The sequence below is a fragment of the Bacillus sp. UMB0893 genome, from assembly GCF_002858905.1.
Lineage (GTDB): Bacteria > Bacillota > Bacilli > Bacillales > Bacillaceae > Bacillus_P.
In genome coordinates this window covers 1-57,671 of record NZ_PKLB01000008.1, presented here as the reverse complement: position 1 = coordinate 57,671, position 57,671 = coordinate 1, and the positions used below count along the sequence as shown (strand labels likewise).

General features: G+C 38.9%; 52 protein-coding genes and 4 pseudogenes (1 of these 56 running past the window's edge). 10 read left to right on the top strand and 46 right to left on the bottom strand.

The annotated features are described in order from the left end of the window. Window positions 1–841, bottom strand: partial view of an ABC transporter ATP-binding protein gene (locus tag CYJ36_RS17500; protein WP_101568553.1) — the 5' portion only. 89 nt of this gene lie to the left of the window's left edge; the window shows 841 of its 930 coding nt (coding positions 1–841); its start codon is at window positions 839–841; its stop codon lies beyond the left edge, outside the window. 287 nt (window positions 842–1,128) lie between these two features. On the opposite strand from CYJ36_RS17500, the gene CYJ36_RS17495 reads away from it, so the two are divergent. After that, on the top strand, window positions 1,129–2,607 hold the full coding sequence (locus CYJ36_RS17495; RefSeq protein WP_101568552.1) for an excalibur calcium-binding domain-containing protein: 1,479 nt from the start codon (window positions 1,129–1,131) through the stop codon (window positions 2,605–2,607). 160 nt (window positions 2,608–2,767) lie between these two features. Here CYJ36_RS17495 and CYJ36_RS17490 read toward each other — a convergent pair whose 3' ends face one another. From CYJ36_RS17490 to CYJ36_RS17470, 5 genes are all read right to left on the bottom strand, one after another. Further along, a complete protein-coding gene (locus CYJ36_RS17490) occupies window positions 2,768–5,086 on the bottom strand; it encodes a glycoside hydrolase family 2 TIM barrel-domain containing protein (RefSeq protein ID WP_224773363.1) in 2,319 nt (772 codons plus the stop codon). Between the two features lie 77 nt (window positions 5,087–5,163). Then, complete coding sequence (locus tag CYJ36_RS17485; RefSeq protein WP_101568550.1) at window positions 5,164–6,807, bottom strand: sugar ABC transporter substrate-binding protein; 1,644 nt, start codon at window positions 6,805–6,807, stop codon at window positions 5,164–5,166. Between the two features lie 106 nt (window positions 6,808–6,913). Then, window positions 6,914–7,837 carry a carbohydrate ABC transporter permease gene (locus CYJ36_RS17480; protein WP_101568549.1) on the bottom strand — a complete coding sequence of 308 codons (924 nt, stop codon included), beginning with the start codon at window positions 7,835–7,837 and terminating at the stop codon, window positions 6,914–6,916. 9 nt (window positions 7,838–7,846) lie between these two features. Next, window positions 7,847–8,761 (bottom strand): ABC transporter permease, encoded by a 915-nt coding sequence (locus CYJ36_RS17475; RefSeq protein ID WP_308315347.1) that lies wholly within the window; start codon window positions 8,759–8,761, stop codon window positions 7,847–7,849. A 97-nt stretch (window positions 8,762–8,858) separates the two neighbouring features. Beyond that, complete coding sequence (locus CYJ36_RS17470) at window positions 8,859–9,863, bottom strand: LacI family DNA-binding transcriptional regulator (protein WP_257962535.1); 1,005 nt, start codon at window positions 9,861–9,863, stop codon at window positions 8,859–8,861. A gap of 244 nt (window positions 9,864–10,107) precedes the next feature. On the opposite strand from CYJ36_RS17470, the gene CYJ36_RS17465 reads away from it, so the two are divergent. Then, entirely contained in the window at window positions 10,108–10,776 is a 669-nt protein-coding gene (locus CYJ36_RS17465; protein WP_101568546.1) for a YesL family protein, read from the top strand. Between the two features lie 89 nt (window positions 10,777–10,865). On the opposite strand, the gene CYJ36_RS24110 is transcribed toward CYJ36_RS17465, so the two are convergent. Further along, on the bottom strand, window positions 10,866–11,051 hold the full coding sequence (locus CYJ36_RS24110; protein WP_219621119.1) for a hypothetical protein: 186 nt from the start codon (window positions 11,049–11,051) through the stop codon (window positions 10,866–10,868). Window positions 11,052–11,248: 197 nt separating this feature from the next. Here CYJ36_RS24110 and CYJ36_RS17460 point away from each other — a divergent pair, with 197 nt between their 5' ends. Next, a complete protein-coding gene (locus tag CYJ36_RS17460; RefSeq protein WP_101568545.1) occupies window positions 11,249–11,530 on the top strand; it encodes a hypothetical protein in 282 nt (93 codons plus the stop codon). Window positions 11,531–11,994: 464 nt separating this feature from the next. On the opposite strand, the gene rhaD is transcribed toward CYJ36_RS17460, so the two are convergent. The 14 genes and pseudogenes from rhaD to CYJ36_RS17395 form a co-directional block, all read right to left on the bottom strand. Beyond that, complete coding sequence (rhaD, locus tag CYJ36_RS17455) at window positions 11,995–12,828, bottom strand: rhamnulose-1-phosphate aldolase (RefSeq protein ID WP_101568748.1); 834 nt, start codon at window positions 12,826–12,828, stop codon at window positions 11,995–11,997. A gap of 52 nt (window positions 12,829–12,880) precedes the next feature. Continuing rightward, window positions 12,881–14,149, bottom strand: a complete 1,269-nt coding sequence (gene rhaA / locus CYJ36_RS17450) for an L-rhamnose isomerase (RefSeq protein ID WP_101568544.1) — start codon at window positions 14,147–14,149, stop codon at window positions 12,881–12,883. After that, window positions 14,146–15,585, bottom strand: a complete 1,440-nt coding sequence (gene rhaB, locus CYJ36_RS17445; protein ID WP_101568543.1) for a rhamnulokinase — start codon at window positions 15,583–15,585, stop codon at window positions 14,146–14,148. Before rhaB ends, rhaA begins: the two co-directional genes overlap by 4 nt. A 144-nt stretch (window positions 15,586–15,729) precedes the next feature. Next, window positions 15,730–16,767 (bottom strand): autoinducer 2 ABC transporter substrate-binding protein, encoded by a 1,038-nt coding sequence (locus CYJ36_RS17440; RefSeq protein ID WP_101568542.1) that lies wholly within the window; start codon window positions 16,765–16,767, stop codon window positions 15,730–15,732. Window positions 16,768–16,827: 60 nt separating this feature from the next. Beyond that, entirely contained in the window at window positions 16,828–17,796 is a 969-nt protein-coding gene (locus tag CYJ36_RS17435; protein ID WP_101568541.1) for an ABC transporter permease, read from the bottom strand. Window positions 17,797–17,812: 16 nt separating this feature from the next. Next, complete coding sequence (locus CYJ36_RS17430; protein ID WP_101568540.1) at window positions 17,813–18,796, bottom strand: ABC transporter permease; 984 nt, start codon at window positions 18,794–18,796, stop codon at window positions 17,813–17,815. Next, entirely contained in the window at window positions 18,793–20,352 is a 1,560-nt protein-coding gene (locus CYJ36_RS17425) for a sugar ABC transporter ATP-binding protein (RefSeq protein WP_101568539.1), read from the bottom strand. Before CYJ36_RS17425 ends, CYJ36_RS17430 begins: the two co-directional genes overlap by 4 nt. A 22-nt stretch (window positions 20,353–20,374) precedes the next feature. Then, window positions 20,375–21,337 (bottom strand): ribokinase, encoded by a 963-nt coding sequence (gene rbsK, locus CYJ36_RS17420; RefSeq protein ID WP_101568538.1) that lies wholly within the window; start codon window positions 21,335–21,337, stop codon window positions 20,375–20,377. Between the two features lie 26 nt (window positions 21,338–21,363). Beyond that, window positions 21,364–22,041, bottom strand: a complete 678-nt coding sequence (rpe, locus tag CYJ36_RS17415; protein WP_101568537.1) for a ribulose-phosphate 3-epimerase — start codon at window positions 22,039–22,041, stop codon at window positions 21,364–21,366. Window positions 22,042–22,055: 14 nt separating this feature from the next. Further along, window positions 22,056–23,729, bottom strand: a complete 1,674-nt coding sequence (locus tag CYJ36_RS17410) for a ribulokinase (RefSeq protein WP_101568536.1) — start codon at window positions 23,727–23,729, stop codon at window positions 22,056–22,058. A gap of 230 nt (window positions 23,730–23,959) precedes the next feature. Then, entirely contained in the window at window positions 23,960–24,751 is a 792-nt protein-coding gene (locus CYJ36_RS17405) for a DeoR/GlpR family DNA-binding transcription regulator (protein WP_101568535.1), read from the bottom strand. A gap of 427 nt (window positions 24,752–25,178) precedes the next feature. Beyond that, a pseudogene (locus CYJ36_RS24910) lies at window positions 25,179–25,262 on the bottom strand (hypothetical protein); the annotation flags it as partial. A gap of 126 nt (window positions 25,263–25,388) precedes the next feature. Continuing rightward, complete coding sequence (locus tag CYJ36_RS17400; protein WP_101568534.1) at window positions 25,389–26,096, bottom strand: M48 family metallopeptidase; 708 nt, start codon at window positions 26,094–26,096, stop codon at window positions 25,389–25,391. Between the two features lie 21 nt (window positions 26,097–26,117). Then, the gene (locus CYJ36_RS17395) at window positions 26,118–26,630 is read right to left on the bottom strand and encodes a DUF1456 family protein (RefSeq protein WP_101568533.1); all 513 of its coding nucleotides are present in this window, start codon (window positions 26,628–26,630) and stop codon (window positions 26,118–26,120) included. 326 nt (window positions 26,631–26,956) lie between these two features. On the opposite strand from CYJ36_RS17395, the gene cidR reads away from it, so the two are divergent. The 3 genes from cidR (at window position 26,957) to CYJ36_RS17380 (ending at window position 28,996) form a co-directional block, all read left to right on the top strand. Next, window positions 26,957–27,853, top strand: a complete 897-nt coding sequence (gene cidR / locus CYJ36_RS17390; protein WP_101568532.1) for a cidABC operon transcriptional activator CidR — start codon at window positions 26,957–26,959, stop codon at window positions 27,851–27,853. Window positions 27,854–28,090: 237 nt separating this feature from the next. After that, entirely contained in the window at window positions 28,091–28,609 is a 519-nt protein-coding gene (locus CYJ36_RS17385; RefSeq protein ID WP_101568531.1) for an acyl-CoA thioesterase, read from the top strand. A gap of 15 nt (window positions 28,610–28,624) precedes the next feature. After that, window positions 28,625–28,996, top strand: a complete 372-nt coding sequence (locus CYJ36_RS17380) for a hypothetical protein (RefSeq protein ID WP_101568530.1) — start codon at window positions 28,625–28,627, stop codon at window positions 28,994–28,996. Window positions 28,997–29,079: 83 nt separating this feature from the next. Here CYJ36_RS17380 and CYJ36_RS17375 read toward each other — a convergent pair whose 3' ends face one another. From CYJ36_RS17375 to CYJ36_RS17365, 3 genes are all read right to left on the bottom strand, one after another. Then, window positions 29,080–30,588, bottom strand: a complete 1,509-nt coding sequence (locus tag CYJ36_RS17375; RefSeq protein WP_101568529.1) for an acetyl-CoA hydrolase/transferase family protein — start codon at window positions 30,586–30,588, stop codon at window positions 29,080–29,082. Between the two features lie 130 nt (window positions 30,589–30,718). After that, window positions 30,719–31,363 carry a LytTR family DNA-binding domain-containing protein gene (locus CYJ36_RS17370; protein ID WP_101568528.1) on the bottom strand — a complete coding sequence of 215 codons (645 nt, stop codon included), beginning with the start codon at window positions 31,361–31,363 and terminating at the stop codon, window positions 30,719–30,721. Between the two features lie 266 nt (window positions 31,364–31,629). Continuing rightward, window positions 31,630–32,493, bottom strand: coding sequence for a glycerophosphodiester phosphodiesterase (locus CYJ36_RS17365; RefSeq protein WP_180850424.1), 864 nt, complete (start codon window positions 32,491–32,493; stop codon window positions 31,630–31,632). A 236-nt stretch (window positions 32,494–32,729) separates the two neighbouring features. Here CYJ36_RS17365 and bglA point away from each other — a divergent pair. Beyond that, window positions 32,730–33,116 (top strand): annotated as a pseudogene (gene bglA, locus CYJ36_RS17360) (6-phospho-beta-glucosidase BglA); the annotation flags it as partial. A 493-nt stretch (window positions 33,117–33,609) separates the two neighbouring features. Here the strand turns inward: bglA and CYJ36_RS17355 are convergent. The 4 genes from CYJ36_RS17355 to tnpA all read right to left on the bottom strand — a co-directional run bounded on the left by CYJ36_RS17355 (window position 33,610) and on the right by tnpA (window position 35,607). Continuing rightward, a complete protein-coding gene (locus CYJ36_RS17355; RefSeq protein WP_101568526.1) occupies window positions 33,610–34,002 on the bottom strand; it encodes an SRPBCC domain-containing protein in 393 nt (130 codons plus the stop codon). After that, window positions 33,983–34,468 (bottom strand): SRPBCC family protein, encoded by a 486-nt coding sequence (locus tag CYJ36_RS17350; protein WP_101568525.1) that lies wholly within the window; start codon window positions 34,466–34,468, stop codon window positions 33,983–33,985. The genes CYJ36_RS17355 and CYJ36_RS17350 overlap by 20 nt, the downstream gene beginning before the upstream one ends. Continuing rightward, window positions 34,446–34,778 carry an ArsR/SmtB family transcription factor gene (locus CYJ36_RS17345; RefSeq protein WP_101568524.1) on the bottom strand — a complete coding sequence of 111 codons (333 nt, stop codon included), beginning with the start codon at window positions 34,776–34,778 and terminating at the stop codon, window positions 34,446–34,448. Before CYJ36_RS17345 ends, CYJ36_RS17350 begins: the two co-directional genes overlap by 23 nt. Window positions 34,779–35,124: 346 nt before the next feature. Continuing rightward, on the bottom strand, window positions 35,125–35,607 hold the full coding sequence (gene tnpA, locus CYJ36_RS17340) for an IS200/IS605 family transposase (protein WP_101568523.1): 483 nt from the start codon (window positions 35,605–35,607) through the stop codon (window positions 35,125–35,127). Window positions 35,608–36,263: 656 nt separating this feature from the next. On the opposite strand from tnpA, the gene CYJ36_RS17335 reads away from it, so the two are divergent. Continuing rightward, entirely contained in the window at window positions 36,264–37,751 is a 1,488-nt protein-coding gene (locus tag CYJ36_RS17335; protein ID WP_224773365.1) for a DHA2 family efflux MFS transporter permease subunit, read from the top strand. 155 nt (window positions 37,752–37,906) lie between these two features. Here the strand turns inward: CYJ36_RS17335 and CYJ36_RS17330 are convergent, their stop codons facing one another. The 3 genes from CYJ36_RS17330 to CYJ36_RS23795 form a co-directional block, all read right to left on the bottom strand. After that, on the bottom strand, window positions 37,907–38,269 hold the full coding sequence (locus CYJ36_RS17330) for a VOC family protein (protein ID WP_101568522.1): 363 nt from the start codon (window positions 38,267–38,269) through the stop codon (window positions 37,907–37,909). A 423-nt stretch (window positions 38,270–38,692) separates the two neighbouring features. Then, window positions 38,693–39,235 (bottom strand): DUF3231 family protein, encoded by a 543-nt coding sequence (locus CYJ36_RS17325; protein ID WP_101568521.1) that lies wholly within the window; start codon window positions 39,233–39,235, stop codon window positions 38,693–38,695. Between the two features lie 537 nt (window positions 39,236–39,772). Beyond that, window positions 39,773–40,270 carry a hypothetical protein gene (locus tag CYJ36_RS23795; protein WP_180850422.1) on the bottom strand — a complete coding sequence of 166 codons (498 nt, stop codon included), beginning with the start codon at window positions 40,268–40,270 and terminating at the stop codon, window positions 39,773–39,775. Between the two features lie 339 nt (window positions 40,271–40,609). On the opposite strand from CYJ36_RS23795, the gene helD reads away from it, so the two are divergent. Beyond that, entirely contained in the window at window positions 40,610–42,952 is a 2,343-nt protein-coding gene (gene helD / locus CYJ36_RS17315; RefSeq protein WP_101568519.1) for an RNA polymerase recycling motor HelD, read from the top strand. Between the two features lie 199 nt (window positions 42,953–43,151). On the opposite strand, the gene CYJ36_RS17310 is transcribed toward helD, so the two are convergent. The 3 genes and pseudogenes from CYJ36_RS17310 to CYJ36_RS17300 all read right to left on the bottom strand — a co-directional run. Beyond that, window positions 43,152–43,523: an MmcQ/YjbR family DNA-binding protein gene (locus tag CYJ36_RS17310; RefSeq protein WP_224773366.1), complete on the bottom strand. Its 372-nt coding sequence runs from the start codon at window positions 43,521–43,523 to the stop codon at window positions 43,152–43,154. 24 nt (window positions 43,524–43,547) lie between these two features. Continuing rightward, window positions 43,548–43,943, bottom strand: coding sequence for a VOC family protein (locus tag CYJ36_RS17305; RefSeq protein WP_101568518.1), 396 nt, complete (start codon window positions 43,941–43,943; stop codon window positions 43,548–43,550). 204 nt (window positions 43,944–44,147) lie between these two features. Further along, window positions 44,148–44,435 (bottom strand): annotated as a pseudogene (locus tag CYJ36_RS17300) (twin-arginine translocase subunit TatC); the annotation flags it as partial. A 546-nt stretch (window positions 44,436–44,981) separates the two neighbouring features. Between CYJ36_RS17300 and CYJ36_RS17295 the strand changes: the two are divergent. Continuing rightward, window positions 44,982–45,899, top strand: a complete 918-nt coding sequence (locus tag CYJ36_RS17295) for a class I SAM-dependent methyltransferase (RefSeq protein WP_101568516.1) — start codon at window positions 44,982–44,984, stop codon at window positions 45,897–45,899. A 199-nt stretch (window positions 45,900–46,098) separates the two neighbouring features. Here the strand turns inward: CYJ36_RS17295 and CYJ36_RS17290 are convergent. From CYJ36_RS17290 to CYJ36_RS17235, 12 genes and pseudogenes are all read right to left on the bottom strand, one after another. Further along, window positions 46,099–46,362 (bottom strand): annotated as a pseudogene (locus CYJ36_RS17290) (HAD family hydrolase); the annotation flags it as partial. A gap of 74 nt (window positions 46,363–46,436) precedes the next feature. Continuing rightward, window positions 46,437–47,879 (bottom strand): hypothetical protein, encoded by a 1,443-nt coding sequence (locus CYJ36_RS17285; RefSeq protein WP_101568514.1) that lies wholly within the window; start codon window positions 47,877–47,879, stop codon window positions 46,437–46,439. Window positions 47,880–48,049: 170 nt separating this feature from the next. After that, a complete protein-coding gene (locus CYJ36_RS17280; RefSeq protein WP_101568513.1) occupies window positions 48,050–48,967 on the bottom strand; it encodes an FTR1 family iron permease in 918 nt (305 codons plus the stop codon). Window positions 48,968–48,993: 26 nt separating this feature from the next. Beyond that, on the bottom strand, window positions 48,994–49,746 hold the full coding sequence (locus tag CYJ36_RS17275) for a hypothetical protein (protein ID WP_101568512.1): 753 nt from the start codon (window positions 49,744–49,746) through the stop codon (window positions 48,994–48,996). 74 nt (window positions 49,747–49,820) lie between these two features. Continuing rightward, window positions 49,821–50,585 (bottom strand): glycosyltransferase family 2 protein, encoded by a 765-nt coding sequence (locus CYJ36_RS17270; protein ID WP_101568511.1) that lies wholly within the window; start codon window positions 50,583–50,585, stop codon window positions 49,821–49,823. Further along, complete coding sequence (locus CYJ36_RS17265) at window positions 50,582–52,060, bottom strand: alkaline phosphatase family protein (RefSeq protein ID WP_101568510.1); 1,479 nt, start codon at window positions 52,058–52,060, stop codon at window positions 50,582–50,584. The genes CYJ36_RS17270 and CYJ36_RS17265 overlap by 4 nt, the downstream gene beginning before the upstream one ends. Next, window positions 52,048–53,031, bottom strand: coding sequence for a lysylphosphatidylglycerol synthase transmembrane domain-containing protein (locus CYJ36_RS17260; RefSeq protein ID WP_101568509.1), 984 nt, complete (start codon window positions 53,029–53,031; stop codon window positions 52,048–52,050). The genes CYJ36_RS17265 and CYJ36_RS17260 overlap by 13 nt, the downstream gene beginning before the upstream one ends. Continuing rightward, entirely contained in the window at window positions 52,955–53,902 is a 948-nt protein-coding gene (locus CYJ36_RS17255) for an NAD-dependent epimerase/dehydratase family protein (RefSeq protein WP_101568508.1), read from the bottom strand. The genes CYJ36_RS17260 and CYJ36_RS17255 overlap by 77 nt, the downstream gene beginning before the upstream one ends. Before the next feature lie 79 nt (window positions 53,903–53,981). Further along, window positions 53,982–55,175 (bottom strand): hypothetical protein, encoded by a 1,194-nt coding sequence (locus CYJ36_RS17250; RefSeq protein WP_101568507.1) that lies wholly within the window; start codon window positions 55,173–55,175, stop codon window positions 53,982–53,984. A gap of 664 nt (window positions 55,176–55,839) precedes the next feature. Continuing rightward, window positions 55,840–56,976, bottom strand: a complete 1,137-nt coding sequence (locus CYJ36_RS17245; RefSeq protein WP_101568506.1) for a zinc-dependent alcohol dehydrogenase — start codon at window positions 56,974–56,976, stop codon at window positions 55,840–55,842. Window positions 56,977–56,992: 16 nt separating this feature from the next. Continuing rightward, window positions 56,993–57,355, bottom strand: coding sequence for a spore coat protein (locus CYJ36_RS17240; protein WP_101568505.1), 363 nt, complete (start codon window positions 57,353–57,355; stop codon window positions 56,993–56,995). Between the two features lie 10 nt (window positions 57,356–57,365). Then, window positions 57,366–57,581, bottom strand: a complete 216-nt coding sequence (locus tag CYJ36_RS17235; protein ID WP_070875034.1) for a spore coat protein — start codon at window positions 57,579–57,581, stop codon at window positions 57,366–57,368. Window positions 57,582–57,671 lie beyond the last annotated feature (90 nt).

The window sequence follows — 57,671 nt, the reverse complement described above, 5'->3', positions numbered from 1 at the left end:
CTTGGTCTGCAGCCGTTTGAATAAGACTCGTTAAGGTCGCCTGAAGATTATCCGTATACAAAATGGTCGCGTCCTTATGCGTCCCAACCTGCTTGACTCCCTCAATTTCAGTGAGATCCATCTCAGCTGCTTCTTCCTCAAACCGGAATTCCACCGCATTTTCAGAATGAAGGCTGCGCACAAGCTCGGCCGGTGTATCAAGCGCAATCAGGTTCCCCTGATCCATAATCGCAATCCGGTCGCAAAGCACATGGGCTTCATCCATGTAATGCGTTGTCAAAACAACCGTAACTCCTTTTTCCTTCAGCTTAAAAATAATATCCCACAGCGTTCTTCTTGCCTGAGGATCCAATCCGGTCGTCGGCTCATCCAGAAAAATAATCAATGGGTCATGCACAAGAGCGAGCGCAATCGCAAGTCTCTGCTTCTGTCCGCCTGACAGACTTTTAATCCGGCTCTTCGTTTTATCCGTGAGCAGCATATCCTCAATCAGCGGATGAATCGGAATCTGTTTTTTGTAAAAACTCGCATATAAATTGAGAATCTCTTCTACCGTCAACAGCTCAAACAGAGTGGTTGACTGCAACTGGACACCAATGACCTCCTTCACCTTCTTTAAATCCCGCACCACATCAAACCCGCCAATATCAGCCGAACCGCCATCCGGCTTCCGCAGTCCGACCAGCATCTCCAAAGTCGTCGTCTTCCCGGCTCCATTCGGACCAAGCACCCCAAACACTTCGCCTCTATGTACATGAAAAGCTATCCCATTTACCGCTGTAAAATCTCCATATTTTTTGACCAAACCGTTTACGCTGATAATCCGTTCCTGGGTACTCATTTTTCACACTCCAAAATAGGGCAGTTTGATCCTGCCCCAGATATATTTATTTAATTCTTCTCTGCTGGTGTCTTTCCCTCTTTTTTAAAGAACAGCCGCTTTATATAAATATAGAACACTATTAATGATTTCTCTCCTATAGGAAAAACGATCCTTGTTTTGACAGATTCATATTTCCCATCTTTTCTTTTTTATTAGATTTATGTACAAATAGGAAAAATTGAGTGGTAGTATATTAATGTTTTTATACCATTTATTAGGGATATAACTATTTTGGAGGAATAATAATGAGCATATGGATAGGGAATAATCCAACCCTTACACAAAAGTATATGTACACAAAGTTTAAGAAAGTTTTCAATCAACTAGAACATTTAGTTTTAGGTTCTGATGAAGTAGTTTTAAAGGCTATTGAAGCTGAACATGATAAAAAAAACAAAAATGAATTAGACGGTATACTTATTATCACTAACTATAAAATGTTGTTTGCATCGAATAAAGACCAACAAATTTTCCATTTTCAACACATCAGAGATTTAGGAATGATTGCTGAGGGAAAAGACAAAAATGAATGGGTCATTAAATTTTATTCAAACGGCATGTTTTATAGGTTTGATGATGTGAAAAAGAATGATGATACAGATGAGTTTTTCTTCATACTTAAAGAAAAAATCCAGAATCCTTCACAGGAAATTCTTACTACCGTCACTCACAACTTTGATTTTTTCCTCCATGCAGACAAATTGGAGCATTATAAATTAAATGGAGTAAAAATTACTCCAATACTTATGAATCGCGATAATAAGGGAGTCACTTCGAATGGCTCTAGACTATTAAAGGAAAAACACCCTAATTCTTCACTTATCATTGAAGGAAATTTATTTGAACAAAAAAAGATTGGTAATTTTATTGTGGTAGATGAAAAGATTTTGCTTTATGAATATGACCAAGAAAAAAGGAAAGTTTTTATAAGAAAAATTTGGCCTCTAACTTTCTTTAATGGGGCGACATTCGACCATTTCGTTTTAAAAACTGAAATTAACACAATCGAAGGTAAACTTACATTAAACGGGTCAGGAAAAGAATTTACTTCTATACTTATGCAAAAATCTATTCAAGTTACTGTTTTAAAAAGAAAATGGTATCGCAAAATTCTAGGTTATCGTTCTGGAAAGTGGTGGAAAGCCTCAATTGCTTCTCTCTGCTATTTATTTATATTATTTGTGGGGATCGCAATTACATTTGAAGAAGGATCCAATAAAGAAACAGCAACTGCTAATTCACAACCCAAACAGGTAAACGAGGATAACAACAAGGAAATTAAAGCTACTGAAGTGAATAACAACGGAGAGACTAGTAAAATAACTGAAGGAGAACAAAAGAAGAAGGAAGAAGAAGCCCGTCTTGATGAAGAGCAAAAGAAAAAAGAAGAAGCTGCTCGCCTTGCTGAAGAGCAAAGAAAGAAAGAAGAAGCTGCTCGCCTTGCTGAAGAGCAAAGAAAGAAAGAAGAAGCCGCTCGCCTTGCAGAGGAGCAAAGAAAGAAAGAAGAAGCCGCTCGCCTTGCCGAGGAACAAAGAAAAAAAGAAGAAGCTGCTCGCCTTGCTGAGGAACAAAAAGCGGAGGAAGAAGCTGCTCAAGTGCAAAATGTTTATTATAAGAACTGCACAGAAGTACGAGAAGCTGGTGCAGCTCCAATCCGTATAGGTGAACCAGGTTATTCAACAAAACTGGATCGTGACCGTGATGGTATAGCATGTGACCGATAATACTTAAGACAAAAGCTACAGCAGCATGCTGTAGCTTTTGTAAATTCCCGAAAAAAAGTGATTATTAGCTCATCACAACAACAGGTGGTTACCTAGTATTTGAATTTCTTTAATTTTTGCTGGATCTAAAGTTGCATTCACCTTATTGTGTTTTCAAACATTACCTCCCAAACATCCCGCTCACAACTTCAACCACTTCCAACTTGCGGCTATCTTTATACATAACTTTTACTTTTGAAACAGTTTTAAGAACATCTCTGTTCATCTTCCACAGCGGAACATGTACGTCAAATTCCTGATTGGTCTGGATGCTATAGGTCTGATAGGAATCGGAATCGCCTTTTTCGTCCATCAGTTCAATGACCATTCTATCTTGATTTTCAGGATCTATCACTCTTACCATCAAGTAATTTTCCTCGCTTAAATCCTTTACTTCATCTAGAACGAACTCTCCCGTTCCCTTCTCAACAGTGCCTTTTAGCTTTTCTAAATACTGATCATAAGAAGCCATTCCAATTCCGTTTGTTTTTCCCATCATCCGTCTGTGATCTTCTACGAACCGATCGTAAAGCGGCTTAGTTGTTTTTCTGTCCATATGGTACATGCCCATCGTTTGATAGAACTTATTATGGTTCACATACCAGTCGAATACGGTCCAGTAATCGATTCCGGCAATGTAGCCATTGTCATTCACAATGCCCTGGGGTGATACCGTTGCTTTTTCAATCAGAGCCAATTGAACATCTTCGTAAATCTCTACCTGCTTTTCAATAAAACTTTTGTCCGCATTGCTCCAGATCCCATATTCGGTGTTAATAATGGGTTTATCCGGCCATTTTGCGTGGGCTTTTTCGATAAAGTCTCTTGTTCCTTCATATGGGGTGCTGCCGTGAAAAATCCCAAAGTACATCGTCCAGCCAGCCACATCAAGCGGTTCCATGGAGGCATCTTCAAAGCCCGGCTGATCAGCCGCAGCACTCTGAGTGATTAATCGGCCGTCATTATAGAAGTCTCTCAGTTCAGAAACTAATCTCTCATTGTAAGCTTTCCGAAGCAATACATCCTTCGATTCATTTTGCGTACTCCACATAATGATCGACGGTCTATTAAAGTTGGAATAAACCATTTCGCGCCACATCTGATAGGAGATTCCCCTAGTTTCCTGAGCCTCATAATGCTCAGTTTCAAATTGCCACAATGGGATTTCACTCATTGCAGTTAAGCCGAGACGGTCAAGCATGATGAAGGTATACACATGGTTCGGATAGTGAGCAGTCCGCACCATATTGACGGATAAATCGGCAATTTGGAGAAAATCACTTTTAATGCGGTCCCATGAAGCGGTTCTTCCATACTCAGGCCACTCTTCATGACGGGCCACACCGGCTAAAAAGACGGGATCACCGTTGAGACAGATTTTAGCTTTCTCTGCCTTCAGCGTGCGAATGCCAAACTGAGAATAAAAGGCATCCAGCTCCGCCTGTTCATCCGACACTATTACCTTTAGAACATATAAGTTTGGAGTTCGTATACTCCAGAGCTTCGGATCAGCGATTGATGCTTTATAGGAAATGACTCTTGTTTCTTTTGGAGCCAGAGTGATTTTTATACCTTTTATTCCACTTACCTTTGCCTGCTTTGTACAAATGCTTTTGGCATCAGGCTCTGTCAGAAAGTCTTTAGATAGATAGTCAGTTTCATATACGTCGCCTTTTACAGTGACCTCATGTGGCTGATCTGTCCGATTTTCAAGAACAACAGCCAGCTCAAGGTCACCCTCTGTATTCTTAGGCACAATATCGGCTCTTACAACGTGGACGGAGTTTGCCGCTTCTATAAAGAGATCATGAATCAGGCCAGTATAATTGAAAAAGTCATTATCAACGGCAGGCACTGTATCTATGCGGGTTGTCCATGGCGGATTGTCGACCCGTACCACGATCATGTTTTCACCTTTGTTTACTAGAGATGTTACATCAAATGAAAACGGTGTAAACCCGCCTTCATGGTATCCTGCGTACCTGCCATTGATCCAAAAATCGCCGACATAGGATAACCCGAGACATTTTAAAGAGACTGCCTTCCCATCCCATTGATCATCAAGAATAAAGCTCCTCCTGTACCAGACACCATTTTCATACGTTTCTGCACCGTTTACTTCTTCTTTTCCAGTAAGCATATTTTCAGGGAGCGGAACAGAATGAGTTTCCCAATTGCTGTCATCAAAAGAAGGCAATGTAATTCCTTCTGATTCTTCTTTCTCTCTCCACTCATGATTCCGCTCACTCATGGACCAGTCATGATCTGCGTCAAAGCGCTTCTTCTTCCAGTCCCCTGCAAGAGATTTCACTGTACGGCTCTGCGGCTCAAAAGACGGATAAGGAATGCCGTTTTGAAACGGAACAGCCCTGCCGTCAATCATCTTCAGCTGCATGGTTGATTTTAAGCTGCTTGCTTTGGAATGCGTATTAGATGTCACGATTTTGCACCAGCCTTTCATTTATGGTCAGAAAAAAGGGAGAATCAAAGCATCTGGCTCTGATTCTCATTCATCATTTATTCATAGCCAAGCTTTTCAGCGTTTTCCTTCATTTTTTCGTTTCTGATTTTGATAATCGCGTCAAAGTTATTGGCATCAAGGAACTTTTCATAATCGGATACCAATTTATCAAAGGCTTTATCGTTTTTCGCTCTTAGCATGTTCGCCAAAGTCGTCGCCCAGAAGGAGTTGATATTCGTCAGGCTTCTGGCTTCCGCACTGCCCTGATCAGGATCGGTGTTTTCAATAATAAACTGCGGCTTAAGCTTTCCTTCAGCCCACTCTGTAATTTGGGCTGTTGCTTCAACCGGCTCGTTTTGACCTTTTTCAAGAGCAAACGTATCATGTCCGAAGAACCAGAATTCCCCTAGGCGGTACTTCTTCTTGTACTCATCCGGATTGGCATTTCTTAGTTCCAGAACTTCAGGCTTTAAGACTGCTTTTCCTTCTCCATTAAAATCAAACGTCTCTCCCTCTACTCCGTAATTCGTTAAGTACTGTCCATCTTCACTAAGCAAGTAAGTGAACAGCTGAATCGCTTTTTGAGGATCCTTTGCTTTCTTCGTGATATATGTGACGGACCAGCCTGAAATTCCTGTCTGATTTAAAGCAGGCTCATTTCCTTTAGTGCTTTTCGGTCCATCAATCGCTATATATTTTTGATCTGGATTTGCTGCGATATTTTTCTGAAGCGTACTCGAAAGCTGAGGTACACCATTCACGAACATCGCCGCATAATCGCCGCGCGCTACTTTCTCTTCAAAAATCGTATTATCATCAGAGAAATTATCCTCACTGATATATCCTTTTTTATAAGCTTCATTGAAAACTTTAATCCATTCTAAATAGTCTTCATCAAGATTTCGGTTGTACCACTTTCCGTCTTCAGTTGTAATCGGGACTCCAAGATGGTTTTGCAGAATGCCGGCAAGTGAGCTCGTGTCTCCTTCTGCCGCAAAGCCTCTAAAGCCGAATGGAATCGTGTCAGGGAATTGCGCTTTGATTTTCTCCAAAGCTGACAAGAACTCTTCTGGAGTGGACATGCTAGGCTTGCCGATTGCTTCATAAATATCATTGCGAATGACAAACGCATCACTGCCGACGACCATTCCGTTGTCGTAATGCTCGTCCGTATTCGAGAAGCTCGGATAACCGTATGTTTTGCCGTCTTTCAGCTGATACCAGTTCAGCGTCTGCTCCTGTGCCACTTTGTGAAAATACGGATCATATTTGTCTGCTAATTCACTTAAAGGCAGCGCCCATGTATCCGCTTTTTGAGCAGTTGGGGTATTGCCTCCGAAAATGGTAATGATGTCAGGCAGGTCACCGCTTGCAAAATACGTATTCAACTTCGTATCGTCACCTGTTAGAAATTTAATATCAAGATTAAGATCCTCTTTCAATTTCTTCGTAATCGTATCGTTGCCGTACTCTTTGTTGAACCAATCTGCATTTACGTACCAGGTAAGCTCTGTGCTTTCTTTTTTATCCGCTTTCCATGCTGGAATGTTTTCATCGACTTCGTATCTCGCCTTTTCTTTCGTTCCTGTTCCTTCTTTGCTTGAAGCACTTTCTGAGTTTACGCATCCTGTAAGAATCATTGTCAGCGCCAGGATTAACACCATGCCTTTTGACAAAAGCGACTGCCACTTACTCTTCATTCGACTTCCTCCTAAAATAAGAAATTAGTAATCTATTATGAGTTCACAATGTACAGCCGTCACGGTGTTAACGTTTACATTTATGCTCCTGTACGTGAAGGAAAGCCTACTCTTTTACAGCTCCAATCATCATGCCGGAGATAAAGTATTTTTGCAGGAACGGATACACCAATACAATCGGCACCGTTGCGATCACAATCGTCGCTAACTGAATCGACTCTGATGAAGTCGGAATGACGACTGATCCAACCGTCTGCATCGTCTGCGCCTGCTGCTGCACAATGATTTCATATAGCTTCATCTGGATTGGATATAAGGCTTCATTGCTGATATACAGCTTTGTCGTAATATAATCATTCCATTGATACACCCCGTTAAAGAGTGCGATCGTTGCCAGAACAGGCATTGATAAAGGAATGATGATTTTCATGAAGATCGTCCATACACCAGCTCCGTCCATCTTCGCAGATTCCTCAAGTGAACTCGGAATCTCACGGAAAAAGTTCATGATAATGATCATATCGTAATAGCTGAAGAGCGCCGGGATGATATATACCCAGAAGCTATCAAGCAATCCAAGAGACTTCATTAATAGATACGTAGGAATCATGCCTCCGCTGAAAAACATTGTTCCAATCCCCATCGCTGTATAAATGTTTCGTCCAAGCAAATCCTTCTTGCTCATAGCATAAGCAACCATCGCGGTAAAAAACACATGGGTGACAACGCCGATGACCGTCTTCAGAATGGAAATGAGGAACGCATTCCAAATGCTTGCATCGTTGAACACCAGACGATAGTTTTCAAGCGAAAATTCCTCTGGCCAAATGCGGATTTTCGAGCTTCTAAGTGTATCCGGACTGCTGAAGGACGCAACGACTATGTCCCAGATCGGAAAAAGAATCACGAGCGCAAACATCGACATAAACACAATATTTACAACGTTAAAGATCCTGTTTTCCTTCACTTTCCCGCTGCCTTTAGGACCTTTTACAGCAATCTGGATCTGTTCAGTATTCGCAACTTTCATGACACCCTCCTAAAAGACAGACCGGTCACTAAATTTCTTAGTGAGGCGGTTTGTGATAAGCACAAGGATTAATGAGATAATCGAAATCGCAAGGCCGACAGCCGTCGCATACGAGAAATCCCCTTGAGCAAGACCGATTTTGTATACATAAGAGTTAATAACCTCGGCATGTGAAGCGTTCAGCGGATTCATTAACACTAACGTCTGATCGAGGTTGGAACCTAAGATGCCTCCGACCGCGAGAATAAACATCAGTGAAATAATGAACTTCATGAGCGGCAACGTAATATGAATAATCTGTTGGATTTTTGTCGCCCCATCCATCTTCGCTGCTTCATAATAGGTCGGATCAATCCCAGCCATTGTGGCCAAGTAGATTATCGTCCCCCAACCAACGCCCTTCCAGACATCAGACAGCACCGCAATCATCCAATAGCTATTCGGTTCAACAAGGAAATTGCGGGGACTGTCCAAAATCCCGGCACCCACTAAAATCGTATTTAGAATCCCTGTCGTCGACAGCCAGCTGATCAGCATCCCTCCGACCACTATCCAGGACAGAAAATGCGGTAAATACGAAATCGTCTGAACCCATTTCTTAAACCAGCCATCTTTCAATTCAAAAATCATAATCGCCAGAAGAATTGGTGCAGTAAACCCAATCAAAAGCTTTAGAAAACTGATAGCAAGTGTATTGACGACTGAATCCCAAAAGAACTTGTCCCCAAACGCCACCTTAAAGTTCTCCCACCCTACCCAAGGTGCAGCGGCAATCGTATCTGTGACCGAAAAGCTCTTAAAGGCAATCGTCAAACCATAAATTGGAATATAGCAGAAAATAATCATAAAAATAATGCCGGGGAGCACCATGACCTGCAGCGGCCACTGCTCTTTAAGCTTCTTCAAGAACGGTTTCTTATTCAATTCAATCCCTCCCATTCTCCTTATGGATCCTCCCTTTGTTCTTACTAAAAACGTTTTTATTTATCCAAATTTAAAAGCAACTTATTTTGTAAGCGCTTTAAATGGAGTCATTCATAAAAACCATTTTATTCACACTGCACGAATTTCTTACTACCAAGTTCCCTTCGAGCTTATCAAGTCTGCCATCCGCTTTATTCTGAATCATCGCCAGCAGACGATTCACCGCAAGCAGTCCCTGTCTAGCAATCGGATTATTCACCGTCGTAATCGGCGGATTGAAAAACTCACTGATGTCTATATCGTCAAACCCAATTACACTGATATCCTCCGGCACGACCAGCCCTTCTGACTTCAGCGCTTTAATCGCACCAATCGCACTCAAATCATTCGCTGCAAAAAACGCATCAGGCAGCTGCTTGCCGCTTCTGACATAAGACTTCACAGCCGAATAGCTCGCCTCTTCTTCAAAATAACCGACTAACCTGTGCTCTTCATGAAATTCAAGACCCGCTTCCAGCAGTGCATCCTTAAATCCTCTGAATCTCTCAATATCATCATACAGATTAGAATACCCTTGAATGTAGCCAATACGTTTGTGTCCAAGATTCATCAAATAACGGGCCACAACCTGTCCGCCTTTATACGAATCGAACACCACACTTGAAATGGTTTCGCTGACCTTCTCCCTGTCCAAAAACACAATCGGCGCCTTCGCTTTGTCAAGCTGATCCATATGCTTGTCTGTAATCCATTCATTCAAAATGATTGCGCCATCCACTCGCTTGCCTAAGATATTGCTCAGCGCATTGCGGTCATTCTTTGTAACAAACACATTCAGTTCATACCCGTTTCTCTCGCACTCCTTGTAAATCGAATCCGTCAGAATGCCATAATACGGACCCTGCATGCTTGTGATAAAAAGCCCTAATACTTTCGTTGCGCTGGTTTTCAAGTTTCTGCCGTTGACATTCGGTATGTAATTCAACCGGTTGGCCACATCCAACACATGATCTCTCGTAGCTGCATTCAGCACATCCACACCATTCAAGGCATTGGAAACAGTAGAAATCGATACTCCTGCTTCTCTTGCGACGTCTTTAATCGTAATTTTCGTAATCGTACTCTCCTGCCTTCATAAAAACGTTTTTATATCTAAACCTAGAATACAGCCTAAATTTTGTCTGCGCAACGATTTTTTAACAAAAAAGAAGAAATATTTTTAATAAACTGATAATTAAATAGTTTAAACTACGAAAATTCTGTATTCGCCGTCCAAAGTTCAAAATGAATATGCTATGATAAGAGAAAAACGATAAAAACGTTTTCAATTAATCAGGGGGAAATCAATGAAAACCGGAGGATTGTTGCAGCAGCTCTACACCGTAACCGAATGGATCACCAAAATCTTCATAGCTAACATCGTCTGGCTTTTCTTCAACCTGCCGATCGTTTACCTAACCTTCAATCTATTTGCAATCAAAGACCCGGCTGGCTTCATTGTCAACGGACTGACCATTGGATTCTTTGCTCCGTTCATCCTATTCCCGGCCACAAGCGCCCTCTTCGGCATTGTGCGCAAATGGGTGACCACGGACCTCCAAGTTCCGCTGATCCGGTCCTACTGGCGCTTCTACAAAGAAAACTACATCCGAAGCATGATAGGCGGCATGCTCAGCGTCCCGCTCTGGATCATCCTGGTTATCGACTACTTTTACTTTGCCAAAGCCAACTCGCCTCTATATTATCTGTTTCTGGCAGTAGGCATGTTCATGTTTGTCTTTACTCTTCACTTCTTTTCGAACACTGTGCATTATCATCTGAAACTGTTCCAATCGCTTAAGAACGCAATGCTGCTGTCGATTGGGAAGCCGTTGCATACAGTTGGGATTACGGTGGGGATTGGGATCATGTTTTACATAAGTACAAGCATCTTTCCTCTTCTGATCCTGCTTGGATTGGGAAGTTTCGGGGCTTTGGTGGCGTTTTTTGTTTTTTATAAAGCTGTTGAAAGTTAATAAAATCCTGCTTTCTATTTGAAGGCAGGATTTTTAATCTAGTAAAAATCCCCTTTGCTTACTTTGGCCACTGCTTTACAAAACTTCGTTCACTTGAGTGGAAAATGATTGCTTCCCCTTTTGATTTCACAATGGTTGCTATACTCAATCCGCACAGTCCAGTGAGTTCCGTCCATCGCAAACTGAATGTATTCCTCTGCCCAGTTGACAAAGTCGCACTTATACAGCTCTTTTAGAAACCAATCTACTTCAGATTCTTTTAGTTTATAAATCAAGTGGTTCGATTCAAAACACTCAATGGAATGATCATTCTCTACCTGGCTTTTTCCAAATCGATCTTCACCTGAAAATAAGGGCCCTGATATCCCCCAACATCAGCATGAATGATTTTTATATCGGAATAAGGCATTTTCCCCCGGTATATTACCAATCATTTGGTCGCTTTATAAAAAACATTTAGGGAGGCAGCCATATGCTAGATCCTGCTTTTCTTGCAGACCTTCCAAATGTTATTGGGTCCAAATCATGGGGAAACCAAATTCCCCGTATGGTAACGTGGGCAAAGTTCCTTGATAAAAGGAGCAACCAGCAATTCTACGTAGTAAATACTCATTTTGATCACCAATCACCTGTAGCCAGAGAAAAGAGCGCAGCATTAATCTTAGAAAAAACAAAAGAGTTCAATCCTGATTTACCTGTCATCTTAACAGGTGATTTCAATGCTGGTCCAACTGTCTTCCACATCATACCCTGACAAAAGAAGGAGAGTTCAGTGATCTTTGGGATACAGCTCAAACTCGCGTGAACGAAGATCTTTGAACGTTTAATGGTTTTAATGATCCTACTGGGCAGGGACCTGAGAGACGTATTGATTGGATCCTTGAAAAAGGAAACATCTTAGCTAAAACAATTGAAATTATTAACTACCAAAAGAATGGACAATTCCCAAGCGATCTTTATCCTGTTATGACGGATTTAACTATGTACTATAAATAAACAAAAAGACTAAAAGAAAAACGATCAGGGCTGATCGTTTTTCTTGTTTATTATCGATTTTTAAATAACTCATCTTAACCCTTTAAGAATTCGTCCAACTCTTCCTCAGACTTAAATGAACTTCCATAATGAATATACGTCTTCCCATCATTCTTCCTTCTGGGAAACTGCTCAGCGCAGTATTAGGTACATACCCATCGCTCCTGCAATTATTAAGGAATATTATAACTCCAATATTCCTTCCCTTGGGGTTACACCAAATGATAGAGCTAAATCATATAATTCTTGATCAGTTATACCTTGTTTTATTCCGCCCTGATGGGAGTTAGTTAGCATGTAAATTTGAGCAGCTTTTTCGGCAGTTTCAATTAACCCAAATGCATCATCTATTGAAGTACCAACTCCAAAGATACCATGGTGTGGCCAAATGACTAATTGATGGCTTTCCATTTTTTCAGCCGTTTTCCGGCCTATTAAATCTGTACCAGGAATCATCCAAGGAAGCAGTCCTACACCATCTGGGAATACAATGATGCATTCTGTACACATTTTCCACAAGGTTTTTGTAAAGCTTTTCTCATCTAATTCATGAGTAAATGTCATAGCAATTACATTGGTAGCATGATTATGCATAACTACTCTATGATTCTCATCTTGCTGCAATCGAACAATATGAGTCATAAAATGAGACGGTAACTCGCTTGTTGGCCTGCCTTTATCTGTAAAACCCCAAAGTACTTCTACATAGTTACCTGATTCTGATACTCGAATAATCCCTAGAGAATCTTCTGGATTCTTTTTAACATTTTTAAAATATTTCCCAGATCCAGTAACGAGGAAATACATATTTGCCAATTCTTTTACAGGAAAATCAAGTTCAATTGTTCGAACAACTTGCTCAAGATCAAGATATGGGCTTACTTCATCTTTCATTAGTAAGTAACTAACATTCCCTCCATTTCGTTCATCCCACCCATTTTTCCACATATTAAGGGTAGCTTCCATCATTTCTTGAATAAAAGATGCCTCTAGTATGTTACTCTTTACCTTGCTCATGTTTGCCTCCATAATTATAGCTCCTATTCCAGTAGACTCTTAAGTCTAAGGTTTATTTACTTACTGCAAATCGATTTGCTAAGACTTCTCGTTCATAATCCATTACTTCAGATAACCATGCTTCTTTAACTGGAACTCCCATTGTTTCACAATAGTAATCCCAAATTGCACCAAACGGATATGTTTTGAATTCTTCTAAAAGTGCTAATCTCTCTGTATAATTACCTTTTTCTTGCAATTGTTTAAAATAATTATGTGGCATTAGTAATCCATACAACAAAGCTTTTATCATATTTCGTGTACCGATCACCCAAGCTGCAATTCTATTGATACTGGCATCAAAGAAATCAAGTCCAATCAGTACCTTATCTAGGGCATTGTTACGTACAATTTCAATTGCAATTTCCCGCACTTCTTCATCTAATATAACAACGTGATCGCTATCCCAACGAACCGGCCTAGAGACATGTAAGGCAATCTTTTCACTGAAAAGCAGCATTGAAGAAATTTTATTTGATACTGTTTCAGTCGGATGAAAATGTCCTGTGTCGAGCAAACATAACTTATTGTTTTTTAGTGCATATCCAAGATAAAATTCAAAAGATCCTACTACAAAAGATTCTGAACCGATTCCAAATAATTTACTCTCTATAGCATCCACATTGTAGGATTCATTAACTTCCACTTCAAAAATCTTATCAAGAGATTCCTTTAATCTTTCCCTCGGCGTGAAGCGATCGCTAGGGATATCTTTAAAACCGTCCGGTATCCATATATTGGTCAAACATGGTGATCCAAGCTCTCTTCCGAAATATTCTCCTATCTTACGGCTGGCGATACAATGGTTAATCCAAAATTCCCTTGTTTCCTTTTCAGGATGGGATAGAGTAAGGCCATCCGCAGACTTTGGATGAGAAAATAAGGTTGGGTTAAAGTCTAATCCCAATTTATTCTTTTTAGCCCACCTCATCCATTTCTCAAAATGGAGTGGTTTTAATTGATCTCTTTCTATCACCTCGCCATCTGTCTCTGCATAAATGGCATGAAGATTCACACGATGATTACCAGGAATAAGGGATAGAGCTTTTTCTAAATCCTGTCTTAGTTCCAAGGGTGTATTCGCTTTTCCTGGATAGTTTCCTGTAACATCAATTCCACCTGTTAGCTCACCTTTATCTTCTTCAAATCCGGTAATATCATCTCCTTGCCAACAGTGGATAGATATAGGTATCTTTTTTAACTGTCCTAAAACACTATCTACTGAAATTCCCCATTTTTCGTACTCTCTCTTAGCCAACTCGTAACTTTCTAAAACTGTCACTTCTTGTCACCTCTATAAAGATTATTTACTGGAGTTTCTCTGGGCAGATAGGTTTTCACTTCAAAAGAATTTTTGATAATGGTTTTTGCTATAAATAAATCCTCAATTTCTCCAAGAGCAATCATCTGAGTGACAATATTACCGATTGCTGTTGCTTCTACTGGACCTGCATACACTTTTTTCTTCGTTTTGTTAGCAATCATTTGATTCAAAACCTCATTTTGACAACCGCCGCCAATAACATTTATCTTATTAAACTTTCTCTCAAAAATTTCTTCTATTTCTTCAATTGCTTTCTGATAACTAACAACCAGACTATCGAATATACATTTTGCTACTTCTCCAGGTGACTTCGGCACCTGTTGGGAGGTTTCTCGGCAATAATTCATTATTTCTTCAATCATATTTTCCGGATTTAAAAATCTATCATCATTCACATCAACTATGGAATTGAAATCTTCTATCTCCCCCGATAACTTCATTAGCTCTGCAAACGAATATTGTTTCCCATAGAGTCTCCTGGCTTCTTGAATCATCCATAGACCCATAATATTTTTTAGGAAACGGTAACGGCAATCTATCCCGCCTTCATTTGTAAAATTTGATTCTAACGCTTTGGGTGTACAGGTAGGAGAGTGATGTTCCACCCCAATCAACGACCATGTTCCAGAACTTATATAAATGCTCTCTTCCCATTCCTGGGTAGCAATTACAGCAGATCCAGTATCATGCGTTGCAGGAAGTATCACTTTCATATTAAATCCCAGTTCTGCTACAAGCTCCTCTTTTAATTGCCCTAGTATTGTTTTCGGATGATAAACTTCTTGAAATATTTTAACGGGCAGGTCTAATTCTTCTAATATTTTCCTATCCCATTTGCCGGTATAAGTATTAACTAGTTGGGTCGTTGTGGCATTGGTGTATTCATTCGCTTTTACACTGGTAAGTAAATAGTGTAAGTAATCAGGAATCATAAGAAAGGTGTGAGCTTTTTCTAATACTTCAGGTTTATTCTGTTTTATTGAATAGAGCTGATAGATTGTATTAAACTTTAGAAACTGGATCCCAGTTGTTTTATAAAGATCTTTCTTAGAAATTCTCTTAGCTACTTGCTCAATCATTCCTTCGGTTCGTGGATCCCGGTAAGAAACTACATCTGTTAAAGGCGTATCTTCTTTATCCAACAAAACAAAGTCAATAGCCCAAGTATCAATTCCCATACTTTCCGGCTTAATCCCCCGCTTCCCGCATTTTATAAGGCCTTTTTTTATTTCATTAAAAATTTCATCTACATTCCAGCAAAACTGATTGTTTTTTTGTACAATCCTGTTTTCAAATCGATGAATTTCTTCTAGTAGTATTTTGTCTTTTTGCTTGTGTCCCAAAATCATTCGCCCACTTGATGCTCCTACGTCTACTGCTAAACAATATTTCACCTGTGTCTCACCTTCTTCATTGAAAGTGTCATTTTTAACTTATTATAGATTTCAGTCAGTAATAATATATTTAGTTTATTCGCCCACCGTAGATGAGAGGTTTTAAGAAACCCCTCTCAACGTGAGAAGGGTTTTAAAACTTTATTAGTAGTCGTAATCTCCTGCATTTTCTGCAGTAAAGTCTGTTGGTGGCCCAAGGATGACTGTTTTTCCATCTTCCCAAACTTCAATATTCCCAACATTCGATACTTCTTGTCCATCTTCAGGTTTTTTGCCTTCTGCAAGATCTTTTGCAAGCGCAACTGTTAAGTAACCTAACTTATCTGGCTCCCATAGAATAGCTAAATCTAAAGATCCATCTTCAAGAAATGGTTTAGAATCTTTTGGTAGAGCAGTTCCAACTACCGAAATTTTATCTTGTAAGCCTTTTTCTTGTACAGCTTGTGCTGCACCAATTGGAGCAATGGTTGAAAACGCCATAATACCCTTTAAGTTTGGATATGATTTTACCAAGTCAAGGGTTTTTTGATAGGCTACAGGTTGTTTTTCGTCCGTTGCGATTTTATCTGTTACTAATTTAATTCCAGGATAGTTCTCTTCAAGTTCTTTCTTAGCTGCTTCAATCCATGTGTTTAAGTTGGCAGCTGAAAGACCGCCTGTAAGAATCGCAATTTCTCCATCTTCCGTTCCCATTTGTTCAATCAGTGATTTAGCAATGTGACGACCATACGCTTCGTCATCAATTTGATGAACAGATAATTCAACCACTGATTGATCTGCAGGAGTGTCCCAGTCCATAACTTTAATCCCTTGCTCTTTCGCCTTATTTAACACTGGAGTCAATGAAGATGGATCGTTTGGTGCAACAGCAATAACATCTACATTTTGGCTAATTAAGTCCTCTATCACTTTCACTTGCTGTGCTGCATCTGGTTCAGTAGGACCTGTATATATAACTTCAACTCCTAAATCTTCTCCCGCTTTAATTGCCCCTGTTTCAGACGCGTTAAAATAAGGAATCCCAACCAGTTTGGGTACTACAGCAATTTTTAGTTTGTCGCCATCTTCTTTCTTTTCACTGGCTTGCGAATCTCCTCCGCTGGAAGAATTAGTAGACACACAACCTGCTAGTAAACCCATCATTAACGCTAATGAAACCATTGTCACTAGAAACTTCTTCATAGTAACTCCCCCTCATATTTTCGTTTATTGATAATCTGATTTTATAACCAGAATATATCCTCAAGCAGCTGTAACTTCGTGAAGCTTTTTCTGCTTCTTCTCATCTAATTTAGCTTTTGCAAAATTGATAAGAAGAACTAGAATTAAAATTGCTCCCATAATAACCCCAACAATAGAACGAGGAACTCCTAAAAGATTTAATCCACTAGATAAAACTTGAAAAATAATAACTGCATAGACGGTTCCAATTACTTTTCCATAGCCACCTTGAATATCAGTTCCTCCAAGTACAGCAGCAGCAATACTTTGAAGAAGGTATGAAGATCCAAGGTCTACTTTTGCCATGTTATATCTGGAGGTCATAATAATTGCAGCAATTGTAGCTAACAAAGCTGAGTACAGATAAACTCCCATCAGCACCCTATTATTATTAATTCCCGAGAATAGGGTTGCTACCGGATTGCTTCCTACCATGTAAACACTCCTGCCCCATTTGGACTTATTAAGAAGAACAGCTGTAACTATAATGAATAAAATAAAGATAATCATCGACAGAGGAACTAGTCCTAAATAGTATCCGTTTCCTATTAAGCCATATATCTCGCTAAATCCTGAGATGGAATTGCCTTTTGTAATACTCAAAATGATTCCTTCGAATAAAACCATCGTTCCCAAGGTTACTAGAATAGGTGATACTCCAATCTTAGAAACTATAAAACCGTTAATAAATCCACAAATCAAGCCTACTGCTATTCCCACGAAAATGGATAATAGCATTGGATATCCATTACTTTGCATTAATGCTATAGCCACACCTGATAATGCCGCTGTGTAAGTAATAGACAGGTTGATCCCGCCTGTGATAATTACTACCATCATCCCTAATGCAATTAACCCAAATTCTGGAATTTGAAACATCATATTGTTTATATTTTGCTGACTTAAAAATCCTGGTGCGATGAAACTCATGACAGTGATTAAACCTAAAGCAATAAGTCCTAATATACTTTCTTTAGAAAGCCCTTTCATTTTATTCACCCCTTCCCTATGCTTCTACTTCAATTTTTGCTACTTTATTTTTTGCTCGTTTATATTGAATATGATCATAAGAAACTGCGATTAAAATAATGATACCAACAAAGACTTTTTGCCAAAAAATATCAATTCTTGCTAATATCAAACCATTCTGCAAGATCCCCAATAATAAGACACCTAAAAAGGTTCCGACAATCGAACCACGACCACCCATGATATTGGCGCCACCCAATACAACAGCCGCAATAACCTGAAGTTCAAAACCTAATAATCCATTTGGATCTACTGCTTTTGTATAAGAAATTTGGGCAATGGCTGCGAGGCCAGCTAACAGTCCCATATAACCGTAGACAAAAATCTGTACTTTATCAAAATTGATTCCTGCTCTAATAGAAGATTCTTTATTACCACCTATAGCTAAAACTTCTCGGCCAATAACCGTATATTTTAAAATAAACCAAGTTCCAACAGCAATAACAGCAAAAAGTATAATTAGAATCGATATGCCAAAGACTTCAAAATTAGAAAAATCAATAAATATTTTTGGGAAACTGGAACTATTTATATATTGACCATTAGTCACATACAGGACGATACCGTTGATCATGCTCATTGTTCCCAACGTTACAACAATTGCTGGAATTTGGATTTTTGAAACAAGAATTCCGTTCAAGGCGCCCAATAGTATTCCGATTAAAGGTGCCACTGTAAATAAAAGTAATATAGCTAGTGTGTTATCCGGAAATATGACCAAAAGTCTCCCGGTAATAACACAGACAGCAGTTGTGACAGCCGCTACAGATACATCAATACCCCCTGTAATAATGACTAAAGTCATCCCAACTGCTAAAATTCCTAAGACAACGTTTCCCTTTAAGACATCCAATATGTTGTCGAACGTTAAAAACACCGGACTGACAAAAGCGAGGGTGATACAGAGAAGGACTAGTATAGCGACAATACTAATCTCTTTTGATTTAAGAATTGAATTCACATCTGCACCCCCCTTTCTTCAAACGTATTCTTTATAGTCTTATTTCCTTCAGATTTCTTGCTTCCTAGCATTGCATAATTCATGATGTTTTCTTGTGTAGCCTCAGCAATATCTAGTTCACCGGCAATCCTGCCATGCCGCATTACCAGAATTCGATCACTCACCGCTAATACTTCTGGCAGTTCTGAAGAAATCACAATAACTCCCATACCTTCAGAAGCTAGCTTACGTAGCAGCTTATGAATCTCGGTTTTAGCTCCTATATCTATCCCATTTGTTGGTTCATCAATTATTAACAATTTGGGATTGATTGAAAGCCATTTACCTATCACAACCTTTTGTTGATTTCCCCCAGATAACTGACCAGTATTCATTTGAGGAAGCGCCGGTCTTACATCTAATGCTTTTATATAATGATCTGCTAAGGCTGCTTCTTTCCTACGGTTAATAAGACCAAATGCATTTCTTAATGTTTTTAATACTGGAAGAGAGATATTATTAATGATGGATTGTTCCAATATAAGCCCTTGGGTTTTTCTGCTCTCGGGTATATAAGCGATTCCTTTTTTCACTGCATCTTCAGAAGAGGTAATGGCTATTTTCTTTCCATTAATTTTGATATTTCCAGTAAATGGACGATTAATACCAAAGATTGATTGAGCAAGTTCGGTTCTACCTGAACCAACTAATCCAGTAATCCCTAATACCTCTCCTTTTTTCAATTCAAATGTAATATCTTTAAAGTTTCCTTCCTTCGATAATCCTTCCACTTCAAATATCGAATCACCGGCTATAATTTTCCCTTCATTTTTCTTATATTGAACTTGGCGACCCACCATCAAAGTAATTAGTTTATCTTCATCTATTTCGCTAGTTTCATATGTCCCTACATACTTTCCATCACGTAATACAGTAAACCGATCAGAAACTGTAAATAACTCTTTTAGTTTATGGCTAACAAAAATGATGGCGATTCCTTTTTGTTTAAGGTTATTAATGACTTTATAAAGCTTCTCTACTTCTCCAGCTGAAAGGGAAGAAGTAGGTTCATCCATTACAATTAACTTTGCATCAAATGCTAGCGCTCTAGCTATTTCTATTAATTGCTGTTGAGCTATACTTAATTTTTCTACTGGAGTGTGTAAATCAATTTGAACATCAAGTTCTTTTAATGCTTTCTCAGCAACCAGTTCGATTTTTTTCCAATCAATTTTCTTAAAACTTTTGCTGGTACTTTCTCTACCAATATAGATGTTTTCTGCTACTGAGAGATTCGGAAATAGACTTAAATCTTGATAGATAATAGAAATTCCTTTTGATGTTGCATCAATGGGTTTTTTGATTCCTGCCTCTTTCCCTTCAAAATAAAACTCTGCACCAGGATCCGGAAAATGAATTCCCGCTAGCACTTTAATAAGAGTTGATTTTCCAGCTCCATTCTCACCTATTAGCGCATGTACTTCTCCTGGTTTCACATAAAGCTTTACATCTTCGAGAGCTTTAACTCCAGGAAAGGTTTTACTTATTTTGTTCATTTCTAATAAGTATTTAGGCATGTTTCTCCTCCTCTCTAACTCTTTACTTTTGGGGTGTTTTTAGTTCTTCAAGCTTGAAATAGCTAATCTTTCTCTCGGTGCAAAAATCATTTATTTCTTTAAGGGTAGGTATCCCCATCTGAGCTCCTACTTTAGTTACTTTTAAAGCTCCTACTATAGAAGCGAATTTAACCGCAGATACAAGATCCTGTCCTTCTGATAAAGCGCAGGCTATGGCTCCAGCAAAGGAATCCCCAGCACCCACCGTATCTACAGATTTGACAGGTATAGCTGGAATGTAGTCTGCCTGTCCATTTTGATAGACTAAAGAACCTCTTTCCGCCATTTTAATAATTGAATTTTTTACATCCATAAGTTCAAAATACTTTGCGGCTTTATAGGCGGTATCAACGCATGTTACATCAATACCGGTTAATTGTTTTGTCTCCTGACGATTAGGGACAATTAAGTCTGCGTATTCTAGTGCCCTAACCGTAATTCCTTCAGCAGGGGCAGGATCAAGTATGACGTACATTCCTTTTTTTCTTGCTAGGATCATCGATTCAATAATGACCTCTTCTGGGATTTCCATTTGAACTAAAAGAATTTTGCTGTCATTTATATTTAAAAATGCTTCTTTAATATCTTTTACTTTTAGATGATCATTTGCTCCTTTAAAAACCAGCATTGTGTTTTCGGCTGTGTTATCCACAGTTATGATGGCACAACCAGTTGAGCTTTCTTTTACTCTCTTAACGAAAGATGTATCTACTTTATCATTCTGTAAAGAGTTCATAATGAGGTCTCCATATAAATCTTCACCAACGCTTCCAATCATTTGTACAGATTTACCCAAGCGAGCGCAAGCTGTCGCTTGATTGGCTCCTTTTCCTCCTGGTAAAAGTTCCATTTCCTTTCCAAAGAGAGTTTCTCCCCTTTGTGGATATCGATTAGTAAGGGCAGTAATATCTATATTAATGCTCCCAACAACAGTTATATCGCTCATTAATCCAACCTCACTTTCACTTCATATCAAATTTGGATCTTTTGCCTATCAATGAAGTTTCGAATAGTTTTTATACTTTCTTGGAATGGAACCTCATTTTTAAACAAACAAGAAGTTCCTAAAACTAACATATTGGCCCCGTTATTGATTACTTCCGGTATTGTGTGATATCCAATATTCCCATCCACTTGAATATCGATAGTGTAATCGCTATTTTCAATTAAGGAATGCAAGTTCTTCAATTTTTGATTCATTAGCGGTACAAATTTCTGTCCAGCAAAGCCTGGATTAACCGTCATAAGAGTTATATAATCTGTAACATCAAGTACATATTCTAATGTTGCAAGAGACGTAGATGGATTTAAAGCTACTCCTGCTTTTAATCCTCGATCACGAATAGATTGAAGACACCGCTGTAAGTGCTTTGTAGATTCAACATGAACAGAAATCATATTTGCCCCTGCATCTATAAATAATGAAACATGATCTTCTGGATTTTGTATCATAAGGTGGACATCAAAAGGTTTATCTGTATACTCTCGTAGTTTACGAATTAAATCAGGCCCCATTGTAAAATTCGGAACAAAGCTCCCATCCATTACATCTAGGTGAAAGAAATCAACGCCTGCTTCATCTAACCTTAAAACTTCTTCCTTAAGATTTCCCATATCTGCACACATGAGTGAAGGTCCAAGCAACGCCATAAACATCTTCCTTCCTACAAATATTTACATTCTCTCTGTATATTTAATACTGATTTCATTACATCTGAATTTTCACCGAAAAATTTATATAGTGTTTCATAATTCGAATATAACTTTTTATATTTTTCTATATTTTCAGAAATAGGAGTATATACTTTACTATCAAAATGAATCATATATTTAATTGCTTCTTCTATGGACTTATAACCACCTTTATCCTCTCCAGCTGCAACAGCTGCAAGCACCGCCGCTCCCATTCCACTTGCATGTGGAAGAGTAACAACATGTACTTCCTTGTTGGTAATATCAGCAAGCATTTGCATTAACAATTTATTTTTTTCAGCTAACCCACCAACTGCATAAAGCTTGTTAATTCTGATACCGCTTTCATAAAAAGTTTTAATGATTTTATTCGTTCCGAATGCTAATGACTCCATCAAAGCTCTAAATATGTCCTCGGGTTTAGTTTGTAAAGTCAGCCCAAGAATTGTCCCAGTAAGATTCGGATCTTTTAAAACTGAGCGATTACCATTCCACCAATCAAGAGCTAATATTCCGCTCTCTCCAATTTTTAGCTTTTCAGCTTTTTCTTCTATCAATTGGTAAATCGAAATTTCACGTAATTCTGCCTCATCAATATATGTTTTAGGAACGCAATTCTTAATGAACCATGCAAAAGTATCGCCACCAGCACTTTGTCCTGCTTCATATGCGTAAAGCCCTGGAATTATTCCATCTGCTACAACACCACTTATCCCAGGTACAAAAACTTCTTTCTCATCCATACACAGATGGCAAATAGAAGTGCCCATAGCCATAACCATCGTTTCAGGTTCACTTATGCCTGCTCCTATAACAGCAGCATGTGCATCGATAATCCCTACTGAAATAGCTACTTTTTCAGTTAAATTTAAATATTCTGACATTTTAGTCGTTAAAAATCCTGCAGTAGTCCCCACTGAATAAATATCTTGTGATAACTTTTCCTCTACAACATTTTCCATCCTAGAGTCCAATGTTTTTAAAAAGCCTTTACTCGGGTAACCAGTATTCTTACTCCATGCTCCCTTATAACCAGCCATACAGGAGCTTCTTTTCTCTTCACCGGTGAGTTGCCATACAATCCAATCACCTGCTTCGATAAATTTATCAGCGGCTGAAAAAATTTCCGGGGCTTCATTCAGAATTTGTAAAATTTTAGGAAACATCCACTCTTCTGAGATTTCTCCCCCATATCGCTTTATAAAAGATTCATTTTTTTTGAAGGCGGTTTCATTTATTAATATAGCCTCCCTATCAGACGAATGGTGCTTCCAAAGTTTCACCCAACTATGTGGATTATTTTTGTATGTATCGTCAAAACAAAGAGGTATACCACTTTCTTTTACTGGTAAAATAGTGCTTGCGGTAAAATCTATGGCTAATCCCACAATATCTTCCCGGTTAACCTTACAATCTCCCATACAACTTCTTATAGACTCTTTTAAACTATGTAAATAATCTCTTGGGTGCTGCAATGCCCATTTTAAAGGCAGCGAGATGTTTGAATCCGGCAAGTTTTCAGTGATAACGCCATTTGGATAATAACTAACTGAAGATGCTACTATTTCACCGTTATGCGTATCTACCAATAAGGCTCGAGCTGACTCAGTTCCAAAATCAACTCCAATAACAAACTTTTTTTCCATTTCTTTCATCTCCTTGATTGATTTTAATTATAATCACATCTATTTTTGTTTGCAACAATTAATTCTGTTTTTAATAAAAAATCAAAGATATTATCTTTGTTTAATTGTTTTAATTTAAATTGTATGCGTTTTTATATTTTGGAAATCCATATATAAACAACATAGAAAAAACACTGGATATTTTCCACCAGTGTCTAAGAGAATACAATTTAATTATATGGACTATTAATTCAGTCCGCCACAATTGTGTTAATTCCAGTATTTCGAATCGTTCTTAGGTCGTTGACCGCCATCTTATCATCTGTAATTAAATAGTCAATTTTATTGAGATTAGTTAATCTTACTAATGACTTTTGACCATATTTACTATAATCCGATAATAAATAGAGTTTATCTGAAATAGAAAGAAACTTCTTTTTAATTTGTGCTTGTTGTTCATTTACTTCACTTATTCCTCTCTCTACATCAAAACCAGTACACGAGAAAAAATATTTATCAACATGGTAATCTTCAATAACTTTTTCTGAAGATGTCCCAACAAAGGACATTGAATCTTCTAATAGATATCCACCGACTGTAATTACAGTTAAACTCGGATTCTTAGCTAATTCTAGTGTCACACTCATAGAATTGGTGATCACCGTAATCTCTTTATCAACAAGATATTTTGTCATTTGTAATGCTGTGGTACTCGCATCTAGAGAAATAATATCTCCATCTTCAACAAAAGTGGCAGCTTTATAGGCAATAGCTTGTTTCTCTTCAATATTGACTCCTTGCCTTTTTAAAACAGGAACTTCGTTCTCATTTTTTTTAAAAGAAATTGCTCCTCCATGAATTCTTGTTAAAAACCCTTCTTTTTCTAACCTTTCAAAATCTCGCCGAATAGTTTCTTCTGTAACATTAAATCTCTTGCTCATATCTGAAACACGAATCGTTCCAGCTTCTTCGACAAGTTTAATCAAACTTACTTGTCTCTCATTTCCGACCCATGGTAGTTCCTGCTGATTATTTATAAACATTCGTAATACCTCTTTTCATTTCCAGTAAGTAAAAACCACATAATATATGTTATTTTTATAATATCCCACAAATAATATTTGATTTCAACAAAAAATGTTGTTTATTAGTTTGTTTTCTATAATTCCTCTTCAATTATTGAAAGCGCTTTACGCACTCTTAATAATAAATTTTACCCTTTTTTCAGCAAATTCTCAACTTATAGTATCCATTAAACTATATGCCTGCAATGATTTTTATCTTAAGGTTAAAAATAAAAAGCAGAACCTAAATTAGTTTCTGCTTTTTATGATCTGTCCATTTATTTTTATGCTTTAACAACCTATACATACTACTAAGCCTAATATTTATTTTAAAAAATTATACTAAATAACAAAGAACGTTCGCTTTATTGCAGTAGTTCCATGGGGACTTCCATGCAAGTTGTCAATGAATTGTGACGTTATCCAGGTTCAGCTTGCCGATTCTTGTAAGCACTTCTTTTACATGCTTTTCTTTAAAGTCGAGCTGGCCATGTTAGCTTAAGAGAAAGTGCCTGAACCCAGCACATTAAAGTATTAATGTAATGGGGTCAGGCAAAAATGTTGGAAGGTTCTGCTGCGTCAAAAAAGTAGAAGAACCACCCCCTTGCTTTTCATCCTAAACAGTCATTTTCCAACTAGATACAGCCAACCATTTTTCCTGTTCCTTATACCGTGGCATAATCTTCCCCACCAGACGCCAGAAGGATCGGTCGTGATTCAGATGGACCATATGGCACATTTCGTGAACGACTACGTATTCGATCACCTTCAGGGGTGCCATGGCCAGTTTCCAATTAAATGTTAACTGCTGTTTAGCATTACAGGTTCCCCAGGTAGTTTTACTATCAGAAATACGTATAGAACGTGGTTTTACTTTGAAGTTTCCTTGATAGGACTGGATGCTCTTCTCAACGATGGTTTTACATTGCTGATAATAAAATCGTTTCAGCGCCTGTTTGATTTTCTCATCATCAAGCTGCTTAACATAGATACGCAGCTTTTCTCCATCAAACATGACATGATCCTGCTGGATGTTTTCATCTTGAGAGATCTGTATGGGATATGCGTTTCCTAAATAAAGAAAGGTCTCGCCATATTCATAGACTTTCTCCTTTGGTCCATGCAATTTGTCCTTTATTTCACTCAATTTTTCCTGAATCAGATCCCATTTTTCCTCAATTACCTGAAGCACACGTTCATCTGATGTTCCTTTCGGAGCCAGGACTTCTATATTCCCATACTGGTCCATCGAGAGGCCGATGGATGTCCGCTTTTTGTACGTAATCTCAAAACGAATGGTCTCCCCTGAGTAGGTATGTATCATTTCATCACCTGCAGTACTCTCTTATTCTCCTCTATATGTTAAAGCTAGCCCTTTTAAGAAATTTCTGGCGAATTTATCGCCGCACTCTTTATAATTCTTATGGCCCTCTTTTCTTAATAAAGCACCTAATTCTCCTTTTGTTATATGGATACCGGCCTTTTGGAAGATATCCAGCATCTCCTCACTTGTTAAAGCCAGGGCTATTTTCACTTTCTTCAAAAGAAGGTTGTTCACATTCGCGCTTCTCCCCAAAGTCAGTTCCGGTGTTTCAGGCTGCCCCGGCTTTGGCTCCTGTTTTCCTCTTTTAAACGTAATGAAGCCATTTAAAAATGACTCGAACATCACGTTATCACATTTCATATTCTCTTCATCCTCAGCTATCTCATCATCGTAATCGTCTTTTGATTTTGTGAGGATCTTCAGCACGTCTTCCTTATTCACTTCAATGCCGCCAAGTTTAAATATCTCGATCATTTCTGTATTTTTTAGATCCAGTGCATATCTTAATCGAATTAAAATATCGTTATTATCCATTAATAAACCTCCTATAACATTGCCTTTTAACGCGGCAGCTTCATCAAAACCTGTCATCACTACATTTTAAACCACAACTAGGTGTATTGCTACTTCCCTTTCCACTTTCACTTGATTAAGCTTTTTTCCAATGTTCCAAGTGATCTGCTCACTGCTTCTTTTTTTATTAATAAAAAAGGATATAATATATCTAAGGATCGCAATGTTTTATTAGCCTCTGTTATTTAAAATCAAGGTAAAAACATACTAAAATATTCTTGATGAATGATTTCGATCTCTATCAGAATAATATTCCCTAAAAAATTCCCGCAAGCAGGTGTACGATATTGGATATCAAACATTTACAATATTTTATTGAGGTGTCGAATTATAATAGTTTTTCCCGTGCAGCAAACCATTTATTTATTACCCAGCCAACGATTAGTAAAATGATTAAAAATCTTGAGACGGAGCTGGGAGTTGAACTTTTTGATCGCTCCCGCAAGAAATTAGCCTTAACCGATGCAGGACAGGTCATTTTGGAGCAAGCAAAATTAATTGACAAAGCCTTTAATAATTTAGAAACGGAATTGGACAACCTGACAGGGCTAAAAAAAGGGCATATTCGGATTGGGCTGCCGCCAATATTTAATGCTCATTTTTTTCTGAAAATCGTTGGCAGCTTTCACGAAAAATATCCTGGGATTACCTTTCAATTAGTAGAAGACGGTTCAAAGAAAATAGAAGAAGATGTGGGCAACAATCTTCTTGATGTTGGAATCATTGTTCTTCCGACTAAGGACGAAATCTTCGATCATTTCGCTTTTATGGAAGAAGACCTAAAGCTCATCCTTCACCCCTCACACCCATTAGCAGAAAGAGAAGAAGTCGATTTAGCTGAATTGGCTAATGAATCTTTTATTTTGTTTAATAAGGACTTTGTCTTAAACGATCGAATTATTCATTCTTGTAACAGTGTAGGCTTTAATCCGCACATCATATCTGAAAGTGCACATAGGTCTTTTATTGAAGAAATGGTTGCTTTTAAACTTGGAATTTCCCTTTTACCGGAGAGTATTTGCGATAATCTAAAAACAGATGTAAAGGCGGTTAAAGTAGTAAACCCGTCAATCAGCTGGAACTTAGCAATTATTTGGGGCAAAAATCAATACTTCTCCTATGCTGCAAAAGAATGGCTGCAGTTTACAAAAGAACAGTTCACTAAGGGATTTAAAGATGAATAATTTACTCATATTTTCAGAAGACGGTTCATTAATTGAACCGTCTTTTTTTCTGAAATCACTTATTTATAAACGACATAATTGAAAGCATTTACATAGATAAAAGCTATGCTTCAGATAAAATATAACCATTTTACTTACATTCGAACCCGGCGTAGACTTGTCTATGTAAGAAAAACCCTTTAATCACGTGGATATAGTAATTACTACCTAGAATCCATTCTGAAAGGAAGCAACTTTATGAAAGCAATAAAAGCGAAAGAAAGCCGCATTATTAATACAGCCCAAGTATTATCATGCGATTTAAATAACTATAATACACTGTTTGGCGGAGTTTTGATGAAAAAGCTCGATGACGCAGCAACTTTATCAGCCCGCAGACATTCTCGAGTAAAAGAATGCGTAACTGCATCTACGGATCATATCGATTTCTTATGCCCTATTCATCAAACGGACTCAGTTTGTGTTGAATCGTTTGTAACATATACAGGAAAAAGCTCTATGGAGATTTTTTGTAAAGTAATTGCCGAAGATATGATGAATGGCGAGCGCCGCATTGCTGCTACAGCATTTCTGACGTTTGTAGCATTAGATGAAAATAAACGCCCTGTTGAAGTTCCAAGCATCATTCCAGAAACAGAGGAAGAAAAATTCCTCTACAAAACAGGGAAAGAAAGAGCAGAAGTGCGTAAATTAAGAAGAGAGAAAAGTAAAGAATTAGCTGAGTATATTTCATTGGATAAACCATGGGACAAATAAGAGGAGGAAGTATGAATGATAACTTTATCGAGTATTAATGAATTAAATGATACTAAAGTAGCCCTTGAAAAGTTAAAAAAAGACTATCCTGACCTTTTTCAAAAACTGTTGGATATGGTTTTTCTTACACGTGCATTTCAATTTAAATACCATTACCTGGGATGTTTACTAATGAATGAAGATCCTGGTGCAAATACCCCGAAATTTGCGAACGGCTCGGTTCTAAAAGTGTATAAAAGAGAATTGCAAAAATTAAAAGATGACCTTGATTTCCCTGTTTTGAAACAGACTTTTTCTGAATACAAAAGTACCGGTTATTCAAAAATTAGTCAATTAGTCCTTGGCACGACACCGGAATCATTGGTTGGCGCTTCTATTATTAAGTAGTATGACTAAAAAAAAGAAAAAGCAGGAATCATTTACATGGTTTTCCTGCTTTTTCTTTTTTTATTATTTATATTAGTAATAGTTTACACAAAGGCAGCTTCGAGCATCGTTCCATTCTTCGCAAAATTCGTATGCCAAGAAAAAGCTTTTTCCAAAACATGAGGAGTTTGTCCGCTTCTAGTAAGAGCTTCCCCGTAATATTCGCGCAGTTGATCCCGATACATTGGATGAGCACATCGTTCGATAATAAGTTCCGCCCGCTGCCTTGGTGCCAGACCGCGCAAATCTGCATATCCTTGTTCTGTAACAATGACATCTACATCATGTTCTGTGTGATCTACATGAGAAACAAAAGGAACAATGCTTGATATCTTTCCGTCTCTAGCGATTGATTTTGTAACAAAAATTGAGAGGCGGGCATTCCTTGCAAAATCACCGGATCCCCCAATTCCGTTCATCATTTTCGTGCCTTGTACATGCGTGGAATTTACGTTGCCATAGATGTCTAATTCGAGTGCTGTGTTAATGGAAATCAATCCAAGCCGGCGGATGATTTCAGGATGATTTGAAATTTCCTGCGGCCTCATAATCAAGCGATTGCGATATTTTTCAAAATTCGAGAAAACTTCTTTCATTTTCGAATCTGAAAGAGTAATCGAACAGCATGATGCAAATCGAACCTTTCCGGCATCCATTAAATCAAAAACCGCATCCTGCAATACTTCAGAATATACCTCTAATTCCTCAAACTCCGAAGCCAACATGCCATGAAGAACGGCATTTGCAACAGAGCCGATTCCTGACTGCAGCGGAGCAAGACGTTCTGTCAGCCGGCCATCTTCTACTTCTTTACGCAGGAAACCGATTAAATGCTCTGCCATAATGACCGTTTCTTGATCTGGAGCTGCAATAGTTGACGGTGAATCCAGCTGATTCGTAAACACAATTCCTTTTACCTTTTCAACATCAATTGGTATTCCTGCCGTACCGATTCGGTCATCCGTTTTTATAAGGGGAATTGGATTCCTATCCCCTTGTTTCCCTGGTGCATATAAATCATGCAAACCTTCTAACTCTAAGGGCTGGGCTAGATTGATCTCAATGATAATAGACTTTGCATGCTTGGCAAAGGTTAACGAGTTGCCGATCGAAGTTGTCGGGATCATCATACCATCTTCCGTGATTGCAACCGCTTCCAAAATTGCGATATCGATAGGGTCTAAAACATTGGCTCTCACTAATTCAGAAGTGTGGGACAAATGGTGATCAACGAATAATAAATCCCCTTGGTTTATCGCCTTTCTCATAGTAGGATCTGCTTGGAAAGGGAGCCTCTTCAAAACGATACCGGCTTCAGTAAACAATTTATCAATATCAGAACCTAAAGATGCTCCTGTATACACATTTACTTTGAATGTTTCTTGCTTGGCACGTTCGACCAGAGCATATGGTACCGCTTTTACGTCACCTGCACGTGTAAAACCGCTTAAACCCAAGGTCATGCCATCTTGAATCCAAGATGCTGCTTTCTCAGGTGTAACGACCCGGTTACGCAGACGAGGGTCCCTTATCCTTTCAAAGTTGATCTCCATAAACTCATCCCTTTCTTAATCATATTGAGTTTATTGTACCTTTTATAGGTGATAGGAAAGGAGCTTTCGGAGTGAATTACAGAAAATTCGGACTAACCAGCAAATTCACAGCTTTAAACAGCATATTGTTTCAAAATCCAAGCAGTTTTCGAAAATAGCTAGAGTAGGATTGGCTGACAGGTACTCTGTCACCATTATCCATCGAAAGTAAAAATGTTGAATGAGTATCAGGATAAATCTCTTTAATATGATTAACATTCACAATAAATGAGCGATGACATCGTATAAAATTATCCTTTGGCAGAAGGTACTCAAATTCATGAAGCGAGTATTTATGGGTGCCAGAGTATCCTTCGGTAGACACATTGGTCTTTTTATCCTTTGCTTCTAAATAAACCACTTGCGAGAAAGGAATAGGAATCCATCCATCCTGGCTTTTCACCGTCACCACTGATTTGGCATCTGTTAAAGCAGGGAAAATAGCGGTAACGCATCCCTCAAGCTTTCCATCGTGAAGAAATGGCACTGCCATCCCGTGATATGGAATCCCAAACACGTCACGGTTAATAAATTCTGAGACTTTTTGTTTGGTGATTAAGGCTTTATACGCAATGGTTCCTTCCTTTATAGAATCTCCCGGAAGGATTTTTAAATCAATCCGTTTACTCGGCCGATAATAGATATATTCCTTTGTATTTGAAACAGCGATCGAAATTTCATCTGAAAACAATTCACCTATAACGTCTAAAAGAGAAACTACTGTAATACTCTCCATCTTTCAACACCTTTCATGATTTAAAAGTCTTGTATTCTAATATTATTTTACATCCTATTCCGTGTGGTTTCTATGATTGGATTTGTTTCATATAAAAGGAGCCTAAAACAGGCATTCACGCTAAACGAAAAAAGCAGGAATCATTTAAATGGTTCCTGCTTCTTCTTTTAGCGCCTCTGATAATTAATGTAATACTAGTGATTTACCTTAATTATATCTTTGGCCTTATTATATTTTACTTTTCGGCCTTACTAAATCTGCCTGTCCTACTTTCCTTTCATCACTTCATGCAGCCTGTCCGGAAAGTTAGTAAACATTCCTGTTACACCCCAGTCAATCAGCTTCTTCATCGTTTCCTTGTCATTTACGGTATATGGGTGTATTTCGAGTCCGCTGCCCACCACTTTTTGTACATAATCCTGGTTTAAATAAGTATAGTTTGGACCAACTCCCATTGCATATTGTTTGATGGCTGCAATTTCAGCATCAGTAATAACAGCATTGGTTTTATAGGAAAGCAATTGAACGAGCTTGACAGATGGATCGAGTTCATTCATTGTTTTCAGGCTGAGAGGACTAAAAGACTGTACTAGAAGCGTCTTTTTGTTGATTTCATAATCATTTACTAGACGCAAAAGTTCTTTTTCCATACCAGGATAAACTTCAGGTGATTTCGTTTCGATATAATATTTTGCATTTTTTCCGAACTTTTGAAAAACCTCTTCAAGAGTCGGAACTTTTAATCCAGCATAATCCTGATTTGCATATTGCGGGTATTTTTCATTAAACCAGCTGCCTGCATCCAGCTGCTTGATTTGTTCTAACGTGTAATCTTTAACAAGGCCTGTTCCGTCTGTCGTCCGATCTACGGTCTCATCGTGCATGGCGATTAACTTGCCGTCCTTTGTCATCTGCAAATCTACTTCAATATAGTCACCGTGCATTTTATCCCCCATTTGATAGGATGTAATGGTGTGTTCTGGGGCATATCCAGATGCACCGCGGTGTGACACATTTACGATGTCCTTATGTTTTTCCTTTGCCATAGCTGTACCTCCGCCTGCCGTAAAACCGATTCCAATGACCAAAGCACCAAGCGCTGACATCCATTTTCTTTTCAATCTGCACATCTCCCATCTCTTAATAAACTACTTTTTAAGATTATCAGTAGATTATTAATTTCCTTTAACACAAAGGTAAAGAATGGTAACATGCTAGATTACAAGAAAGTAAAATCTGACAATTATAATTAGGTTTTTTGTTTTAGAACATGAAGGTATATGTAAAACAGATTGTCGATTGGAGGATAATTATTAAGTTTCATCCTATTATTTACACTTTTGAGATTAGAAAAAGTTCACAATTGCAAATCGGCCCAACCGGATTAAGATATACACTAAACCGTTTCTATGACCGATATCAAATTTCATTGTTTATCGTAGAAAATGGATACGGTGCAGTGGATACTGTAGAAGAGGATGGCTCTATCCACGATTCTCAAAGGATTGATTATTTGAAATCCCGCATCGTAGCATTAGAAAAAGCCGTGACATACGACGGTGTAGATCTAATGGGTTATACACCATGGGGAATTATAGACATTGTGTCATTTACTACTGGAGAAATGAAGAAATGGTATGGAATGATTTATGTGGATCGTGATAATGAAGGGAATGGATCCATGAAGCGGTATAAGAAGGATTTGTTTGATTGGTATAAAAAGGTGATTGAGACGAATGGGATAGAATTATAATATAAAAAATAACATGTTGTAAACCTGAACGAATATCTATTCAGGTAAACAGTTTGCCCAAAACTAAGCAGGAAATGGCATGGCAGTTTTAGAATAACTAGGGACATTACTTAAAAGAAGTAGGAACCTTAATTGGTCCCTGCTTCTTTTAAAACTATCTGTGCTACACATTCCACGTGGCTTTGGTGGTGATGGCAGATAGAATGATGTAGCAGTTTACATCTTAACCCAATGTAATATAAATATAATTCACAAGGAATATATTGATGCAACCTGCTGAACTAATTATATGTCCGCTTTTTCGGGAGACATCCAGCATATCCTTACTTGTCATCAAAAGAAGATTTTAAAAAAAGCCCTTAATAAAGGGCATAATTAATACCTTATGCTTATTCTAGGACTGCCACACTCAACATGTCAGGAATGTGTATGACAGTTGCCTTCTGTTAATCATAGCAATTCTGCACACTATATATACGGTTTTTCACTAGAATTAGTTACTTAAATACTTCTTAAGCGGCGTCCAGTAGTTCTCTGTCCATCCATTTGATAAATGCTCGGCTTGTCCTTCTGGAAAACCGATGTGTTCAAACGTAAGCAGAGTGTCAGTGCCTTGAGCTTTTATCTCGAATTTGACTAAAGAATAGACTCCAGGCTCCCAGTTTCCAGGACGCCATGCTTGAACGATTCGCTCATTTTCCACAAGCTCAATGGTTCTGCCTGTAATCATTCCTCCGAATAGCGAGAACATGCCTCCCTCTTCTGCTTGAATCTCTGTTGGTGCTGCGCCGGTAACCTCCGAAAATTGGGCAGAATCCATTAGCGCCTTGTATAATTTGTCTGGTGTTGTGTGAAAGATAACCTCTTCATGAATTGTACATGTCATGTCCATTCTCCTCTACTTTGATTGTATGTTTAACGGACCAAGGGTCAACGCCTATGTGTTTCCCTTCCCCTAAAAGCTTGATCCGTTCTAAATAATGAGTCCATCCACGATTGTTGGAATCCACTTTCTCCACCGGGATATCATAATGATTCAGATAAAGTCGAGTCCCTTTATCCTCACGCTGGAGGATAAACTCGACGGTACTCGACCCTGGGGGCATCACGTCAGATCCTTCCCATCCCCAAGTCATCACTACTTTCTCATTCGGAACAATTTCCTTGTATTCCCCTAACGCAATATTCTCTCCATCAATATCAATTCTGTATTTTCCATGAATCTTCGGTTCGAGCAGAATTTGCCGCCCCATCCATTGCACCATTTTTTCCGGGTTGATAAAAAAGGAAAAGAGCGTTTCCGGGCTGCATTCAATATATATTTCTTTTCTAAGCGTCTCTGTCTGTTTCATTCTTTTTTCTCTCCTCCTCTTCCGCTGCTTCCTTCAAGCGAAGCAAGCTGTCATCCCAGAACTGGTCAATGAATGTTTTTAAATCAGCAAAGCCTTCCCTTCTTATGCGATAGTATCGTTTCGTTCCGGCCTTTCTTACACTTACAAGGCCGGAACCTTCAAGCACTTTCAAATGCTGAGAGATCGCCGGAGCTGAAATGCTGAAATTCGAAGCAATCTCCGTAGATGTCATCTCTCCCTGTCGTAATAATTCTAAAATCTCAAGTCGTGCCGGTACCGATAACGAATGTATGGTTTGAATGATCATCATAGTTATACTTTAGCACACAATTAATTAAGTGTAAACTTAATTAAAGAGAAGGTTCCTGTCCAAATATTTCCTGGCAGGAGAAACTTTATCCAACGATAGCTTGCCCTCTTTCCTATAACGAATTCCTTGTAGGCTAGTGAATTCTACCTTTGCAAAGCTCGTTCCCTTAAAATGGAGCGAGCATTTAGAGAATTGTGATCCGAATAATAATAAAAACCACCCGTGAGAACGGGTGGTTTTCTCTGCGGCTGAAAGCCTTTGTTACTGACCACACCCTAAAGGGCTACTGAAGGGTTCGCCATTTGTACTACTTCTACCGGCCAGACCTCAAAGGCCTTCTTCCCTTTTAACTTCGTCTCTTTTTCTTTACTTCTTCTCCGGTGAAAGGATCAATGTATTCCATCATCGTTAATTGTTCTGCCACTATATCATCTTGAATTTGATTGCGTATATATTCTTCTATTACCTTCTTGTTTCTCCCGACGGTATCTACATAATATCCTGTACACCAGAATTTACGATTCCCATATTTATATTTCAGATTTGCATGTCGGTCAAATATCATTAAACTACTTTTACCTTTCAAATAACCGACAAATGCGGATACACTTAGTTTTGGTGGTATACTCACTAACATATGTACGTGATCTTTACATGCTGTTGCTTCAATAATTTCTACACCTTTTCTTTCACATAATTTGGGTAGAATTTCTCCAATATCTTTTTTGATTTTCCCATATATAATCTGCCTTCTATACTTAGGTGCAAAAGCGATGTGATACTTACAATTCCAGGTAGTGTGTGCTAAACTATTATTGTCTTTTGACATAGGACTTCCTCCGTGCTGATATTTTGGTTGGCGAACCAAAAATATTTTAGCACCATGAGGAAGTTTTTTTAATACCACGCTGAAAGCTTTTTGGAACCCCGGGCCTAGCCCGGGGTTTTCATTTCACAAAAAAACAACCAGTCAGATAACTGGTTGTCTTTTGGCCTTAGATTCAAGTATTTTATTTGACAGTAAACATCCATGAAATACCAAATTTATCTTTTAACGAACCGTGAAGCTTCGCAAAGAATGTTTCATGAAGATCCATATGTATAGATCCATCTTTCTTCTATGACCGACCTTACATAAAAGACGCAAGAGAGTTGTTTCAGCAGCTCTTTTTTTCATTCCATTTTTTGTTTAATTAAAGCGCTATAGATTAAGCAATCAAGTAACGTTCTGCTCGAAAGAAAAAAACCACTAAAATGATCAATCCCCAACAAAATAAACTAAAAGGAAGCATTTCCATGGTGAAAGTTCACCTGAAATAAGTTTCATCGTTTGGCAAAAGTTTCATTTATGTGGTAATATAAATGCGAATATTTGTTCTGTATTTGGCAAGAATAAAAGAATATGGATGGAAAGCAGGTTGATACTTTCCTAACGTTGATGCAGCAATATTATTAGGGATTTTGTAAATTGAAAGGAGAAAGAATTTGAAAAATCAAAACGAATCGGCTCAAAACGAAGGGACATTCGGGAGCAGAGGAAACTTTTTGCTGGTCATGATTATGATTCTGGGTGTGTTTGTAGCCATTTTAAATGAAACGCTGCTAAACGTAGCCTTAACAAAAATTATGGATGACTTCGGAATTGAGCCAAGTACCGCACAATGGCTGACTACTGGTTATCTCCTTGTTATAGGTGTACTTATCCCGGTCACTGCTTATTTAATTCAGCGTTTCACGACAAGAACCTTGTTCCTCGGAGCAATGGTATTGTTTACGCTGGGGACATTTGTAGCGGCTATCTCACCAGGGATAGAAATGCTTTTATTCGGAAGGCTGCTTCAAGCAGCGGGTACCGGGCTGCTCTTTCCTTTACTAACCAATGTGGTATTCTCAATCGTTCCTATTGAAAAAAGGGGTTCGGCAATGGGGACAATTGGAATTGTCATTACGTTTGCTCCCGCGATTGGACCCACTCTATCAGGGATCATTGTAGAGCATTTCAGCTGGCGGGTTCTCTTTTACGGCGTTCTGCCGATCGCACTGTTAGTTATTCTATTTGCATTTGTGAAGCTTAAAAACGTGACGGAAACTAGTAGTCCGAAGATTGATCCGCTTTCGCTTCTGCTTTCAACCTTAGGATTCGGGGGGATTGTGTACGGATTCAGCAGTTCCGGAGAAGGACAGGGGGGCTGGTCAAGCTATGAAGTTCTAATCCCACTTGCAATCGGCGTTGTTTCTTTAGCCCTGTTTACATGGAGGCAATTGACGATTTCACAGCCGCTGCTGGATTTACGAACATTTAAATACAACATTTTCAGGATGTCAACGTTAATTATGATGATTATTATGATGGCAATGTTTTCAGCGATGATGCTGTTGCCGATTTTTCTCCAGAATGCGTTAGGCTACAGTCCGTTGAAGGCAGGCTTGGTCATGCTGCCGGGTGGGATTGTCATGGGGATCATGTCACCTATTACAGGCCGGTTATTTGATAAATTTGGTGCAAAGTGGCTTGCGCTTATCGGGTTGGGGCTGGTCGCGAATACTCTGTGGCAATTTGCCTTTATCACAGTGTCAACCTCCTACAGCACGATTATGATTTTCAATACGCTGTTAATGCTGGGGATTTCAATGGTTATGATGCCGATTATGACCAACGCTTTGAACGAACTTCCGCCTCCATTATATCCGCACGGTACGGCTATTATCAGTACGCTTCAGCAGGTTGCCGGCGCTGTCGGGACAGCATTGCTTGTATCTATCATGACCAATGGTTCTACTCGTTTTATGAAAAATACGCTGATTAAGGAAGACTCGGCTACATTACAAATTCTAGCGATGATTTCTGGAATGAAAAGTGCGTTCTTGTTTGCATTCGGACTAGTTGCTATCGCATGGATCGTTTCATTATTTATCAAGCGGGCTGTTCCTGAAGAAAAGAGTTTGAAAATGAAGCAAGGTGCTGTGAACTGATAAAGAGGTAACTCATTAAGACTGGCACATAACCAACAATGAGAATGATTAATCTTTCAGTGTAGATTTGAATCAAAGTTACGATGTTTATATTACGATGTTTAACCCCTCTGGTTATGAGTAGCCGGAGGGGTGTTTTTATATTGATTAACCCTTTATTGTTTTAACAAGAACTGATTCCCGTCTTCATCTTTAAAGGTAACAAATGTACCCCATTCCATTTCTTGTGGTTCGCCTAAAAACTCAACGCCATTAGCTTTTAATTTTTCATATGTATTTGCAATATCATCACACTCGAAAACGATAGATGCCTTCATATTTTCAGACCCTTGCATCATCGATTTCGGATAAATAACTAATCGCGTTTTCTCTCCTTTTGGTGCTACTTCAAGCCAATTTGCACTAGGTCCCATTGGATGGTCGGCAATGATTTCAAACCCAGCTTTTTCACTCCAAAAAGTCTTTGCCTTTTGTTGATCTTCAACATATACTGCAACTGTTCCGATTTGCTTAATCATAATAAAACCTCCTCATGTAGTCATTCATTATTATACTTGATTTTTCATTATAAACGAATTGGGGCGTTGATCCAGGCAGGATAAAACCAAGTTAATAATATAATTAAAATGAGGATAACGAAAGCATGTAATAATGTATTGAATGGGTGTCATGATCAACAGCTGAATAACCTCACTTTTTAATGTAGCTAACAGTATTCTGAAGAAGTCGAAAACGTTGTTTCATCAAAGATGTTTAAAACTCGTATAAACGAAAATAAACAAACGCCAATCCCTTGAATCATTTGGGTTTGGCGTTTTTGCTGCCCTTATATAGCTGTGGTTATATAAACATAAATTTTCATAAGATATAGCTTGTTTTTAATCTGCTTGACTTTGTTCCTTTATCACATAGGCAGCGCTACAATTGTTCTAGTTTAATGGTTATTGGGAACCAGTTGGGACGTAAAACGGCGGTACTTTAATCCATCCTCGTTTACGCATTAAATGTTTTAATCTAGTCGCGAAAGCTAATTTTTCTGCTTGAAACTGAACAAACAATAACCCAACATCTGTACGAATCGACTCAGAAGAGGCACCAGCTGCTTTCATAATCAAACTAATGATTTTTAAAGATAATTCGTTTGCAATCACATCATCCGTTAATTTAACACCAAGAGGAATACTGTTAGAATCGGATATTGGCATATCTTCAGGGGCAGGAGGCAGTGTAATTCCTTCCTTAACCATGAAATCATGGAGACGTTTCCTTTGACTGGTTCCGAGTTTCATATCTTCTTCAAGAATTGCTTTTAATTCATCATCATCCGTAGTATTTATAGCTGCTTGAACGGATACTTTGGCTAATTCAAGACCTGCTAAGTAAATCCAGCATGCCATCACTTCTCCGACATGAAGAGGTTGATCTTTATCTTGAACTGTCATTGATTTCATTGCATCCATAACTGTTTCCCATACATTTACCATGTGATTCCTCCTGCTTCTGTCGCTAATTATTTCTATTATTTGTCCTATAAGATTTTTTATTCAAAAAGTGATATGTAAGAGACAAATTAGGGAATGTTTTTATACTAATTGTTACCATAACAAAAAAGAGGCTGAAAAGACGCCCAATCACTTTTGCCGATAAGAAGCTTTATGTAAAATAGGCTGACCATTCGGAAATACCATTTTGATTACTGATCTTCCACAATCGACGAAAAGGAACTCCATCTAAATCGGAGTACATCTTTTTTATTTTCCTATTTAAATTGGTAATAGAAGCAGCAATAAGATGAACCACTCTGCTGGCCAGCAGACACTTGCTGATGACTATGAACATTGTTTTGCTGGTAAACTCTTATAAATCAGTAAAAAAGCATACCAATAGCTATACTAATTGGTATGCTAATACCTATGCTTTTTATAGTGCTAATTTATATGTTTTCATCCACAAACGAACCCGTTTTTCCAATGGATGGCCTTTTTTATTTTTCAGTTATGTGTCATGCCCACCGTTTAAATTTACTGTTCACTTTGTTCTTGAAGCACTCCTCTTTGAGGAAGCTCCACTCCCAGCTCTGCCAGCTGTTCTTGGACTTCTTCCCGGGTAATGGTACCATCTCGTTGTTGCTCCATGATGCTTTGAACTTTTTCTCTCCTCTCCTCATCCGGATCTGAAAACATATCCCCTGGGTTTCCTTTCCCTTGCGGCATTTGCCCCCCGCCAGGTCCTCCCATTCCACCTGGACCAGAGCTTTTAGCCTCTGTGACCCCTGATTCATCCAGCCATGTGACAGAGTCGGAAATCGTAAACTCCACTACTTTCATTCCATCTTGATAGTTTCCGTCGGCATAAAGGCCATCACTTTGTTTACCCGTCGATGTTCCTTTTGAGTAAAGGGTATAGGAAGCATTCTTTGTTAGGATTAGTGAACTAATAACGACCGATGTTATGCCCGGAAATGATTTTGAAGTGACCTGCGAAGTGTCAAAGAGAATGACATGAGCTTTATTAATCATATTTCAAGCATGGATGGTGTTAAATCAGCGATTATGTTAAGCTATGACGACAATTTTACGGCTAAATCAAAGAGACAATTGGTGTACTAAACAAGGCGAGCATAGTTAATCCTATGCTCGCCTTGTTTAGTAATCTATTCAGCAGCTAATAAAAAGCCATCGGTTTCATATTCAAGGTTTCATATTCAAGTATACATTGATAAAAACGAGAAACTGTGATAAGTTATTATAGAAACACAATTTTTATATATTATAATATATAGTTATCCTTATTTTAATCTTACACTAAAAATAGTCTTCAGTCAACCCCTATTTTCATTTTTTGAAGGAGTGCTTGGTATGATTAATGAACTTCGGCAGGAGCAAGAACGATTGGATAACGTGGTCGAGGCGATCACGGAGCAAATCGGCAAGCTGGAAGAAGAAACTGGCCGGCGTCGAAAAGAAGTGGTCCATATTCAAAAACACTTTTGGGATGAAGTCAAGGTTAACACAGATACTTTTGACGATTATCTCGAGACGATCATCGGCTTAAGACAGCAGGGTCAAGCCCTGGCCGTAAGCCAAAGCACCCACAGGCATGCCTCCAACCGGCAATCTGTCCTGCAGCGTATGCATAAAGCGCCTTATTTTGGACGGATCGATTTCACTGAAGAAGGAACTCAGGAAGCAGAAAAAATCTATATCGGCATCTCAACTCTTACGGATACAAGCGGAGAGAACTTCCTGATTTATGACTGGCGGGCGCCGGTCTCAAGTGTCTACTACGATTACCCGCCCGGTCAGGCCGAATACACTACACCCGGAGGCGTCATTCAAGGGAAGCTTGAGAAAAAGTGGCAATATATTATCCGCGCAGGCGTTGTCGAATCAATGTTCGATACCAGTCTCACCATTGGAGACGAGATTTTACAGCAGGTTCTTGGCAAAGGAACAGATAAACATATGCACAGCATAGTGGCCACCATTCAACAGGAGCAAAACCGGATCATTCGGCATGTCCGCGGTCGGCTGCTCATTGTGCAAGGCGCCGCAGGCAGCGGAAAGACATCGGCTGCCATGCAGCGGATCGCGTACTTGCTCTACAAGTATCGGGATAGACTCAAGGCCGATCAAATCATTCTATTTTCGCCTAACTCGATGTTTAACAGCTACGTATCCAATGTCTTGCCAGAGCTCGGCGAAGAGAATATGCAGCAGGTTACCTTCCAAGAGTACTTGTACCATCGGCTGAGCAACTCATTTCAAGTTGAGGATCCTTATGAGCAATTGGAATATGTGCTGACTGCAACGGAAGACCCTTCCCACCGAACCAGGACTGCGAGCATCCGATTCAAGGCATCGGCCCTTTTTTTCGAGACAATCAAAACATACAGTCAGTCTCTGGAAGTATCCGGAATGATCTTCAAAGGAATTAAATTCAGAGGAAAACCACTAGTCTCCGCCAAACAAATCGCGGAAAGGTTTTATAGCAGCGATACCTCTCTCCGTTTTCACAACAGGATTGAGAAGTTGACAGAATGGCTAAACGAGCGAATCGATGAAATGGAAAAATCCGAGCTGACCAAGTCGTGGGTACAGGAAGAAATCGAATTGCTTGGCAAAGATGAGTATCAAAAGGCTTATACCTACTTACAGAAAAAACAAGGCTATAAGGAAGACATGCTTGACGATTACGAGAAAGAAATCCAAGTGCTCGGGAGAATGATCGTCCGCAAGAAGTTGAAGCCACTCCGGAAATGGATTCGAACGCTTCGTTTCGTCGATTTTACGGAAATCTACAAGCAGCTTTTTGCCGATCCAGCGCGGATCAAATTGTGGATGGCCGGAAAAACACCTGAGGAGTGGGAGGATATTTGCCTGTTGACAATGAAAATGCTGGACGAAGGCAAGCTGTTTTACGAAGATGCTACTCCGTTTTTACTTTTGAAAGAGCAGATTCAAGGGTTTCAGACAAACACCTCAATCAAGCACGTGCTTATAGACGAAGCACAGGATTATTCTCCGTTTCAATTTGAGTTTTTGAAACGCTTATTTCCTTCGGCAAAGATGACCGTGCTCGGAGATTTTAACCAGGCTATATTCGTCCACGCCAGCGAAATGGCCGATTTTCACACCCTTACCGGCTTATACGGACCGGATGAAACAGATGCGATAATCTTGAGCCGCAGCTACAGATCCACAAAACCGATTACCGAATTTACACGCGGACTCGTGCCTGACGGAGAACGGATTAGCGCTTTTGAACGTGACGGCGAGAAGCCTGTGCTGACGCAATTGTCCGATCGTGCCGAACTGCACCGCCGCATCGCGTCTAGAGTCGCAGACTTTCAGCAGCATGGGTATAATACGATCGCGATTATATGCAAATCCGCTGCGGATAGCACCTATGCGTACGAGGCCTTGGGCAGCGTCGAAGAAATCAAGCTGGTGAAGAGCAGCTCGATTGAGTATGAGCAAGGCGTTGTTGTCATACCGGCATATTTAGCCAAAGGCATCGAATTCGACGCCGTCATCATTTATGACGCATCTGCGCAAATATACGGCGATGAGAGCCTGCGCAGATTGTTCTACACCGCCTGCACCCGGGCTTTGCATCACTTGCAGCTTTACAGTATAGGGAAACCAAGTCCCTTTGTGCAAAATGTTCCGCCGGAGAGTTTCATTCTGAGCCCGTCTTAAGAGACTGGCGAGGGGTCCTCACTTTAATGAACCCCTACAAATGGATATAAATACGAAAAACCAGATTTCAGAGCTTTTATGTTCGTATATGGACAGGTGAAATCAATTTGGCTTCCCCTGCAGCAAAACTAATGGTCGTTGGTATCTTTTTAAGCTGAAAAAAAACGAAAAGAAAGAAAGGCAGACATTCTGCCTTTCTTTACTTTTTATGTAGCTCTTTCCATTGTTTAACCAGGCGCTTCGGTGCCGCACGTAAATAGGCTTCCTGAATGAGATCGGTCAGTTCATCCCAGTCTTCCCCATCAGGATTTTGAATCGATACCCAGCCATGACGCCCTATATATGGGGTTTTAAAAAAATGCTCTTTCTGCAGCAATAATTCTTGAGTTTCCCGATCTGACTTAAATGACAAGCCAAATCCTTTTTCGCTTTCACCTGATATCACGAATGATTTTCCATTGATTTTAAACGTATTGTGACCGAAACCGTCGATAAGTTCCACAGCTTCGGGCAGGGCAAGACAGATCGTGCGCACTTTTTCAAGCATGCCCTCCGTGTCTAGTGAGTTCATATATACACTCCCCTGTCATGGGTTCTATTTTGCATTTTTATCGGGCTGATGAATTCCGAATGTATTGTCTTCGGTATCAATATAGTATCCCTGCCACGCCATTCCAGGCAGCGCATATTTAGGCATTGCAACCTTGCCGCCATTCTCAAGAATTTTAGCTTCTGTTACATCGTAATTTTCCACACCCATTGTACAAGCGAATCCATTTAAAGGCTGGTTTGCTTCCGGCGAAGCACATTGCCTTTGCATCAAAGCACCATCGATCCCAGGTTCATTCTCATTGCCGGTCACTGCTCCAAAGTAAGGCATTCCTGCATACTCACTCCAATCTTGAAATGACCATCCGAATACCTCTCCATAAAACTTCTTTGCGCGTTCCATGTCATTTACATGAATTTCAAAATGAACTAATCTTCCCATGGATTTACCTCCTAGTTTTTAAACGAATTGACCACTACCTTAAATCATTCCGTGTGATCGCTTACAAGTTCCTATCTCTTATTATAATGCGTAAGGAAATAAATACAATTTTTATCAAAATAGATTTCAGCTGAGAGTAAATCAATGGTTAGAGCCTTCCAGTCATACCTTTTTTGAATGCTATTACACTATGAATTTTCTGCTTTATTCTAAAACCGAAGCAACGGCCGATTCTGAGGAAATCCTTTTTCGATAAACAAATTTACTCAATGTAATACTAAACTCATACAGAATGAGCAATGGAACAGTGACAAGAATATCAGAAATAAAGTCAGGAGGAGTAATCAGCACAGAGACTACAATTAAAAGAAAGTAAGAAATCCTTCTGGCTTTCATTAGTTTCAATGGATTGATGATTCCAAGATGTGTCAAGAACATGACGACAGCCGGCATTTCGAATAAAAAACCAAACGGCAAGGTAAGATTGATTAATAAAAAGATTGATTAATAACAAGATTATAAATATAATAAGTAACTGCCAATGATAATGATTATCATTATTAAAAAGACTTAGTCAAGTATGTTACATATCCCTTCTTAAAAGACCCTGAAGGATCATGTCACAAACTTTTATATACATCTCTTTAGACATATTAATAAGACCCTCACTCTTTTTTTCCTTCAATATCAAACACTATGGCTTATTCAATTGAACTGCCCTATTGCTTAATACCAATTATTTCAAAACCAAACAATTTACACAATACTTTATTACATTAAATAAGGCGCTATCCTTGTTCTGGAAAAGCGCCCGATTGTTGAGCAATATCCTTTATTACTTAAATTAGGATTTCTATCATAATATATAGAAAAATATCTTAATTTCTAAAAGGGAATTTATTAGCTATTATAAAACAAAGCGTTTTTATTGACAGAATTTTTCATTTATGCTATAATTTACAATTAAAATATTTGTATGTATAATAAGATTCTCCTTGCCAGGGGAATCTTATTTTTGTTATATGGGAGGATTAATGTATGAAGAAAAATGAATCAAGTTTAACTTCCTTAATATCAGCCTTTGGTCGAGCATACCACAGTAAATATGACACACCCAAAATTTTTGATGATTTTATATCAAAAGATTTAATTACCCAAAAAGAATTTGCAGATATTCGTGAGAACATGATTAAAGGAATTCAATACTTTAATCATGATATTGCAAAGAAGTTTCAAGATCAGCCAGATGAAATTTTAAAATGGATTACACAAGTCCAACTTTCTCCAACCCCTTTGGCACGTGCTGCCTATTGCGAAAATGTATTATTTCATGAAATGTTGCTAGGTGTTAAACAGTATGTCATTCTAGGAGCAGGATTAGATACTTTTTGTTTCCGGCACCCAGAATTAAACGACAGCTTAGAAATATTTGAAGTTGATTATCCAGCCACACAAGACTTTAAAAAGATAAGGTTAGCAAATGCTGATTATCAAATCCCGGATAATCTTCATTTTGTTTCAATGGATTTCACCAAAGAATTTACTGTTCAAAATCTTGTTGAAAAAGGTTTTATGCCTAATAAAAAAACTTTCTTTAGTCTTTTAGGTGTTTCTTATTATTTAACAAAAGAGGAAAATGCCAACTTGTTTAATAAATTATTTACCAAAGTTCCATTAGGAAGTTCAATCGTTTTTGATTATGCAGACGACAAACTTTTTGAAGAAAAAGGAATATCTAATCGAGTTCAAAATATGGTTCAAATGGTTTCAGCTAGTGGTGAGCCTATGAAATCATGTTTTTCTTATGATGAAATGGAGAAAATGTTAGAAAACTCAGGTTTACTCATTTATGAACATTTATCACCTGTTACTATTAATAATCAATTCTTTCTTAGTCGTACAGACTATTTGTCTGCATTCGAAACAATTCATTACATCCATGCTGTAAAAAAATAATATTTCGGTTAATAACAGACTTACCTCCCAATCTCTTCATATGATTGGGAGGTCTCATTTTTATCTAAGATTTATATATTTTAATTTTTCTTACTATAAGTTATTCAACAATCTGGCCGGATTGCGGAAGATCAATTAATACTTATAAGGCTTACAAGTTATTCCTGATAAGCCCCCGATTTTTTAATAAAACCTTTGTTTAGTAGATGACATTGTATTTTTTTAATGCGAAGGGAATTCCATCTTCACCAGATTTTTTCGTTACGTAATCCGCAACTTTTTTTAACTTTTCGCTGCCATTGCCCATAGCAATTCCTAAACCCACTAGTTTGAGCATATCTATATCATTATCCCCATCACCAAATGCAATAGCTTCTGTTCTATCTAACCCGTAATAATCCAATACTTTCAAGATTGCCAAAGACTTTGATACGTCTTCCTGTAATATATTTAAAACATAAGGAGCTAACTGTATTCATCGTCTTCTAAAGTGTTTGGGAATAATTCCAATACATATCAGCAAGTCTTTCTCTTATTTTATCGTTCCTTGAGCCTGTATAAAACAATATCTCCATAAACAGGATCAAAAAGAGGATTTGAATGAAACTCCTTTATTTTTTCAAGCTGACCCTCTAATTCAATTCCTTGCTTTTCAAATCCTTCGGCAAGATGATTGGTTAGATAAATGCTCTTCCCTTTTTGATAGGATACATCCTTCTGAAAGTAAGGGTATGAGTAGTATCGCTTATGATCATATGGCACAGACAAATAGGATAATACCCTTGTCTCTTCCCATGTATAAACAATTAGAGGCTTCTCCTGCTCCTCTAAGTACTCAGCCATTTGATAGACTGCCGGCATGCTTTTTGCCTGTTCTTTTAAAAGAGGAATGCTGACAGCAAGCTGTAATACAGCAAGCATAATAAAAACAGCGTGCCCTTTTTTTGTTTTTCCTGCCAAAAAGACATAAACGGTAAATAGAAGCAGCATCGTAATCGGAAAAGAATGACGGGGTTTATCGATATTCTGTGCGAACAAGTTCCAGAGAAAATAGACAAGCGTCAAACTCAGCATAAGCTTGTGACTATTGAGATATTCTATCCATGCTTTTCTGCTCAGGCTCATGAAAAACCACAAAATAACACCTGCTCCTGCAGCGATCAAAAGATAGGATTGCGACATCATGCCTGTAAATACAACATTATGCACGATTAATCGGTAAAGCCGTGACCAGACCGGCTCCCCCGACTCCGTAACAGCTCCTCCCCAGGAAGTAAAATGGCCGGCAACAAAGCCATAAGAGAGCTTGATAAATCCAGCCAGGCTGCCTTCATTCATAATGAGTCCAGCAATCCAAATACTTTGAAAAAGCACGGCTGCAAGCGCAAAAGCAGCAATTCTCTTCATACTCTTGCTTTCTTTATAATCCTTGATCCATAAAAAAACGATGGCTAGACCGAATGGAGCGTAAGAAAGACGAATCCCCATTAGAATGCTGAACAGAAAAAGAGGAAGAAGCTTCATCCAAATCGCCTTTTTATTGAATGCAAGATAAACAGCCCATAAATACCACCATAAGACCCCAATGGCAGCCCCTTCAGACATTGGCTGAGCAGAGAGAATCGATAGATAACTGTTCGTTTGAAGAAGCAGGACGGCCATTAATGACGGCAAAGCTCCGATGTACTGTTTTGCTAAAAAATAAATAGGTATGCTAGCAGATAAAACCACGATTTGATTAAAAACGGACAGAGCCTGTGCAGGGTTATCCACCCATATATGTGCAATCATCCCGCCTAAAATGAAATAGGGATAGCCTGGAAAGTGCGGCTGCATGGCGAGCAGGTCATACCTGTTCAGCGCAAGCGCAAAATCAACCTGATCCCATGTTGCAGCAAACGGACTGCTGTATAAAAATCTAAAATAAACAGCTGCGAGCAGGATTGCTGCAGCGCATATTGCTTTGAGGAAAGTGCCCATGCCAAATCTCCCTTGCTAATTAGAAAGCGAAGCCATACAGTTAGCTCCGGCAGACAGATAAAAATCCGGCAGAACAGCTGGGTTTGAATTTATTTTTTGGCCGCTTTTCTATCAATCGCAACATTCCATACTCTCTCTAAAAAAAATACAAGGTAGATCGCCTTGTATTTTTATCCTATACGAGCTTCAGGCTTCAATACTTCTTTAGGTGCTTCTTTATTCGCTTTTACAGGCTTCTTTGTGAAAACCAGCAAATAAATTGTCGCGAAATAGCCTAAATACACAATCACTTCTTCGAGTGAAGGCATCGATGAGTATCCGAGGAAGGCTTTTAGGAAAATGCCAATATCGCCGGACAGCAGCGGCGCTGTTCCGTGATCCCGTAAATAATGAGCATAGTCAATCGGATGCTCAGGCAGCAGCCAAGTAATGTTATAAACGTGCGGCATCACGCTGCCGATTATTTTTAAATCCTGCAGCATGGATATTCCCTGAACGAGAAGACCAGCTGCAATTAGAACGATAAACGCTCCCGTTATTCTAAAGAAAGCTTTAAGCGAAATTTTCATTGTTCCTTTAAAGAACAGGTAGCTGACGAGCGATGCGACAAGAAGGCCTGAGATAGCTCCCCATCCTTGAAGAGCCGCCCCAATGTTTCCGCCTGTAATAGCAGCGAAGAAAAACACCGTTTCTACTCCTTCACGAACAACAACCAAGAATGAATGAATAACCATTCCTATTACACTGCCTGCCGTAACAAAATGATTAATTTTTCCTTCAACAGTCGATTTCATATTTTTGCTGTGCTCAGCCATCCAAAAGACCATTTGAGTCAAAAGAATAGAGGAGATGAAGATGATCGAGATCTTCAAGTACATTTCACTGCCCATTGCCGCAAACCCTGTGAAAACAACTTGAAAAACAAGAGCCACAAGGTAACTCGCAAAGACGGCCAGACCTGCTCCAAGCCAGACGAACTTTACAAATTTTTGATTGTCTGTACGCTTTAAATAAGTTGTAATAATTCCTACAATTAATAATGCTTCCAAAACCTCACGGAATGTAATAAGAAATGCCTGAAGCTGCACGTTCATCCCCTCCTTAAAATATGTGGCTAACGCTTTCTTTTTCTGACTGCATACACGGCGACAAGTGCCAGTACTGCCACTATGATCACAATTGGAAGCCAGTTCTTTAAGCTCGCCAAATCTGTCCAGTCTGTCGTCTCCGAAGCTGTTGATTCCCCTTCTTCAACTGAGAAATGACCAGATGTAAAATCTTTTATTTCAAATTCTTTTTTTAGATCATTTAAAATAATTTCTTTGCTTTTGTTAAATGAATCCTGACTTGCTTCTGATTTCCCGACTCCAAACAATCCTGGATTGCCGAGAGATTCTAATGCTTTGTTGAATTCGTCTCTTATCTCAGTGTCCATCTCTTTGCTGCTCTTTGCTACGCGTGGAGAAAGTGCCTCATAAGTCGCAAATCCTTTTGCAAGCAGCCGTTTGCTTGTATCATAGTCCTTAAAATTCTCATCGACATTTTCAAGGCGGCGGCTGATGTTTAAAGCAAGCAGCTTCTCCATGTTTTGAATGAGCTCTTCTTTATTTTCGTTTTCGATATTCTCCATAATGACCTTTGTTGGCTCCGGTCCCATGTGCATATCAACTTCTTCTTGAACGGTTTTATAGATTTTTTTTGCTTCAGCATAGTCAGGCGGATTTTCATCCAGCTGAACCTGCATATTTTTATAGGCTTCCGCAATTTTTTCTTCATTCGGGTCTCCGTATGAATAAGCAAATGCACTGCTATGTATAGATAAACTGATAAGGATAAGTCCAATAAGTGATAAAAAAGTTTTTTTCATGGTATGCCCTCCCTAAATAATGATAATGATTCTCATTTTTATTGTCAATAAAAAGTAAGAAAATAAAAAATACTCTAGGAGCATTTCTTATTTTCTCTAAACGAATGTAAAACATGTGCATTTTTATTAATGATAACTTTTTCAGCCGGACGCCGCATTTCTTTTAAAATGGCCGGTATGACAGATGAGACATATTTTCTGAATTTGATGAAAGATTGCCCTTCCGTTCTGACCTGATAGGTTATCGGAACCTCCTGCACGCGAAATCCTTTGCGGACAAGGTTCAGAGTGACTACCTGTGCGTAATTATAGTCATGAATAATCTCAGCATGGTCGATTGCCTGGCGGGAAAAAGCTCTCATCCCTGACTGCCCGTCATAAATCCATCTTTTAAGAAGAATCGACTGCAGCAGGGTAAAGCAGTAGTTACCTAATCTGCGGTGCACCTTCATACCTTTAATTGTGCCCAGAAACCTCGATCCCATTGTATAATCCGCTTCACCTGCAAAGATTGGTTCGAGCAGGTTAGGGATCTCATCAGCAGGATATTCATTATCAGCATCGATCATGACCGCAATATCCGCACCAAGCTCATAGCTGTGCATAAGACCGGTGCGAACAGCAGCACCCAAACCTGCATTCTTCTTCAATGAGATAATGTGGTCTGCACCTGCCGCTCTGGCTGTTCTAACGGTATTGTCTGTTGATCCATCATCAATTACAAGCACTTCAACGACCACTTCTTCATGAAAATGGCGCGGTATGTTCTTTATGACAGGACCAATTGACTTTTCCTCATTGTAAGCTGGCAAAAACACGATAACCTTCTGTTTTCTCATTCAACGTTCCCTTCCTTCCGAATGGCCTCAGTAAGCACGGGGCCTCTGCTATGAGATGGATAAGGAGCTCCAAGTAAATAAGCAAGCGTCGGAGCTACAGAGACAAGACTGTGCTTCTCCTCTACCACCTTGCCTTTTTCGACTTTTGGTCCATACATGAAAAATGGCACAATCCGCTCTCCTTCATCAAGATGACCATGACCGCCAATTCCATCAGCCTGTCCATGATCGGCACAAATGATAAAGGTTGTATTCTCAGCTTTCCTGGTCTCTTTTAAATGATCAATAAAGTTTTTGACCAGCTGATCGGCCTCTTTTATTTTTTGAAGATATTCATCATAAAATACGCCCCGGCTGTGTCCCGTCTGATCGGTTGAAATCAGCTGAACAATAAAGAGCTCAGGATCCTGTTCATCCATGATCTGCTTGGCTTTTTCCATGATTTTATAATCCACAACATCATTTTTCATGACAGCCGTGAATGTCTCCACGTCATCTCCGAACGCATCGACTAAATGAGCAACAGCAAGCATCTTTCCTTTTTTCTTAACACGTCTTAGCGAATCAAAGATGCTTTCTGTCCGAACTCCGAATCTCCAGACCATATTTGATTTTATTCCATGTTCAAATGGATAGGTGCCTGTAAACATCGATGAAAAGCAGACAACCGTTCTCGCAGGATAAACCGTCTCCATCTTGGCAAATTCCGTTCCGTTTTTACGCAGATAATCTAAATAGGGTGTTTCCGCTTCTTCAAACCGATCCTTTCTCATTCCATCGATAACAATCACCACAACTTTGTCATTAACGGCTTTTTGAGGCACTTCTGCGTTATGGGTATATGATGAGATCGGTTTTGGCTTCCAGTCAAACAGGAATTTATGCAGGATGACCGTATAAATCAGCAGTGATACATAAAAAATGAGAAGCGAATGCCAGTTAACATCATGTATGGAGCCTCCGTTTGAAAAAATGCTGAAGCAATAATACCAAACAGACAGAATAAGAATAAATTTTGGAAGCTGCTCCTGAGCATTTCCACTGGTAGAATCACTGTTTTTGAGAACCAGCTTCCAAAAACGGGTGAAATTCATCCAGGACGTTCCGATCCGCAAATGATAATAAAAGGTTCCCCAGAAAAAAACCGTGAAAAAGAAATATAGACTAATTGCAAACAAGATAAGTCCGATATTTATCCCTTCGAACACAATTAAATAAGCAATAATAGGAATCCATAAATAATTTCTTAAGAATAATGGAAAATCAAAAAGATAATAAATAACGAACAATGGGACGATAAAAATAAGGGCAACGGCAAAAGCAGTCCAAAAAGAGCCATCCCCTAATAGATAGAAATGAAACAACAAAAAGGTTCCCACTGAAAAAATAGGAGTAAAGGGCTTGCCCTCATTTAATAAATTCCAGCACCAGGCAGCTGTTTTTTCAAACTTCGATGCTTGTTTTACTTTTTCCACTTCAACCTCTCCTTCTTCCTCATAAAATCGTTCAACTCTCTTATTTGAAGAGGCAATAAAAGAAAAGCCGCAATTCCTCCTGCATAAGAGAAAACAAACTTAAATCCATGACTGATCACGGCATATTCATAGGCTTCCTTCATGCTGACTCCCGTTATATTAAGAGCAAATGCCATCACGGTTTCATATGTACCGACGCCCCCGGGTGTGACCTGAAATACCTGCCCGGAAATGGTTACACTGTTAACCCAGATGGCCGCTATAAAAGAAAGACTTTCAGGCGATGCGATACCATAAACTACGAATGCTTCAAAAACCCAGCTTAAAGTGACAAGAAGAATAATGACTGAACCTCGCAGACCGACGAATCCTTGTTTAAATTGGTGAAACTGTCCCCTCAGAAACACTGGAAACTTTATCTTTACTGTGAAAAAAACAGCTGCGGCCGCCATTGCCAAAACCGCGAGGACAGGCAAATTCATCTGTAATTTTCCATACAAGTACAAAAGGCCGGTTCCTGAAAAAACAACAAGAATCAGCATATCAAGCATTCTTAGGACAACCACAGAATGTGCCGCTTGTCCAAGCGTCACTTCTTTATCATTTTTAAATACAGCTGCCCGGACTGCATCTCCGATTTTTAATGGAGATAAATGATTAATGAACAGGCTGTAAAGCAGACCGGCAAGGCATTTTCGAAGAGAAACTTTATTCTGAAGATAAATCCTCCAGGCAAAAGCGCGAAGGACAAAAGCAGCAGAATAAAAAATGATAAGCGCAAGCAAAACAATCGGCTGTTCTAAAAGCGTCATCAGCTGGGCGTATAAAGAGGCCGGCTGAAATACTTTGATGCTTAACCAGATAAACAAAAGGGATAAAGCAATTCCAATAAGCTTAAATAATATCGGGATGTTCCTTAGCCCAGGCAACTGTGTTTTCAAATCCTTCCTTAAAGGATATGGATGGCTCATATCCAATCTTTGATTTTGCTTTGGAAAGGTCTGCCCATGTAGATTTCACATCACCTTTTCTCGCTTTTTTATAATCAAGCACAAGGTTTGGAAAGTGTAATCTCAGCTGATCAATCACCTCGGTCATGGGTACAGGACGTCCAGAACCGAGATTGTAAACCTCACTTGCAGAAGACCCAATCGTAAGAATAATCCCTGTGACAATATCATCAATGTATGTATAATCACGCCCTGTGCCTTTTCCAAAAATGGACAGGCTCTGGTTGTTCATGACTCGTCTTATAAAAGTAGAAAATGCCATATCCGGCCTGCCCCATGGCCCATAGACTGTAAAAAAACGAAGTATATTCATCTGAAATCCATACATGTGCTGATAAGCGTGACATAGAGATTCTGCCCCCATTTTTGAGGCTGCATAAGGGGAGAGAACTCTCCCTGTCACCATATCTTCCGACAGAGGCCTATCAAACTGCTCTCCATAGACAGATGAGGAGGAAGCGAAGATGACATGTTTAACCTGCTGTTCACCTGCACAGGTCATAATATGATTCGTTCCTTGAATATTCGTATCAATATAAACAGATGGATTCTGAAGAGATGGGATGACGCCGGCAAGCGCACCTAAATGGACAATCGCATCAGGCTTCTCCATCTTTATTATGTTCATTAGCCTTTCTCTATCCAGCAAGTCACATTCATAGTAAGGAGCACTGCCGGCTCTATTTACTTGCTCTAATTGAAAAAGCTTTCTGGGATTCGATTCGCCTCGGTCCAGAAAGTCCAGCAGAATAGGCTGCTTTCCGCTCTTCAGAAGTCGAATGGCGAGATGGCTGCCGATAAAGCCTGCTCCGCCTGTAATAAGTATTTTCATATTTGCTCCTTAAACCTTGCGTTTTTGTGTAAAAAGAAGGAACCCTGTCCGCAAACAAGGCTCCTTCTTTTATAACATATTATTTTGCTTTTTCAATGAGATTATTTAAACTCTCTTCTAAAAGCGGCATGTACTGATCTGCAGCTTCTTTATCATTCGCTTTTGCAGCTTCTAAATAGCCTTGAGCATTTTTTGTAAGCTTTGATGTTTCTTCTTCACCAAGAATCGCTGTTATGTCATTTTCAATAATGTTAATGAATAATGCGCCTTCAATCGCTGTAATAGATCCTTTTTCCTCACCGAAAGCTTCTTTGCTTTCTTCATACTCATGAAGAGCGATCTTAGCAAAGCCTCGTACAAAAGCTTTGTTGATCTTATCTGCATCAAGTGTTTTTGCATCTGTCTGCAAATCAAGCTGTTTCAAAATGTAATCAGCATCTTCTGCTGCATGCTTTTGCAGGTATGGATAAATGGATTGATAAAACGCCCATCCTTCAGCCTGTTCAATCTTTGCTTCTGTTTCATCCGTTTTAGCCGCTTCGGATGCCTTTGTTGCATATCCGTTCGGCAAAGCACCGACTGCATAATAGAAGGTCTTCATTAATGTTTTATCAACAACTTGTTTTCCAAGTGAGAAAGAAAGCTTATCTTCGCTTTCAATTGCTGCTTTCATTTCATCGAAACCGCCTGAGATGACATCCTTCATATTCGATTCATATGCAGCATCCCTTTTCACAACCGTTCCTTCAATGGCTCCATAAAAACTCATTGCTTCTTCATATTCTTCCATCACTTCATCTTTATTGCCCCAGTTTTCATCGATTTCTGTGAACTCATGGCGCATAGTCTGGAAAAATTCTTTTTGCATCAATTTATCAAATAACTGTCTTACTACGATCGGATTCATCTCTTCATTTTTTCCTGCTTCTAATGCAGCTGTAATGGTTTGGTCGATTTGCTCTCCAAATTCCTCATCACGCTGTTTTACCATTGTTTGAAGCCCGCTTTTATATAATTCTTCTACTTTTGAAAAATCCACTGCTTGATTTTCTTTTGCTTTATCAAGCTCAGCAACAGCATCCGTATACGCTTTCACAACAGCCTCAGGCTCTGAAGATGCTTCTTTTTCGGTTGTTTGTTCTGTGTCTGACTTAACCTGTTCTTCGGTACTGGCTTTTTCTTCTTTGTCTTTCGATGCAGTTTCTTTTGAACAACCACTGATTAGTAGTGATGATGCAAGTGCTGCAGATAGAATCGTCCACTTTAATGACATACTGGTTTCCCCCTGAATTGTCGTTGATAATGGTTTTCAATAAGTTCTCCGTCATTATAATAGAGAACGATTCTCATTGTCAATATAATTTTGATTGTCTGTGAATGGATTGATTCCCTATTTCAAAGTTTTCAGCCATTTTCTCTGCCTGAAACCGCATTTATACACCGTTGATAAATCACCGTCTGCTCACGCTCATGTGCGCCTGATGGTTATAAAAGGTGGAGTTTTATGTAACCTTTTATTCAATTAAATGGCCCGTTTGTTGAAGATCGTTATAGTTTAAGTACAATGTTTCACAAAGTTTCTTTATGAGGAATAATTTTACACATTCGCTCTGCTGTCCTTCAAGAAATCAAGGATATTCAACAATACCTTTAACCATAATGATTATCGGTAATTTATAAATCATTGATTCAACAAAAAAGACGATGGATGATCACCGCCTTAAATGATTGTTTTATCCTTCTGTAAATTTATTCTTGAAATAAAGGTAATCAACCTTATGTTTTGTGGCCATTAGTTGTGATGCAAGTATTGCGGTATAGATAGTTGTTAATAGTATGCCAATAACTGCTATCCCAAATAATGAGTCCTTGTTATTCAAAATAACAACCTCCATTTCTAAAAGAATATATAGGAATTCATCTTTGATTTATTCAATTTAAGGTTTTAGAATGACTTTTATACAATTATCGGTCCTTGTGTCAAAAACTTCGTATCCATGCTTTGCCTGGTCTAATGGAAGAACATGTGTAATTACATCACCAATATCAACCTTTCCTTCAGATATAAGATTGTAAAGAAAAGGCATATACGGAATAACTGGGGCCTGACCCGTTTTAATGTCAACATTTCTTTGGAAGATGTCTCCTAACGGGAAACCATTATAACGTCCCCCATAAACACCGGTAATTTGGATGGTCCCAGCTTTGCGTACAGCCTGTGACGCAATGACAAGCCCGCCCATTGCACCGCCATGAAGCTTCATTCCGGATGCAAGATATTCAAGAGGCGTCATCTTGCCGCTCATACCTGAACAATCAATAACGATATCTGCTCCGCCTTGTGTTATCTCTCTTAAATATTCGCCAACGTTTTCATGTTCTTCAAAATTTACAGTCTCCACTTTATTGGTCCGTTTCGCATGCTCAAGCCGGTAATTGAGGTAATCGACCGCAATAACTCGCTCAGCACCTTTAAACCAGGCAAATTTTTGAGCAAGGAGACCTACTGGACCACATCCTAAAACGATGACAGTATCACCAGCTTTGACACCAGAGTGATCTACACTCCAATAAGCTGTTGAGGCTGCATCTGCAAGTAACACTAACTTTTCATCTTCTACTTCGCAGTTCTCCGGTAATTTGAATGGAGTAAAGTTTCCATATGGAACACGCATATATTCAGCTTGTCCGCCAGCAAATCCACCGGTTGTTTCTGAATATCCAAAGAAACCGCCCATTTCACCATGAGGGTTTGAATTATCACATTGGCTGGTTAAGTCATGGTTACAGTACCAGCAATGCCCGCAGCTTACATTAAAGGGAATAATTACCCGATCCCCTTTTTTCAATTTTGTTACTTCCGGTCCAACTTCTTCGACTACCCCCATCGGTTCATGGCCTATTACGTAATCAGTTGGCATATTGGGAATCATTTGATGAATCAAATGCAAATCGGATCCGCATATAGCAGAAGTTGTTATTTTTACAATGATATCATCGCCATTTTTAATTTTTGGGTCTTTTACTTCTTTAACCTGGACATTTTTATTCCCCTGGTACGTGACAGCTTTCATTTTTCTCTAACCTCCCTTATTTATTAGGCGTTGCGAACATTCCAAGTCTATCCGTATCATTCGGGAATAAGTTCATCCCGGCAATCATTAAAGCATTGTCTGCAGATTTAAGATCCAACTCAACTTGCTTGCCAACATCGTTCGGATATAACCAGCCCTTGCTTATCATCAATTCAGAAATCTCGGTGTGTAAATCAATAGATAGTTCCATTTGCCTGTATAATGCCTCTCTTAACTCCAGGCTAGCTGTTTCAGTTAACGCAATGGCATATGTATGAATGCCCGTTTTAACTGAAAGAAGAAACTCCAATGCAATGCCCGAATCTGCCATTTCTGGCATATGTTCAGCCCCTTGGGGATCCAAATAATCCATTTCCATTTTTTTCACCTCATTCTATATAATTGGTTCTTGCCCCTTTATAAAATTCTTTAAGTTCATTTATCGCTGCAATTGACTGTTGAACATTTTTTTCCATCAGTGCTTTTAAATCATTATCGAAACAAAGACCCTGCATAAGCTTTGATTTCAATAAGCATACAGTTTGCAGGTTTAATACCTCATGTGTTTCCATTGTTTCATGATAAGCCAAGCTTTTCTTTTCCATGACTTCACCTCCCTCTATAAATATTGATATATCAACGGTTTGACCCGTTGGTGGGATGTCAAAAAAATATTTTTCGACAAACACCCTAAC

Coding starts and splice junctions, on each gene's coding strand:
- CYJ36_RS17495 (WP_101568552.1), top strand. CDS start 1,129: ATGAGCATATGGATAGGGAATAATCCAACCCTTACACAAAAGTATATG.
- CYJ36_RS17485 (WP_101568550.1), bottom strand. CDS start 6,807: ATGAAGAGTAAGTGGCAGTCGCTTTTGTCAAAAGGCATGGTGTTAATC.
- CYJ36_RS17480 (WP_101568549.1), bottom strand. CDS start 7,837: ATGAAAGTTGCGAATACTGAACAGATCCAGATTGCTGTAAAAGGTCCT.
- CYJ36_RS17465 (WP_101568546.1), top strand. CDS start 10,108: ATGAAAACCGGAGGATTGTTGCAGCAGCTCTACACCGTAACCGAATGG.
- CYJ36_RS17460 (WP_101568545.1), top strand. CDS start 11,249: ATGCTAGATCCTGCTTTTCTTGCAGACCTTCCAAATGTTATTGGGTCC.
- rhaD (WP_101568748.1), bottom strand. CDS start 12,828: ATGAGCAAGGTAAAGAGTAACATACTAGAGGCATCTTTTATTCAAGAA.
- CYJ36_RS17440 (WP_101568542.1), bottom strand. CDS start 16,767: ATGAAGAAGTTTCTAGTGACAATGGTTTCATTAGCGTTAATGATGGGT.
- CYJ36_RS17435 (WP_101568541.1), bottom strand. CDS start 17,796: ATGAAAGGGCTTTCTAAAGAAAGTATATTAGGACTTATTGCTTTAGGT.
- CYJ36_RS17425 (WP_101568539.1), bottom strand. CDS start 20,352: ATGCCTAAATACTTATTAGAAATGAACAAAATAAGTAAAACCTTTCCT.
- rbsK (WP_101568538.1), bottom strand. CDS start 21,337: ATGAGCGATATAACTGTTGTTGGGAGCATTAATATAGATATTACTGCC.
- rpe (WP_101568537.1), bottom strand. CDS start 22,041: ATGGCGTTGCTTGGACCTTCACTCATGTGTGCAGATATGGGAAATCTT.
- CYJ36_RS17410 (WP_101568536.1), bottom strand. CDS start 23,729: ATGGAAAAAAAGTTTGTTATTGGAGTTGATTTTGGAACTGAGTCAGCT.
- CYJ36_RS17405 (WP_101568535.1), bottom strand. CDS start 24,751: ATGTTTATAAATAATCAGCAGGAACTACCATGGGTCGGAAATGAGAGA.
- CYJ36_RS17400 (WP_101568534.1), bottom strand. CDS start 26,096: ATGATACATACCTACTCAGGGGAGACCATTCGTTTTGAGATTACGTAC.
- CYJ36_RS17395 (WP_101568533.1), bottom strand. CDS start 26,630: ATGGATAATAACGATATTTTAATTCGATTAAGATATGCACTGGATCTA.
- CYJ36_RS17385 (WP_101568531.1), top strand. CDS start 28,091: ATGAAAGCAATAAAAGCGAAAGAAAGCCGCATTATTAATACAGCCCAA.
- CYJ36_RS17380 (WP_101568530.1), top strand. CDS start 28,625: ATGATAACTTTATCGAGTATTAATGAATTAAATGATACTAAAGTAGCC.
- CYJ36_RS17375 (WP_101568529.1), bottom strand. CDS start 30,588: ATGGAGATCAACTTTGAAAGGATAAGGGACCCTCGTCTGCGTAACCGG.
- CYJ36_RS17370 (WP_101568528.1), bottom strand. CDS start 31,363: ATGGAGAGTATTACAGTAGTTTCTCTTTTAGACGTTATAGGTGAATTG.
- CYJ36_RS17365 (WP_180850424.1), bottom strand. CDS start 32,493: ATGTGCAGATTGAAAAGAAAATGGATGTCAGCGCTTGGTGCTTTGGTC.
- CYJ36_RS17355 (WP_101568526.1), bottom strand. CDS start 34,002: ATGACATGTACAATTCATGAAGAGGTTATCTTTCACACAACACCAGAC.
- CYJ36_RS17350 (WP_101568525.1), bottom strand. CDS start 34,468: ATGAAACAGACAGAGACGCTTAGAAAAGAAATATATATTGAATGCAGC.
- CYJ36_RS17345 (WP_101568524.1), bottom strand. CDS start 34,778: ATGATGATCATTCAAACCATACATTCGTTATCGGTACCGGCACGACTT.
- tnpA (WP_101568523.1), bottom strand. CDS start 35,607: ATGTCAAAAGACAATAATAGTTTAGCACACACTACCTGGAATTGTAAG.
- CYJ36_RS17330 (WP_101568522.1), bottom strand. CDS start 38,269: ATGATTAAGCAAATCGGAACAGTTGCAGTATATGTTGAAGATCAACAA.
- CYJ36_RS17325 (WP_101568521.1), bottom strand. CDS start 39,235: ATGGTAAATGTATGGGAAACAGTTATGGATGCAATGAAATCAATGACA.
- CYJ36_RS23795 (WP_180850422.1), bottom strand. CDS start 40,270: ATGATTAATAAAGCTCATGTCATTCTCTTTGACACTTCGCAGGTCACT.
- helD (WP_101568519.1), top strand. CDS start 40,610: ATGATTAATGAACTTCGGCAGGAGCAAGAACGATTGGATAACGTGGTC.
- CYJ36_RS17310 (WP_224773366.1), bottom strand. CDS start 43,523: ATGAACTCACTAGACACGGAGGGCATGCTTGAAAAAGTGCGCACGATC.
- CYJ36_RS17305 (WP_101568518.1), bottom strand. CDS start 43,943: ATGGGAAGATTAGTTCATTTTGAAATTCATGTAAATGACATGGAACGC.
- CYJ36_RS17295 (WP_101568516.1), top strand. CDS start 44,982: ATGAAGAAAAATGAATCAAGTTTAACTTCCTTAATATCAGCCTTTGGT.
- CYJ36_RS17285 (WP_101568514.1), bottom strand. CDS start 47,879: ATGGGCACTTTCCTCAAAGCAATATGCGCTGCAGCAATCCTGCTCGCA.
- CYJ36_RS17275 (WP_101568512.1), bottom strand. CDS start 49,746: ATGAAAAAAACTTTTTTATCACTTATTGGACTTATCCTTATCAGTTTA.
- CYJ36_RS17270 (WP_101568511.1), bottom strand. CDS start 50,585: ATGAGAAAACAGAAGGTTATCGTGTTTTTGCCAGCTTACAATGAGGAA.
- CYJ36_RS17260 (WP_101568509.1), bottom strand. CDS start 53,031: ATGAGCCATCCATATCCTTTAAGGAAGGATTTGAAAACACAGTTGCCT.
- CYJ36_RS17255 (WP_101568508.1), bottom strand. CDS start 53,902: ATGAAAATACTTATTACAGGCGGAGCAGGCTTTATCGGCAGCCATCTC.
- CYJ36_RS17250 (WP_101568507.1), bottom strand. CDS start 55,175: ATGTCATTAAAGTGGACGATTCTATCTGCAGCACTTGCATCATCACTA.
- CYJ36_RS17245 (WP_101568506.1), bottom strand. CDS start 56,976: ATGAAAGCTGTCACGTACCAGGGGAATAAAAATGTCCAGGTTAAAGAA.
- CYJ36_RS17240 (WP_101568505.1), bottom strand. CDS start 57,355: ATGGAAATGGATTATTTGGATCCCCAAGGGGCTGAACATATGCCAGAA.
- CYJ36_RS17235 (WP_070875034.1), bottom strand. CDS start 57,581: ATGGAAAAGAAAAGCTTGGCTTATCATGAAACAATGGAAACACATGAG.